Annotated in this window: 52 protein-coding genes and 3 pseudogenes (2 of these 55 cut by a window edge); 41 read left to right on the top strand and 14 right to left on the bottom strand. The window is 60.0% G+C overall.

The window, feature by feature from the left end:
- Both ACTG27_RS14885 and ACTG27_RS14880 read left to right on the top strand, forming a co-directional pair.
- Positions 1-876, top strand: the 3' portion of a protein-coding gene (locus ACTG27_RS14885; RefSeq protein WP_047434586.1) for a LysR family transcriptional regulator. The gene continues 27 nt to the left of window position 1, outside the view; the window shows 876 of its 903 coding nt (coding positions 28-903); the start codon falls outside the window, past its left edge; it ends in the stop codon at positions 874-876.
- 9 nt (positions 877-885) lie between these two features.
- Positions 886-1,200, top strand: a complete 315-nt coding sequence (locus tag ACTG27_RS14880) for a putative signal transducing protein (protein ID WP_005339933.1) — start codon at positions 886-888, stop codon at positions 1,198-1,200.
- 11 nt (positions 1,201-1,211) lie between these two features.
- On the opposite strand, the gene ACTG27_RS14875 is transcribed toward ACTG27_RS14880, so the two are convergent.
- Positions 1,212-2,495: a dicarboxylate/amino acid:cation symporter gene (locus tag ACTG27_RS14875; RefSeq protein WP_042052525.1), complete on the bottom strand. Its 1,284-nt coding sequence runs from the start codon at positions 2,493-2,495 to the stop codon at positions 1,212-1,214.
- A gap of 209 nt (positions 2,496-2,704) precedes the next feature.
- Here ACTG27_RS14875 and ACTG27_RS14870 point away from each other — a divergent pair, with 209 nt between their 5' ends.
- Both ACTG27_RS14870 and ACTG27_RS14865 read left to right on the top strand, forming a co-directional pair.
- Positions 2,705-2,950 carry a YecH family metal-binding protein gene (locus ACTG27_RS14870; protein ID WP_111900337.1) on the top strand — a complete coding sequence of 82 codons (246 nt, stop codon included), beginning with the start codon at positions 2,705-2,707 and terminating at the stop codon, positions 2,948-2,950.
- 99 nt (positions 2,951-3,049) lie between these two features.
- Positions 3,050-3,649, top strand: a complete 600-nt coding sequence (locus ACTG27_RS14865) for a YhgN family NAAT transporter (RefSeq protein ID WP_013724175.1) — start codon at positions 3,050-3,052, stop codon at positions 3,647-3,649.
- Between the two features lie 76 nt (positions 3,650-3,725).
- On the opposite strand, the gene ACTG27_RS14860 is transcribed toward ACTG27_RS14865, so the two are convergent.
- Positions 3,726-4,694 (bottom strand): LysR family transcriptional regulator, encoded by a 969-nt coding sequence (locus tag ACTG27_RS14860; protein WP_439979899.1) that lies wholly within the window; start codon positions 4,692-4,694, stop codon positions 3,726-3,728.
- Between the two features lie 276 nt (positions 4,695-4,970).
- Between ACTG27_RS14860 and tatA the strand changes: the two genes are divergently transcribed.
- The 3 genes from tatA to ACTG27_RS14845 all read left to right on the top strand — a co-directional run bounded on the left by tatA (position 4,971) and on the right by ACTG27_RS14845 (position 7,102).
- Positions 4,971-5,132: a twin-arginine translocase TatA/TatE family subunit gene (gene tatA, locus ACTG27_RS14855; RefSeq protein WP_005339944.1), complete on the top strand. Its 162-nt coding sequence runs from the start codon at positions 4,971-4,973 to the stop codon at positions 5,130-5,132.
- Positions 5,133-5,148: 16 nt separating this feature from the next.
- Positions 5,149-5,451, top strand: a complete 303-nt coding sequence (locus ACTG27_RS14850) for a YfcZ/YiiS family protein (RefSeq protein WP_005339945.1) — start codon at positions 5,149-5,151, stop codon at positions 5,449-5,451.
- 229 nt (positions 5,452-5,680) lie between these two features.
- A complete protein-coding gene (locus tag ACTG27_RS14845; RefSeq protein ID WP_021231555.1) occupies positions 5,681-7,102 on the top strand; it encodes a lytic transglycosylase F in 1,422 nt (473 codons plus the stop codon).
- Here the strand turns inward: ACTG27_RS14845 and ACTG27_RS14840 are convergent.
- On the bottom strand, positions 7,080-7,256 hold the full coding sequence (locus tag ACTG27_RS14840) for a hypothetical protein (protein ID WP_005339947.1): 177 nt from the start codon (positions 7,254-7,256) through the stop codon (positions 7,080-7,082). The genes ACTG27_RS14845 and ACTG27_RS14840 overlap by 23 nt on opposite strands.
- A gap of 73 nt (positions 7,257-7,329) precedes the next feature.
- Here ACTG27_RS14840 and ACTG27_RS14835 point away from each other — a divergent pair, with 73 nt between their 5' ends.
- A complete protein-coding gene (locus ACTG27_RS14835; protein ID WP_439979898.1) occupies positions 7,330-8,583 on the top strand; it encodes a phospholipase D-like domain-containing protein in 1,254 nt (417 codons plus the stop codon).
- 532 nt (positions 8,584-9,115) lie between these two features.
- Here ACTG27_RS14835 and ACTG27_RS14830 read toward each other — a convergent pair.
- From ACTG27_RS14830 to ACTG27_RS14805, 6 genes are all read right to left on the bottom strand, one after another.
- On the bottom strand, positions 9,116-11,671 hold the full coding sequence (locus ACTG27_RS14830; RefSeq protein WP_439979897.1) for a TRAP transporter permease: 2,556 nt from the start codon (positions 11,669-11,671) through the stop codon (positions 9,116-9,118).
- Between the two features lie 103 nt (positions 11,672-11,774).
- The gene (locus ACTG27_RS14825) at positions 11,775-12,746 is read right to left on the bottom strand and encodes a TAXI family TRAP transporter solute-binding subunit (protein ID WP_005339950.1); all 972 of its coding nucleotides are present in this window, start codon (positions 12,744-12,746) and stop codon (positions 11,775-11,777) included.
- A 413-nt stretch (positions 12,747-13,159) separates the two neighbouring features.
- Positions 13,160-15,313 (bottom strand): S9 family peptidase, encoded by a 2,154-nt coding sequence (locus ACTG27_RS14820; RefSeq protein ID WP_439979896.1) that lies wholly within the window; start codon positions 15,311-15,313, stop codon positions 13,160-13,162.
- A 234-nt stretch (positions 15,314-15,547) separates the two neighbouring features.
- Positions 15,548-15,979, bottom strand: a complete 432-nt coding sequence (locus ACTG27_RS14815; RefSeq protein ID WP_005339953.1) for a DUF411 domain-containing protein — start codon at positions 15,977-15,979, stop codon at positions 15,548-15,550.
- A gap of 46 nt (positions 15,980-16,025) precedes the next feature.
- Positions 16,026-16,349, bottom strand: a complete 324-nt coding sequence (locus ACTG27_RS14810) for a hypothetical protein (protein ID WP_439979895.1) — start codon at positions 16,347-16,349, stop codon at positions 16,026-16,028.
- Positions 16,350-16,437: 88 nt separating this feature from the next.
- The gene (locus ACTG27_RS14805) at positions 16,438-17,160 is read right to left on the bottom strand and encodes an SDR family oxidoreductase (protein ID WP_439979894.1); all 723 of its coding nucleotides are present in this window, start codon (positions 17,158-17,160) and stop codon (positions 16,438-16,440) included.
- Between the two features lie 143 nt (positions 17,161-17,303).
- Between ACTG27_RS14805 and ACTG27_RS14800 the strand changes: the two are divergent.
- The 5 genes and pseudogenes from ACTG27_RS14800 to ACTG27_RS14780 all read left to right on the top strand — a co-directional run bounded on the left by ACTG27_RS14800 (position 17,304) and on the right by ACTG27_RS14780 (position 22,422).
- Positions 17,304-18,145 (top strand): annotated as a pseudogene (locus tag ACTG27_RS14800) (LysR family transcriptional regulator).
- Positions 18,146-18,246: 101 nt separating this feature from the next.
- A complete protein-coding gene (gene kefF, locus ACTG27_RS14795) occupies positions 18,247-18,843 on the top strand; it encodes a glutathione-regulated potassium-efflux system oxidoreductase KefF (protein WP_042081420.1) in 597 nt (198 codons plus the stop codon).
- Positions 18,844-18,910: 67 nt separating this feature from the next.
- Entirely contained in the window at positions 18,911-20,764 is a 1,854-nt protein-coding gene (locus tag ACTG27_RS14790) for a monovalent cation:proton antiporter-2 (CPA2) family protein (protein WP_439979893.1), read from the top strand.
- The gene (locus ACTG27_RS14785) at positions 20,761-21,147 is read left to right on the top strand and encodes a SirB2 family protein (protein WP_042081419.1); all 387 of its coding nucleotides are present in this window, start codon (positions 20,761-20,763) and stop codon (positions 21,145-21,147) included. Before ACTG27_RS14790 ends, ACTG27_RS14785 begins: the two co-directional genes overlap by 4 nt.
- A gap of 287 nt (positions 21,148-21,434) precedes the next feature.
- Positions 21,435-22,422 (top strand): annotated as a pseudogene (locus ACTG27_RS14780) (helix-turn-helix transcriptional regulator).
- Positions 22,423-23,276: 854 nt separating this feature from the next.
- Here the strand turns inward: ACTG27_RS14780 and ACTG27_RS14775 are convergent.
- Positions 23,277-23,588, bottom strand: coding sequence for a DUF1145 domain-containing protein (locus tag ACTG27_RS14775; RefSeq protein WP_042052536.1), 312 nt, complete (start codon positions 23,586-23,588; stop codon positions 23,277-23,279).
- 110 nt (positions 23,589-23,698) lie between these two features.
- Positions 23,699-24,328 carry a 16S rRNA (guanine(966)-N(2))-methyltransferase RsmD gene (gene rsmD, locus ACTG27_RS14770; protein WP_129504874.1) on the bottom strand — a complete coding sequence of 210 codons (630 nt, stop codon included), beginning with the start codon at positions 24,326-24,328 and terminating at the stop codon, positions 23,699-23,701.
- Between the two features lie 110 nt (positions 24,329-24,438).
- On the opposite strand from rsmD, the gene ftsY reads away from it, so the two are divergent.
- The 10 genes from ftsY to hutH all read left to right on the top strand — a co-directional run bounded on the left by ftsY (position 24,439) and on the right by hutH (position 36,426).
- Positions 24,439-26,280 carry a signal recognition particle-docking protein FtsY gene (gene ftsY / locus ACTG27_RS14765; RefSeq protein ID WP_439979892.1) on the top strand — a complete coding sequence of 614 codons (1,842 nt, stop codon included), beginning with the start codon at positions 24,439-24,441 and terminating at the stop codon, positions 26,278-26,280.
- A gap of 89 nt (positions 26,281-26,369) precedes the next feature.
- On the top strand, positions 26,370-27,038 hold the full coding sequence (gene ftsE / locus ACTG27_RS14760) for a cell division ATP-binding protein FtsE (RefSeq protein ID WP_005339995.1): 669 nt from the start codon (positions 26,370-26,372) through the stop codon (positions 27,036-27,038).
- Entirely contained in the window at positions 27,038-27,991 is a 954-nt protein-coding gene (ftsX, locus tag ACTG27_RS14755) for a permease-like cell division protein FtsX (RefSeq protein WP_005339996.1), read from the top strand. The genes ftsE and ftsX overlap by 1 nt, the downstream gene beginning before the upstream one ends.
- Positions 27,992-28,442: 451 nt before the next feature.
- Positions 28,443-29,297: an RNA polymerase sigma factor RpoH gene (rpoH, locus tag ACTG27_RS14750; protein WP_005339997.1), complete on the top strand. Its 855-nt coding sequence runs from the start codon at positions 28,443-28,445 to the stop codon at positions 29,295-29,297.
- A gap of 125 nt (positions 29,298-29,422) precedes the next feature.
- Complete coding sequence (gene can / locus ACTG27_RS14745; RefSeq protein ID WP_005339998.1) at positions 29,423-30,082, top strand: carbonate dehydratase; 660 nt, start codon at positions 29,423-29,425, stop codon at positions 30,080-30,082.
- 11 nt (positions 30,083-30,093) lie between these two features.
- Positions 30,094-30,798, top strand: coding sequence for a histidine utilization repressor (gene hutC / locus ACTG27_RS14740; RefSeq protein WP_041202413.1), 705 nt, complete (start codon positions 30,094-30,096; stop codon positions 30,796-30,798).
- A gap of 155 nt (positions 30,799-30,953) precedes the next feature.
- Positions 30,954-32,189: an imidazolonepropionase gene (gene hutI / locus ACTG27_RS14735; protein WP_439979891.1), complete on the top strand. Its 1,236-nt coding sequence runs from the start codon at positions 30,954-30,956 to the stop codon at positions 32,187-32,189.
- Positions 32,182-33,126: a formimidoylglutamase gene (gene hutG, locus ACTG27_RS14730; RefSeq protein WP_439979890.1), complete on the top strand. Its 945-nt coding sequence runs from the start codon at positions 32,182-32,184 to the stop codon at positions 33,124-33,126. Before hutI ends, hutG begins: the two co-directional genes overlap by 8 nt.
- A gap of 53 nt (positions 33,127-33,179) precedes the next feature.
- Positions 33,180-34,889 (top strand): urocanate hydratase, encoded by a 1,710-nt coding sequence (hutU, locus tag ACTG27_RS14725; RefSeq protein ID WP_439979889.1) that lies wholly within the window; start codon positions 33,180-33,182, stop codon positions 34,887-34,889.
- Positions 34,890-34,893: 4 nt separating this feature from the next.
- The gene (gene hutH, locus ACTG27_RS14720; protein WP_416034519.1) at positions 34,894-36,426 is read left to right on the top strand and encodes a histidine ammonia-lyase; all 1,533 of its coding nucleotides are present in this window, start codon (positions 34,894-34,896) and stop codon (positions 36,424-36,426) included.
- A gap of 145 nt (positions 36,427-36,571) precedes the next feature.
- Here hutH and ACTG27_RS14715 read toward each other — a convergent pair whose 3' ends face one another.
- Complete coding sequence (locus ACTG27_RS14715) at positions 36,572-37,669, bottom strand: calcium:proton antiporter (protein WP_005348596.1); 1,098 nt, start codon at positions 37,667-37,669, stop codon at positions 36,572-36,574.
- A gap of 310 nt (positions 37,670-37,979) precedes the next feature.
- Complete coding sequence (locus ACTG27_RS14710) at positions 37,980-39,506, bottom strand: EAL domain-containing protein (protein WP_439979888.1); 1,527 nt, start codon at positions 39,504-39,506, stop codon at positions 37,980-37,982.
- 504 nt (positions 39,507-40,010) lie between these two features.
- Here ACTG27_RS14710 and ACTG27_RS14705 point away from each other — a divergent pair.
- Positions 40,011-41,939 (top strand): EAL domain-containing protein, encoded by a 1,929-nt coding sequence (locus tag ACTG27_RS14705; protein WP_439979887.1) that lies wholly within the window; start codon positions 40,011-40,013, stop codon positions 41,937-41,939.
- Positions 41,940-42,015: 76 nt separating this feature from the next.
- On the opposite strand, the gene ACTG27_RS14700 is transcribed toward ACTG27_RS14705, so the two are convergent.
- Positions 42,016-42,939, bottom strand: a complete 924-nt coding sequence (locus ACTG27_RS14700; protein ID WP_439979886.1) for a 1-aminocyclopropane-1-carboxylate deaminase/D-cysteine desulfhydrase — start codon at positions 42,937-42,939, stop codon at positions 42,016-42,018.
- Positions 42,940-43,026: 87 nt separating this feature from the next.
- Here ACTG27_RS14700 and ACTG27_RS14695 point away from each other — a divergent pair, with 87 nt between their 5' ends.
- The 17 genes and pseudogenes from ACTG27_RS14695 to ACTG27_RS14615 form a co-directional block, all read left to right on the top strand.
- Positions 43,027-43,890, top strand: a complete 864-nt coding sequence (locus ACTG27_RS14695) for a hypothetical protein (RefSeq protein WP_026035092.1) — start codon at positions 43,027-43,029, stop codon at positions 43,888-43,890.
- Entirely contained in the window at positions 43,890-44,483 is a 594-nt protein-coding gene (locus tag ACTG27_RS14690; RefSeq protein WP_439979885.1) for a PilN domain-containing protein, read from the top strand. Before ACTG27_RS14695 ends, ACTG27_RS14690 begins: the two co-directional genes overlap by 1 nt.
- On the top strand, positions 44,483-45,130 hold the full coding sequence (locus ACTG27_RS14685; RefSeq protein WP_139429545.1) for an MSHA biogenesis protein MshJ: 648 nt from the start codon (positions 44,483-44,485) through the stop codon (positions 45,128-45,130). The genes ACTG27_RS14690 and ACTG27_RS14685 overlap by 1 nt, the downstream gene beginning before the upstream one ends.
- The gene (locus tag ACTG27_RS14680; RefSeq protein ID WP_193860618.1) at positions 45,123-45,452 is read left to right on the top strand and encodes a SctD/MshK family protein; all 330 of its coding nucleotides are present in this window, start codon (positions 45,123-45,125) and stop codon (positions 45,450-45,452) included. The genes ACTG27_RS14685 and ACTG27_RS14680 overlap by 8 nt, the downstream gene beginning before the upstream one ends.
- Before the next feature lie 70 nt (positions 45,453-45,522).
- Positions 45,523-47,193: pseudogene (mshL, locus tag ACTG27_RS14675) on the top strand (pilus (MSHA type) biogenesis protein MshL).
- A 92-nt stretch (positions 47,194-47,285) separates the two neighbouring features.
- Positions 47,286-48,176, top strand: coding sequence for an MSHA fimbrial biogenesis protein MshM (gene mshM, locus ACTG27_RS14670; protein WP_139494989.1), 891 nt, complete (start codon positions 47,286-47,288; stop codon positions 48,174-48,176).
- The gene (locus ACTG27_RS14665; protein ID WP_162504464.1) at positions 48,173-49,267 is read left to right on the top strand and encodes a tetratricopeptide repeat protein; all 1,095 of its coding nucleotides are present in this window, start codon (positions 48,173-48,175) and stop codon (positions 49,265-49,267) included. Before mshM ends, ACTG27_RS14665 begins: the two co-directional genes overlap by 4 nt.
- Positions 49,268-49,341: 74 nt before the next feature.
- On the top strand, positions 49,342-51,051 hold the full coding sequence (mshE, locus tag ACTG27_RS14660) for an MSHA fimbrial ATPase MshE (RefSeq protein ID WP_005340025.1): 1,710 nt from the start codon (positions 49,342-49,344) through the stop codon (positions 51,049-51,051).
- 3 nt (positions 51,052-51,054) lie between these two features.
- Complete coding sequence (locus ACTG27_RS14655) at positions 51,055-52,275, top strand: type II secretion system F family protein (protein ID WP_069528448.1); 1,221 nt, start codon at positions 51,055-51,057, stop codon at positions 52,273-52,275.
- A gap of 88 nt (positions 52,276-52,363) precedes the next feature.
- Positions 52,364-52,825, top strand: a complete 462-nt coding sequence (locus ACTG27_RS14650; protein WP_047434675.1) for a hypothetical protein — start codon at positions 52,364-52,366, stop codon at positions 52,823-52,825.
- A gap of 77 nt (positions 52,826-52,902) precedes the next feature.
- On the top strand, positions 52,903-53,574 hold the full coding sequence (locus tag ACTG27_RS14645; RefSeq protein WP_439979884.1) for a type II secretion system protein: 672 nt from the start codon (positions 52,903-52,905) through the stop codon (positions 53,572-53,574).
- Positions 53,575-53,588: 14 nt separating this feature from the next.
- Positions 53,589-54,026: a prepilin-type N-terminal cleavage/methylation domain-containing protein gene (locus ACTG27_RS14640; protein WP_236287572.1), complete on the top strand. Its 438-nt coding sequence runs from the start codon at positions 53,589-53,591 to the stop codon at positions 54,024-54,026.
- A 57-nt stretch (positions 54,027-54,083) separates the two neighbouring features.
- Positions 54,084-54,578: a prepilin-type N-terminal cleavage/methylation domain-containing protein gene (locus tag ACTG27_RS14635; protein ID WP_439979883.1), complete on the top strand. Its 495-nt coding sequence runs from the start codon at positions 54,084-54,086 to the stop codon at positions 54,576-54,578.
- Positions 54,565-55,125, top strand: coding sequence for a type IV pilus modification PilV family protein (locus ACTG27_RS14630; protein WP_421288447.1), 561 nt, complete (start codon positions 54,565-54,567; stop codon positions 55,123-55,125). The genes ACTG27_RS14635 and ACTG27_RS14630 overlap by 14 nt, the downstream gene beginning before the upstream one ends.
- Positions 55,125-56,054, top strand: coding sequence for a PilW family protein (locus ACTG27_RS14625; protein ID WP_439979882.1), 930 nt, complete (start codon positions 55,125-55,127; stop codon positions 56,052-56,054). Before ACTG27_RS14630 ends, ACTG27_RS14625 begins: the two co-directional genes overlap by 1 nt.
- Positions 56,055-56,091: 37 nt before the next feature.
- Positions 56,092-56,517: an MSHA biogenesis protein MshP gene (locus ACTG27_RS14620; protein ID WP_113740384.1), complete on the top strand. Its 426-nt coding sequence runs from the start codon at positions 56,092-56,094 to the stop codon at positions 56,515-56,517.
- Positions 56,518-56,654: 137 nt separating this feature from the next.
- A protein-coding gene (locus tag ACTG27_RS14615) for a hypothetical protein (protein WP_439979881.1) crosses the window boundary here: on the top strand, positions 56,655-57,028 show its start. It continues 784 nt past the right edge of the window; the window shows 374 of its 1,158 coding nt (coding positions 1-374); the start codon lies at positions 56,655-56,657; its stop codon lies off the right edge, out of view.

Here is a 57,028-nt window from a genome sequence, read left to right as displayed (position 1 = left end):
GTGCGTATCGTCGACAAGGGCTCGTTTACGGGGGCTGCCCGCGAGCTGGGGATGACCAAGGCGATGGTCAGCCGCCGCATCGCCGAACTGGAACAGCGGCTCGGAGTGCGTCTGCTCTATCGCTCCACCCGTCAGCTCACTTTGACCGAGGAGGGGGAGAAGTACTACCTGCACTGCAGCAAGGCGGTCGATGCCCTGACCGAAGCCGAGCTGATGCTGAGCGCCAGCCAGCAGGAGGTGACCGGTACCCTCAAACTGGCGGTGCCCATCGAGACGGGGCAACTGGTGGTCGGGCGCTTGGTCGCCAAGTTTTTGCAGGCCTATCCCGCCCTGCAGGTGGAGCTGGAGCTGACCAACCGGGTGGTGGACCCCATCAGTGAAGGGTTGGATGCGGTGGTGCGGATTGGCGACATGAGCGACTCCAATCTGGCTGCACGCCGACTCTGGAGCACCGGGCGGCTGCTCTGTGCCAGCCCGGACTATCTGGCCCGCAGCCCGGTCATCGAGCGGCCGGAGGATCTGGCCAACCACGAGCGGGTGACGGTGAGCAGCGGGTTTCTCGCCTCTCACTGGTGCTTCGAGCTGGATGGCAAAGAGGTGCTGGTTGACCCCCCATCCCGTTTTCGGGTCAATAATATTACCTGTGCCCGGGAGGCTGCGAAGGCGGGGCTGGGGTTGGCCTCGTTACCCGCTATGCTCTGTCAGGATGAGCTGGCCAGCGGCGAATTGGTGATCCTGCTGCCAGAGTGGCAGCAACCTAGGGTGCCGATTTATTTGTTGTTTCCGGAGCGGCAACTGATGCCGCGCAAGTTGCGGGCATTCATCGATTTCATGATTGAGAACGGCGCCGAGTTTGGCATCGACAAGTTGTTGTAAGGGGGAGCTATGGATAACTGGATCAATCTCTATCGCGCCTCACACACCCTGGAGGCGCACGCGTTGAAAGGGGCGCTGGAGGCGGAAGGGGTGCTGGTGCGCCTCAATGGCGAGGGGCTGTCGGGCGCCCTTGGCGAACTGCCGGTCGACATGTTGCAGGTGACCCTGATGGTGCGGGCCGAGGATCGCAGCAAGGCAGGACGGGTCATCGAGCGTTACCAGCAGCGTCAGGGTAATGGCTGGCTGTGCGGCCAGTGCGGGGAGGAGAACGGCGCCAACTTCGACGTCTGCTGGCGCTGTCACCACGATCCCCACGACAGCTGAGCTTTCTTCCGCTAGCGCGGCGGGAACTCGATATCTTCCCCTGCGCTGGCATCGTGATAGGTCGCCAGATCCAGCTCGTTTTCGCTGCGGGCGATCAGCACCGACACCAGAATATCCCCCGATACATTGACCGTGGTGCGCGCCATGTCGAGGATCCGGTCAATGCCTGCAATCAGTGCCACCCCTTCCAGCGGCAAGCCCACCGCCGTCAGGGTCAGGGTCAGCAGCATCAATCCGGTGCCCGGGGTGCCAGCGGTGCCGATACTGGCCAGGGTAGCGATGCTGATGATGGTCAGGTAATCGACCATGTGCAGCTCCACACCGAATGCCTGAGCTACGAACAGCGCAGTCACTCCCTGATAGAGGGCGGTGCCATCCATGTTGATGGTGGCGCCGATGGGCAGCACCTTGGCGGTGATGGCGGGGGAGACTCCCAGCCGCTTCTCGGCGCAGGCCAGACTGATGGGCAGGGTGGAGTTGCTGGAACTGCTGGTGAAGGCCACCGCCTGTGCATCAACGATGCTCTTGAAGTAGTGCAGCGGATTGAGCCGTGCCAGCAGGAGCAGCAGGGTGCTATAGACCCCGAGCACGTGCAGCAGGCAGCCGAGGTAGACGGCGCCGATCACCTTGAGCAGCGGCAGCAGCAGGTCGAGACCGTACTTGCCGGTCATCCAGGCCATCAGGGCGCAGACACCGTAAGGGGCGAGCGCCATCACCATCTGGGTCAGCTTGAACATCCCCTCGGCCAGCGAGGTGAAGAAGAGGATGGCGGGGCGGCCACGGCGACCGCTGGCATTGAGGGCGACCGCCAGCGCCACCGCAAAGACGATCACTTGCAGGATCTTGCCATCCACCATCGCCTGTACCGGGTTGCTCGGCACCAGATGGCTCAGCACGCTGGCCAGGGTGGGTGGTTCCGACATACCGATCCGCTCATAGGGGCCCATGTCGGCACCCATGCCGGGCTCCAGCAGCCAGCCCATCATCAGGCCGATGCAGATGGCGATGGCGGTCGAGCAGAAGTAGAGGCAGATCGCCTTGCTGCCGATGCGATCGAGGGCCTTGCCCTTGAGCAGCGAGGTGAGACCGGCGATGACCGAGCAGAAAATGAGGGGCACCATCAGCATCTGGATGGTGTTGACGAACAGGACGCCAAGGGGCTTGAGCAGCAGGGCTTGCTCTTCAAAGCCGACGCCCAGACCCACCCCTGTCAGCATGCCGATCAGGGTCTTGAGCCAGAGTGGTCGGCGGGTCCAGATCTGCCAGGGCTTGAGAGCCTCTCCATGGAACAGCATGACGCCAATATCCTTATACATTGTCTGCGATGGCCAAAAAGGGGCGCCAGTGTAGCGATCCCTGACGCGGGTTGCCACATTATCGACAAAGCGGTGGCGGTGACCACTCCCCTGACCAGGTAATGCGCAATTTATTGGCCTATATCAAGATCCCTCCGGGCGGGGAGATATTTAATTGGCATTAAATATGTTCATTATTGAGGTGAGAGATGTCGCAATCGGTTCATGGTCACGAAGTGATGGAGATGATGCTGGCGCAAGGGGGGCAATTTACCCGTGCCAGCCTGAAGCAGGCGATGGCCGAGCGGTTCGGTGCCGAGGCCCGTTTTCATACCTGCAGCGCCAGCGAGATGGATGCGGAAGCGCTGATCGACTTTCTGGCTGCCCGCAGCAAATTTATCGACTCGGCAGAGGGTTTCCAGACCCGCGCCGACAAGATCTGCAACCACGGTTAATCCCGCTGCGAGCGCATCATGGCGCTCGCTCAATTCTTCGCCCTTTGCTATATTTCGCCCCCTCTCTTTTCCCTATTCAGGGCGTAGCCCGGGCGTTGTATGGACACTTTCTCTGCCGCAGTCATGCTGTTTCTGATCATGGACCCGCTGGGCAACCTGCCGGTCTTCCTCTCTATCCTGCGTCATATCGATCCCAAGCGACGTCGCAAGGTGATGGTGCGCGAGCTGCTCTTCTCGCTGGCCATCATGATGCTGTTCCTGTTCGTCGGTCAGCAGATCCTCGGCTTCCTCAACCTGCGGCAGGAGGCGGTCAGCATTGCGGGGGGGATCATCCTGTTCCTGATCGCCATCAAGATGATCTTCCCGAGTGAGGGGGGGGTGACCGGGCTGGCGGCGGGCGAGGAGCCCTTCCTGGTGCCGATGGCGATCCCGATGATCGCCGGTCCGTCGATCCTCGCCTCTTTGATGCTGCTGGCCAATCAGGAGCCGACCCGGATGGTGGACTGGTCGCTGGCACTCTTTCTGGCCTGGGCTGCCAGTGCGGTGATCCTGATGTTCTACGAGGTATTCAACAAGCTGCTGGGTGAGCGGGGACTCACTGCGGTGGAGCGGTTGATGGGCATGCTGCTGGTGATGATCTCGGTTCAGATGCTGCTGGACGGGGTTCATCACTATCTGGCGGTGACCGGTCAGGGCTGAGCGGTTTACATGTTGAAGTGAATAAAACGGGGCTACGCAGAGCCCCGTTCTTTTTTGCTGTCGAGAGGGCGTGCCGTCACCCGTGAGTGGTCGCAGCGGGTTCCAGTTTGCTCATGATGAGGGAGAGTAGCAGCTCCCGCAGCCAGCGGTGGCCCGGATCCTCGCTGTGACGCTGATGCCAGATGAGCAGATGGGAGATGCTGTCCAACCCGATGGGCAGCGGCAGCTGCAACAGCGGATAGACCTGGGTAGCGTGGCGAGCGTAGAGCCTGGAGAGGGTCACTATCATGTCGGAGTGCATCCCCATCCGCAACGCCGCCTCGAAGGAGGGCACGGTTGCCTCGATACGCCGGTAGAGATCCTGCTCCGCCAGCTTGTGATCCAGCATCCAGCGGTCCCGCCCCTCGCAGTAAGTCTGTACATGGGGATAGCTGAGGTAGTGCTCCAGATTCCAGTTGGGCTCCCGCAGCGCGGGGTGGTGCTGCTGCACCAGACAGGTGAGATCATCGACCGCCAGCACTCGCTGACAGATGCTGTCGGGCAGGGTATCGAGCCGATAATCGGAGCTGATGCAGTTCTCTCGCACCGCGAAGGCGATGTCCACCTGTCCCTGACTCATCTCGGTCAGACTGTTCTCGGTCCACTCCTCGTAACGCAAGCGGATCCTTGGTGCCTGCCGCTTCAGCTCGCTCAGGTAGAGCGGGGCAAACAGGGTAAAGGCGCTGTCCATGCTGGCGATGACGAACTCCCGCTCCGAGCTGGCGGGGTCGAACTCGGGCGGCTGGATCAGGTTGTCCAGCGACAACAGGATGGGTTGCAACTGTTGTTGCAGCGCAAGGGCTCGGCCGGTGGGTTCCAGCCCGTAGGCAGAGCGGATGAAGAGGGGGTCATTGAAGGTATCGCGCAGACGGCCGAGGGCTTTACTGACCGCGGACTGGCTCAGATGAAGGCGGTGTGCCGCCTTGCTGCCGTTGCGTTCTTCCAGCAGTACCTGCAGGATAATCAGCAAATTGAGGTCGATGCGACCCAGTTGTTCCAGCAGCATGATATGAATCCTCTTCAATTCTAAGATGAATTTATACCATTTGTTTTCATATCTTGGCGATCTTATCCTCGAATGGTCTCAGGTTCGCATGAACCACTGGTACAGGATGTAGCGGTTGAGGGGACATGTAGCACAATCAATATGGCGACCTCAGGGTCGCCCTATTTTTTGGCTATGATTTATTTGCTCACTTGCACCTGCCTTGATTTTGCCCAACAATCCCTGCTCTCTATTTTGATACAAGTAACAGATATCTCTTTGTGAGGGAGTATCCCTATGGGACTCGGTGGAATTCATATCTGGCATATGTTGATCCTCTTGCTGGTTGTTGTGCTGGTCTTCGGCAGCAAGCGTCTTGCCAGTGCAGGTGAGGATCTGGGTACCGCCATCAAAGATTTTCGCAAGGCGATGCGTGACGACGCAAATCATCCGAAATAAGCAGTAGGAGTAGAAAATGTCTGTAGACGAGAAAGTTGAACTGAACGAAACCTGTGACAGCTGCGGCTGTTTTGCCGAGATCGGCACCATCATCGGCGAAGGCGACGATGTGATGGATCTGGTGATTGAAGCCGCTGCCGAGGCTGATGCCCGCGCCAAGCTGGCTGCCTATGAAGCACTGGCCAAACAGGTCACCGCCGAAGCTCAAGTGAGCAGCGAACTGACCCAGGGCGCCAACGGCGTGATCCTGAAAGCCCGCCTGCAATTCACCTGCACCGCCGAAAAACTGATTTTCGAAATGCGGGCCCGCTCTATCTGAGTTGTCTGATAACGCGGCAGGTTTGCCTGCCGTGTTGACCCTTCTGCTGTGGGTCGGCGTTCTATAGTTACTCTATCCCACAGACGTTTTTGCCCGGCGCGAGTCGGCCAACAGAAGGCGTAAACATCATGACGCAGCGATGGATCTCTGCTCCCAATCCCACCCTCTATCGTGATCCGTGCTGCCAACAGGCAGCAGGCGTGACCTCAGCACAGGGGCAGCCATCGTGATGCGACGCTGGATCTGGGCTCTGCTGGCCCTCTGCTGTTTTCCCCTGCTGGCGGCTGAACTCAAGCCACAGCGTCTGCCCCAACCCGGTGACCTCGAAAGTATTCTGCAAAAGCGCGAACTCAGGGCGCTGGTGGTCTATGAGCGCGGCTTCTATTTTCTCGATCGCGGCGCCCAGTACGGCATTCTGGTCAATCAGCTGCAAGGGTTCGAGCGCTGGCTGAACAAGACCTATCTCGCCAAAGAGAAGGTCAAACTCAAGGTGGTCTACATCCCGGTGCGTCAGGACAAGCTGCTGGACTATCTGACCGAGGGGCGTGGCGATCTGGTGGCGGCGACCATGACGGTGACTCCGACCCGGCGTGAACAGGTGGCCTTCTCCCGGCCGCTCATTTCATCCATCGAGGAGTGGGTGGTGAGCCAGCAGAGCCTGCCCGCCTTCAGCCGTATTACCCAGCTCTCCGGCAGGCGGGTCTGGGTGCGGGCCAGCTCCAGCTACTACGAGAGTTTGCGCCAGCTCAACTGGCTGTTTCGCGAGCTGGGGTTGCCCCCCGTCTATATCGAGACGGTGCCCGAATACCTGCAGGATGGCGATCTGCTGGAGATGGTGGCCGCTGGCATTATTCCCCTGACGGTGACCGACAGCTACAAGGGGCGGATCTGGCTGGGTGGCATGATCTCCGGCCTCAAGGCTCACAAGTTGATCCCCCTGCGCAGCAATGGCACCAGCGCCTGGGCGCTGCGCAAGAACAGCCCCGAGCTGCTCAAGGCGGTCAATGGCTATCTGGCGAGTGTCAGCCGCAACAGCCTTTACAGCGACATGACCCTGCGCCGGTTGCTGGTTCGCAGCGATCAGATGAGCAATATCCTGGCGCCGGATCCTATGGGGCGCCTCGCGACCATTCGCAAGGTGCTGGAGAAGTACGCCAATCAATACGATCTCGACTGGCTGATGCTGGCGGCGCTTGGCTACAAGGAGTCCGGCCTCAATCCCAAGGCGCGTTCGCCCAAGGGGGCCGTGGGCCTCATGCAGCTGCTGCCCAGCACAGGGCGGGAGGTCGGCATCAACGGCGCCAGACTCACCACGCTGGAGGGAAATGTGGAGGCCGCCTGTCGCTACATGCGGTTGATCCTCGATACCTACTTCAATGATCCCAAGCTGGATCGACTCAACCGCCACCTGTTTGCCCTCGCCGCCTACAACGCCGGGCCGAACCGGGTGCAGGCGCTGCGAGGCAAGGCGGAGAAGCTGGGGCTCGATCCCAACGTTTGGTTCGGCAACGTGGATCAGCTGGTGGCCAACGAAGTCGGACAGGGGCCGATCAACTATGTAGGCACCATCTACAAGTACTACGTGGCCTATCGTTTCAGCCTGCCCCAGATCGAGGGTAAGGCTGCCGCTATCGAAGCGGCTCAGCCCTGAGCCGGTTGACCGGCAGGGTCGCCTGCACGGTCGGCAATTGCCAGCCACCGTCCCTGTGTTGCAAAAACCAGTGAGCAGGGCCGGTGGCCGGGATGAGATCTGGCTGGCTGAGCTGGCCCAGATAGCGCAACATCGGGGTATCATGCAGTTCCATCAGCAACTCCTTTTGAATATGTGAAGAGGCTCGCCAGCGTTATGACACCCGGCCATGACAGCAGGATGACACCATGATCCCCGGATCCTTTGCCCTGATCGACGATCCCCTGCTGGCGCTCAAGGTGCGCTGCCACTGGATCCGTCATGCCCGAGAGCGGATCCAGGCGCAGTACTACAGCTGGGAGGAGGACAGCAGCGGCAAGCTGCTGCTGAGCGAGCTGCTTCACGCCGCCCTGCGTGGCGTCAAGGTACAGCTGCTGGTGGATGATCTCTATGCCGGTGACAACCGCTTTCTGGAGATGGTGGCTCACTACCCTGGGATCGAGGTGCGGCTGTTCAACCCCTTCTGGCTGCGGGGCTGGCGCCCGCTGGCACTGCTGCTGGAGGGGCTGCTCAGCTTTCGCCGCATCAACCACCGGATGCACAACAAGCTGCTGCTGGTGGATGGCAAGCTGGCGCTGATCGGCGGGCGCAACATCGGTGATCGCTACTTCGGTCTGGATCCGCAGGCTCCCTTCGTGGATCTCGATCTCGCCTGTCAGGGGGGCCTGTGTCAGCAGATGGCGCAGGGGTTCGAGCAGTTCTGGCACAGCCGCTGGAGCCACCCCATCCGCCATCTGCTGCGTCGCGAGCTGCTGCCCGCCGAAATAGAGGTGGTCAGCGACTTCCTGTTCACCATGACGGATCCGGCGGTGGCCACGGTCTACGATCTGCCCGCGGCGCTGTTTGACGAGCGCGATTTGCCGCTGCAATGGCATGAGGGGCGGGCCGAGGTGTGGTTCGACCGTCCCGGCAAGGGGCTAATCTCCCGTCCCACCACCGCCCGTCAACTGTGGCGCCAGCTGGCTGACAATCCCGGCTCGCTGGGGTTGGTGACCCCTTACCTCATCCTGACCCGCGGGTTCCGGCACCGCCTGGCACGGCTGCGCCAGCAGGGGGTCGCCATCAACATTCTCACCAACTCGCTGGCCAGCACCGATGTGCCGCTGGTCTATGGTGCCTACCAACGCTATCTCGGCTGGTTGCTGCGGCGCGGGATCCGGGTCGCCGAGTTTGACCATGGCCACGGCAGCCTGCACGCCAAGCTGATCCTGCTGGGGGAGGAGCGGGCGCTGTTTGGCAGCCTAAACCTCGATCCCCGCTCGCTGTTTCTCAATACCGAGCTGATGCTGCATCTGCACTGTCCGCCGATCTGCGAGGCGCTGCGAATGTGGCTGGCTCGCTGGCAGGAGCAGGCGGGTGGATTGCCGCGCAAACCCGAAGGGTGGTCAAGGCGACTGATAGCCCGCCTGAGCGACTGGTTGCCACTGCGCCGTTGGCTGTGAGGCGGCCATTTTTTGTGCGAGATCTCGTAAAGGCGTGTAGGCCTTTGCCGATGCACATCGCGGGTGAATAGCCATGATAGAGTCTATCTAACTGTTTTATAACCAGTTAATGGTGGTGATAAGGCTGTTTTTTGTACTCCAATGTGAATGGAATTGGCATAAAAACGTTTTTTATTTTGTTTTTATGCGTAATATTTCAGTTGCAAGGACAAACACGGCGGCCTGTCTGCCGTGTGGACGAAGGTTGTAACGGGTAGCTGGTCGGTTGCATTGCTGCAATTGGCGCGCACTTCAGATGGGTCGCGAACTATCGGAAAGTGAAACAGAGACCCGGCGTGGCCGGACTCCAATATGGAACATGCTATTTGCGAGGGGGTGACATGGACATGTCACCCCACTTTTTTGGCCGCTCGCCACCGTTTATCTTTTTCCATGATTGTTGCTCATCGCAAGAGCCGCAGAGGGCAAGGCAATAACAAGGCAATAAAAAGAGGGCCGCAATAGCGGCCCTCTGTCTCATCTGCCCGGTGGATTAACCGGCCTTGACGCTGCGGCGACGCTGCAGCCAGACGATCGCCCCGAACAGCAGGAAGCCCGGGATCCACATCCACTCCTTGGTCCAGCGCTCGGTCGGCGCCTTGACGGTGAGGATCTCCTGATCGAACTCCAGTCCCATGGTGGCGGCCGGGCTGCCAAAGGCGACGTTGTCGATCAGCGTCTTGCCGTCCTGCTCATAGAGGCTGAGCCCCAGATTGGCCAGCCGCTCTTCGCCATTTGCCCCATCCGGTACGGCGACCAGCAGGGTGAACTTGCGTGGCTTGCCCACGGCATCTTCACCGAGGATCCGCAGCCGCAGGGTGCTCTCCGCCTCCACTTCACCCATGGTTTGGGCCAGCTGGGCAGGCGGGGTCTCGCGATAGGGGTCGTGCACCATGTCCATCCAGAAACCCGGGCGGAACAGGGTAAAGGCGACCAGCAACAGCAGCACGCTCTCGTACCAGCGGCTCTTCACCAGGAACCAGCCCTGAGTGGCGGCGGCGAAGATCAGCATGGCGATGGTCGCCACGATGAAGATCAGCACCCCGTGGGCGAAGTCCACGTCGATCAGCAGCAGATCGGTGTTGAAGATAAACAGGAACGGCAGCGCTGCGGTACGCAGGCTGTAGTAGAACGCGGTGATCCCGGTCTTGATGGGATCGCCCTTGGAGACAGCGGCTGCCGCGAAGGAGGCCAGCCCCACCGGTGGCGTCACATCCGCCATGATGCCGAAGTAGAAGACGAACAGGTGCACCGCGATCAGCGGCACGATCAGCCCGTTTTGCTGCCCCAGCGTCACCACCACCGGTGCCAGCAGGCTGGACACCACGATGTAGTTGGCGGTGGTGGGCAGCCCCATGCCAAGGATCAGGCTCAGCAGGGCGGTCAGCAGCAGCATCAGCAGCAGGTTGCCCATGGAGAGGAACTCCACCAGATCAGCCAGCACCAGACCAACCCCGGTCTGGGAGACCGCACCCACGATAATCCCCGCGGTGGCGGTGGCAATGCCGATACCGATCATGTTGCGGGCACCGGCGACCAGCCCTTCCCGCAGATCCACCACGCCGTCAGCGACGGTTCCGTAGTCGTGCTTGCCGTCCTTGCGCAGCCAGTTGAGCAGCGGGCGCTGAGTCAGCAGGATGATCACCAGCATCACGGTACCCCAGAAGGCCGACAGCCCCGGCGAGAGGCGTTCCACCATCAGGCACCATACCAGTACTACCACCGGCAGCAGGAAGTGCAGGCCGGAGAGCAGCACGGCGCGGGTGTTGGGCAACTCGGTGAGCGGCTTGTCGGGATCTTCGGCAGGCAGCGGTTCATTGCTGGCGGCGATCTTCAACAGAACCACATAGGTGGCAGCCAGCAGTACCGAGATCCCCGGCAGAGCGTAGTCACCCAGTGCAGGTTTGAGCCAGCCGAGGCCATAGTAGACCGCCAGTGACAGGCCGCTGATGAGGGCCGCGCCAAAGGCAAAGCCGGTCAGGCGGCGCAGCCAGGGTTTGGGTTGATGGTTGCCGATGGGCTGCATGCCCAGTTTCAGCGCCTCCAGATGGACGATGTAGAGCAGCGCTATGTAGGAGATGGTGGCAGGCAGGAAGGCGTGCTTGATGATCTCCACATAGGGGATGCCCACGTATTCGACCATCAGGAAAGCCGCAGCCCCCATCACGGGTGGCATGATCTGGCCGTTGACCGAGGAGGCCACTTCGACCGCCCCCGCTTTCTCTGAACTGAAGCCCACCTTCTTCATCATCGGGATGGTGAAGGTGCCGGTGGTCACCACGTTGGCAATCGACGAGCCGGAAATCAGACCGGTCAGGCCGGAGGCGACCACTGCTGCCTTGGCCGGGCCGCCGCGCAGGTGACCGAGCAGGCTGAAGGCGAGCTGGATAAAGTAGTGACCGGCACCGGCCCGCTCCAGCAGGGCACCGAACAGCACGAACAGAAACACGAAGCTGGTGGAGACGCCAAGGGCAATGCCGAACACCCCTTCGGTGGTGATCCACTGGTGGTTGGCCAGCGCGGTAAAGCCTACTCCGCGGTGTGCCAGCAGTCCCGGCATCCAGGGGCCCGCCAGGCTGTAGATCAGAAAGACGATGGCGATGACCGCCAGTGCTGGCCCCAGGGCGCGGCGCGCCGCTTCCAGCAGCAGCGGAATGCCGATGCAGGCGGTCACCAGATCGGCGGTGGTGAGGGTGCCGGGACGCAGCGCCAGTGCTTCATACATCACAAACAGGTAAGAGGCGGCGCCAGCAGCGATCAGACCGAGGGCGATATCGCCGAGGGGAACCCGATCCCGCGGCGAGGAGCGAAATGCCGGGAACACCAGAAAAGCCAGCAACAGGGCAAAGGTGAGGTGAATGGAGCGGGTTTCGGTGTCATTGAGTACGCCAAACCCCACCATAAAGGGGAGTGGCGAGGCGATCCAGAGCTGGAATAGGGACCAGGCCAGCGCCAGTGCTGTGATGAGCCAGCCCATGATGCCCAGCGGCAGGCGAGCGCCCACATCCTGGGCGATCAGTTCCTCGGTAGAGAGTTGTTTATCTTGCATAGGGTTAACTTGTGCCAACGAGTACAACAAGAGCGACACCCGCCCCCGCAATCAGGCGGCAGACGGGTGTCGAAGAGAGTGACAAAGGCCCCGGGGCCTTCAATCAGAGCCAGCCGCGCTCTTTGTAGTAGCGGGCAGCCCCTTCATGCAGCGGTGCAGAGAGACCTACCTTGATCATGTCGGCCTCTTTCAGGTCGGCAAAGGCAGGGTGCAGGCGCTTGAAGCGATCCAGGTTGTCGAACACCGACTTGACCAGCTGATAGACCACTTCCGGATCGGTTTTGGCGCTGGTGGAGAGCACCGCTTTGCCACCGATGGAGGGGGTCGGCTTGTCGCTGCCCTTGTAGATGCCGCCCGGGATCTCGGCCTTGCTGTAGTAGCTCTTCTCGGCCAGCAGTTTGTCGATGTCGGCGCCGGTCACAGGTACCAGAACTGCATCTGTGGTGGTGGAGGCTTCCTGAATGGCGCCGTTCGGGTGACCGACGAAGTAGCTCATGGCGTCGATGTTGTTGTCACCGAGGGCGGAGGCCTGTTCGGCCGGTTTCAGCTCGGAGACCAGACCGAAGTCACCCTTCTTCCAGCCTTTGACCGCCATGATCTCTTCCATGGTGTCACGCTGGCCGGAGCCCGGGTTGCCGATGTTGACGCGCTTGCCTTTCAGGTCGTCGAAGCTGGCGATCTTGGCATCGCGGCGAGCCAGGATGGTGAACACCTCGCTCTGCAGGGAGAAGACGGCGCGCATATCGTCCATGGCCCCTTCGGCCTGAAACGGTGGCAGTCCCTTCATCGCTTTGAACTGGTGGTCGGATTGCATGATACCGAAGTTGAATTCACCGCTGCGGATGCCGTTGACGTTGGCAACACCACCGCCACTGGCCGGGGCGTTGCACTTGATTTGGTGATCGGCGGCGCCGCGATTGAGGAAGCGGCAGATGGACTGGCCAGCGACATAGTAGACGCCGGTCTGACCGCCGGTGCCTATGGTCACGAAGCGCTCCTGCGCTTGTACCGGACCACCGAATGAAACACCGACCAGAGCCGCCGACAGGGCGCATGCCAAAGTTAATCCTTTCATTTTTTCTCCCTTTTCTTTGATTTTGTTTATCCGATCCCCGGATAAATTGATGGCAATCCCGTTCTGCGCCGGGCTTGCCCGCTCTTCTCGTTGCGCGAAAGCGGGGGAGTTGATCACCCCCTTTCCGGCAGTCACCCTCATCCTGTGGTGAGGCTACCGACCTCCTGTCGGTCGAAGATAAATTGGCCCCTGAGGGGCCAAATAAAAAGTTGCAAGCACTCCGATTAAGCACATTCACCCAACATAAATCAAACGAAATGGCAAAATCACGGAGTTTAATCTTGAGAAACATGACCTTGATCATTCATTTTCTAGCCGAAGATTAATTTGATATGAAGGGAAATGGAAGAGGGAAAAACTAGGATGGGATTCTTATGCGGCCCTTGTGTGACAAGGGCCGGAGTCATGAGAGATCAGTTGGCCGGGGTGGCCAGATCCAGGATAAAGGCGTATTCCAGCGCGATATCCTCGTAGGCTTTGAAGCGGCCCGACTTGCCGCCGTGGCCGGCGTCCATGTCGGTGTTCAGTAACAACTTGTTATCATCTGTCTTCAGTTCGCGCAGCTTGGCGACCCACTTGGCGGGCTCCCAATATTGCACTTGCGAGTCGTGCAGCCCGGTGGTGACCAGCAGGTTGGGGTAGGCTTGCGCCTTCACCTGATCGTAGGGGCTGTAGCTCTTCATGTAGTCGTAGTAGCGCTTCTGGTTCGGGTTGCCCCACTCGTCATACTCCCCGGTGGTGAGGGGAATGGACTCGTCCAGCATGGTGGTAACCACATCGACGAACGGCACCTGCGCCACCACGCCGCGATAGAGTTCGGGCGCCTGATTGATGACCGCCCCCATCAGCAGGCCACCGGCGCTGCCGCCCATGGCGTAGACCTGATCTTTGGCACCGTAGCCTTGCTCCACCAGCGCCTTGGTGACATCGATAAAGTCATTGAAGGTGTTCTGCTTTTTCAGCAGTTTGCCATCTTCGTACCAGTGACGGCCCAGCTCTTCACCACCCCGGATATGGGCGATGGCGTAGACGAAGCCTCTGTCCAGCAGGCTCAGGCGCGAGCTGCTGAAGTCGGGATCCATACTGGCGCCGTAGGAGCCATAGCCATAGACCAGCAGCGGATTCTTGGGCGCATCAGCCTGCTCTTTCTTGAACTTGTCCTTGCGATAGACCAGCGACACCGGCACCGATACGCCGTCGCGGGCGGTCACCCAGAGCCGCTCGCTGGCGTACTGGTCGGCCTTGAAGCCGGCCACCGGCTGCTGCTTGAGCAGGGTGCGCTTGCCGCTCGCCATATCCAGCTCATAGGTAGAGGCGGGGGTGGTCATGGAGGAGTAGCCATAACGCAGGGCGCTGGTATCCGGCTCCGGGTTGTAGGCGAGCCAGGTGACATAGGCGGGATCGTCGAAGGCGATCTCCTTCTCGTCACCGCTCTGCCAGTTGATCTGGCGCAGTCGGGTCAGCCCCTTGTTGCGCTCTTCCAGTACCAGCCAATCCTTGAACAGGGCGTAGCTCTCCAGCAGCACGTCCGGATTGGGGGCAATCACCGCCTTCCAGCGATCGACCGGGCTCTCCTTGGTCTCGTAGAGGCCGAAGTTCTTGCCATCCTTGTTGGAACGCACATAGAAGCGGCCGCGGTAGTGATCCAGGCTGTATTCGTGATCCACCTGACGGGGCAGGAACAGGCGGGGGGCGTGCTCCGGCTGGTTGGCATCGATCAGCCGCGCTTCGCCTGTGGTGGTGCTGGAGAGGGCGATGACGATGAAATCTTCCGAGGTGGTGGCGTAGAGGCTGATGTAGAAGGAGTCATCCTTCTCTTCATAGACCAGCTTGTCCGTGGCCGGATCCGTCCCTAGCCTATGGCGATAGACCTGATAGGGCAGCAGGGTCTGCGGGTGCTTGCGCACATAGAAGACGGTCTTGTTGTCGTTGGCCCACACCAGATTGCCGGAGGTATTTTCCAGTTTGTCGGTAGCCCACTGACCGCTCTCCAGATCGAGGAACTGGATCTGGTACTGACGGCGGGAGAGGAAATCTTCCGCCACCGCCAGCCAGCGGTTATTGCGGCTCACCTCAAGGGCGCCGAGGGCATAGAACTCGTGCCCCTCGGCTCGCAGGTTGCTGTCGAGCAGCAGACTCGCCTGCTCTTCACCGAGCTTGGTGCGCGAATAGATCCCGTACTCCTTGCCCGGCTCATAGCGGGTCTGGTAGCGGTAGCCATTTTTCACATAGGGTACCGACTCATCCTGCTGGGGGATGCGGGCGACCATCTCTTTGTAAAGCTGCTCGCGCAGGGGTTGGGTCGGCTTGAGCATGGCCTCGGTATAGGCGTTCTCGGCCTTGAGATAGTCCAACACCTCGGGCTTCTGCCGCTCGTCGTCACGCAGCCAGTAGTAGTTGTCGATGCGGGTATCCCCGTGTTTTTTCAGAGTGCGGGGATGTTTGGCGGCCACGGGCGGCTGGATTGGATGTTCGCTTGTCAGCATGGCGGGCTCTTCATTGGCATAAGTGGGGGGGAGAACTGTCAGAAAGGCTAGCAGCAGAACTCCTCGGGAAAAGGTAAACATGTCGCATCCTTGGCGCTGGAAAGGGTTGGTAGACCTGAGCATCGGCTCCATGAATTGGCGTTAAATCTGCCCCTTGTTGCCGGTGGTTGCAAGCAATCCCTTGTTATTGCAGGAAATGTAATCAAAAAAAGCCGCTATCTCACGATAGCGGCCCTCTTTCTGGCCATGAGCGGCAAGAGTCCGCTCAGGTGTGCCTCACATGATATGGGAGTGCCCTCTCATGACCAGTTTTCGTCAGCCTGGGTAGCTCGACCAGCGGTTGGTCGCGCCCTCGTTGCTGATACTCAGTACCTCATAGGGATGGCCCGGAATATCCATGCCCGGCGCACTCTGGGGCATGCCCGGAATGGTCAGGCCACGGATCGCCGGTTTTTCCCTGAGCAGCTTCTGCACATCGGCGGCCGGTACATGCCCCTCGATCACATAGCCATTTACGATACCGGTATGGCAAGAAGCCAGTTCCGGCGCGATACCGTATTGCTGCTTCACTGCGCCGAGCTGTTCGGTTTCGATGACCTCCAGTTCGAAGCCATTCTGCTCCATGTGCTCGTTCCAGCTTTGGCAGCAGCCACAATATTTGGATTTGTAGACGGTCATCTTCTCGGCCGCGAGGGCCGAAAAGCTGACGGTACCGGCCAGCATGGCCAGTAACAGGGGTTTGTACATCACTCACCTCAGATTGAAAGAAAAGATGCCCGATACGGGATGCGTTTCAGGTCTGGGGGCGTGGGGGACGTTCGAGCCGCTCGCACGGAGCTTCCGGCATATAGAGAGAGGGGGAGGAGAAGTCGGGACTATCCGGTTCCAGCACCGCCACCATCAGGCTGTCGCTGGCCAGCAGCGTCATCGAAAGTGCTGTGGTGAAGCTGCCGCAGGGCATCGCTTTTTCCAGCGAGCGTTCGCTCTGGCTGCAGTGGGTGGTCAGGGTACAGAGGTCGGTTGCGGCCCGGCTGCCAAACGACATCAACACCAGCACCAGACTCCACAGGGGGAGCCAGCGACGGGCGTGAGCGAGTTGGCGACGGGTGAGAACCATGGAATGACTCGAAAATAACAAGGGGCACATGGTAACCCTGTGCCCCGGGGGAGGGTCAAGCCCTCCCCATGGTGTCAGTCAGCTGGATTCAAGGTTGCTGACGGGTCGCCGCCAGCACGATCTCGCGCACGCAGACGTTGGCAGGCTGGTTCCAGGCGTAGAGCACGGCATCGGCGATCACTTCCGGCGCAATGACGCCACCCATCTGATCTTTCCAGTCGTGGTAACCGGCCTTGATGCTTTCGTCAGTGGTATGGCTGAGCAGCTCGGTCTCGACCGCACCCGGGGCTATGGTCACCATCCGCACGCCCACATCGGCCACCTCTTCCCGGATGTTCTCGGTCAGGGCGTGCACTGCGAACTTGGTGGCGCAGTAGGCAGCATGGTTCGGGAAGGTCTTGCGACCGGCGATGGAGCTGATGTTGATGATGGTGCCGCTGCGGCGCTCCTTCATGCCAGCCAGTACCGCGTGGACGCCGTTCAGCACCCCCATCACGTTGATGTTGAGCATCTGCTGCCACTCGGCGGGATCCTGCACATCGGCCTGACCCAGCAGCATGACGCCGGCGTTGTTGACCATGCAGCCCACCGGGCCAAATTTGGCTTCTGCCTGCTGAACGGCGGCCTTCATGGCGGCGGTGTCGGTCACATCGACCCCGATGCAGAGGGTATCGGGCAGGTTCAGGGCCTGCATCGGCTCGACCCGACGTGCCAGCAGCAACAGCGGATGACTGGCAGCAGAGAAGGCTCGGGCGATGGCGGCACCGATCCCGGCGGAGGCGCCGGTGATCACGACGAGAGATTTGGACATGGGTCTTTCCTTCTGATTCAAGAGTCGGTTTGAGCAAACGGGTGGCTGGCCAGCACGGAACCCAATCACTATAGTCACTGCATCTATAAGTGATAAATATTGTTTTCCGCTGGTTATCATCTGAAAAAACTATGGTTGGGCTTATGCTGGATCTGAGATTGCTGCGTTTCTTCATCGCTATCTATGAAGAGAAGAACATCACGGCGGCGGCCGAGCGCTGCCACGTCAGTCAGCCCTCCCTCTCGGCGGGGCTGCGCCAGCTGGAAGAGGCGCTCGGTGACAGCCTGTTTGTCCGGGGCAAGAAGGGGGTGGTGGCGAAAGATCCGGCCCACTATCTCTATCCTCACGCGGTCAAGCTGGTGGAGGAGGCGCGCCGTCTGCCGGAGTTGTTTCGCCAGAAGGCGACGCGTGCGAGGCTCAATATCGCTATCATGCCGGACTTGAGTCGCCGCCGGGTGGCCGGGCTGCTGCAGCAAGTTCAGCGCGTGTTGCCGCAGCTGGATCTCACCCTCTCCGACTACACCACGCCCGCCGACTGCCGCTTGACGCTGGATGCCTTGCGCCGGGAGGACGAGATCTTCCTGCCGCTCTGGGAGGAGGATTATGTGCTCTGCGTGCCGGTCGACACCCCTTGGCAAGCCGCGAAAGGATCGAGCTGGCCGAGCTGCAACATTATGATTTTATTGAGTGCCCGCCCTGCGAAGCCCATCAGCAGACTATCGGCCTGCTGGCCTGTGACCGGCTTACCCTCAATCTGGTGGCCAAGGCCGAGAGCAAGGGGCTGGTGATGGCGCTGGTGCTGGCGGGGGTCGGCATCAGTTTTCTGCCGGACGGGCTGGTCGAGGATGAGGCGGGGCTCTGTACCCTGCCGGTGAGCGGACCGCGGATGTTTCGCCGGATCGGGCTCTGCTATCCCGCCCACCAGACCCTCAATCCGGCGCTGCGGGAGCTGATCCCCGAGTTGGCAGGCTATGGCGCTTCCTGATAAGGTCGCTCTCCTGTGCACCTTTACGATGCAGCTCCCCAGACTCCCCTTTTCTGTTTACCTCGCCTTGCACCGCAAGGCTTTGTTCGGGTGATGTGGTCATGAAACGCATTCTGGTTATTTTTTCCCATCCCGCGTTGCAGAGCTCGCGGGCCAACAAGCAGCTGTTGCAGGCGATTGAGGGGCTGGAGGGGGTCAAGGTTCACGACCTCTATCAGCACTATCCCGACATGTTTATCGATGTGAAGCGGGAGCAGGCGCTGCTCTCTGAGCACGATATCATCGTCTTTCAGCACCCGTTTTACTGGTACTCCTGCCCGGCCATCATGAAAGAGTGGATGGATCTGGTGCTGGAGTATGGCTACGCCTACGGCCCCGAAGCCCACGCCCTCAAGGGCAAGCAGTGGCTGAGCGCCATCACCACCGGCGGGGCGCCGGAGTCCTACTGCAGCGAGGGGTACAACAGCCGACCGCTGCTCGATTTTCTGCTGCCATTTCAGCAGGCGGCCACCTTGTGCGGCATGAACTGGCTGCCCCCTTTCGTGCTGCACTCCTTTCACAAGATCAAGGATCCCGCCGCCCTGCGCCGCTGTGGGCAGGACTACCGTCAGCTGCTTTGCGCCTTGCGTGACGATCAGCTGACTCCGGAGCAGCTGGCCGGGCGTCCTTATCTGCGCGACTTGCTGGAGGTGCTCTGATGACACACGGGCAGCTTGTTGGCCGAGCTCATGAGCCGGATCAGATGTTCATGCGGAGGGCCGACTGATGGGCCACGGGATCCTGTTTGATGCCTTTATCTACCTCTCCGCCGCCGTCATCGCGGTGCCGCTGGCCAAGCGCTGGGGGTTGGGCTCGGTGCTCGGCTACCTGCTGGCGGGGATCATCATAGGCCCCTTTCTGCTGGGGCTGGTGGGGGAGCAGAAGGATGTGATGCACTTCGCCGAGTTTGGCGTGGTGCTGATGCTGTTTCTGGTCGGTCTTGAATTGCGTCCGGCCCTCTTGTGGCAGCTGAAGGGGCCGATCCTCGGCACCGGCGGCCTGCAGGTGCTGCTCACCACGGCGGCGCTGACCGGCGTGGCGCACCTGATCGGTCTACCTCTACAACAGGGGCTGGCTATCGGACTCATTCTGGCGCTCTCCTCCGCCATCGTTCTGCAGAGCCTGCAGGAGCGCAAGCTGATGCAGAGCGAGAGCGGTCGCTCCGCCTTTGCGGTGCTGCTGTTTCAGGATATTGCGGTCATTCCGATCTTGGCGATCCTGCCGCTGCTGGCCATGGCGCCGGTCGCCAGTAATGGTGGCTCCGAGCTGGCGGGTTGGCAGCATGGTCTGCTGGTGGTCGCGGCCATCTCCGGCATCGTGCTGGGTGGCCACTACCTGATGCGGCCGGTATTTCGTGCCATCGCCCAGTCCCATATGCGGGAGATCTTCGTCGCCGCTGCTCTGCTGCTGGTGATCGCCATCGCTGTGTTGATGGAGTCGGTGGGGCTCTCACCCGCTCTTGGCTCTTTCCTCGCCGGGGTGGTGCTGGCCGATAGCGAATATCGCCACGAGCTGGAGGCCGACATAGAGCCGTTCAAGGGCTTGCTGCTCGGCCTGTTCTTTATGTCGGTGGGGGCGGGGATCGACTTCGGACTGTTTGCCGAGCACCCCTTCCTGATACCCACTCTGGTGGTTGGCCTGATGGTGCTCAAATGGCTGGTGTTGATGGCGCTCGGCTTCATCATCCGCATCTCGCCGAGTCAACGCTGGACCTTCGCGCTGGCGCTCGCGCAGGGGGGCGAGTTTGCCTTCGTGCTCTTCTCGTTTGCCGCCCAGAACCGGGTGCTGCCCGGCGAGACCATCTCGCTGCTGACGCTGGTGGTGGCGCTCTCGATGGCGCTCACCCCGCTGCTGCTGATCCTCAACGATCGGGTGATCCAGCCCTGGTTCGATTACCGTAACCAGAGCGACGCACCGCAGCATGAGCAACCTGAGCTGGTGGAGCATCCGGTGATCATCGCGGGCTTCGGCCGCTTCGGTCAGATCGTGGGGCGTCTGCTGCACGGTCACGGCATCGGTACCACCATCCTCGAGCAGGATGCTAGCCAGATAGAGACCCTGCGCAAGTATGGCTATCAGGTCTTCTATGGCGATGCCAGCCGGATCGATCTGCTCCATGCCGCAGGGGCGCACAAGGCGAAGCTGCTGGTGCTCTCCATCAACGATCCGGCTACCTCGCTGGCGGTGATCGAGATGGTGCAGAAGCACTTCCCGCACCTGAAGATCCTGGCGCGAGCTCTGGATCGACCCCATGCCCACGAGATCCTGCGCCACGGGGTCGAGAGCGTTCACCGGGAAACCCTGGGCTCTGCGGTCGATCTGGGGGTGGAAGCCCTGACCCAGCTTGGGTTTAGGGCCAACCAGGCCTGGCGGGCGGGGCAGACCTTCAAGCAGCACGATAACTGGCTGTTGCGCGAGCAGGTCAACTATCTGGACGACGAACACACTTATATCAACAAGAGCCTGCAATACCGGGAGATCCTCTCCGATCTGTTGCAAGACGACGAGGAGGGGCAGGAGCGTATCCATGCCCACAACTGGAATAGCGGGCTACCCGACGACGACAAGGAAGCAAAATGATTGCCTATTACCCCATGTTCAAACACCTGCATATGACGCTGGCGCTGGTCAGTCTGCTGCTCTTTATCTATCGCTGGAGTCTGGCGCTGGCCGGCAGCGATCGGTTGCAGCAGAAGTGGCTGAAAATCCTGCCGCATATCAACGATACCTTCCTGCTGCTGTTTGGTGTGTTGCTGGCGGTGGCCTTGCAGTTGAGCCCCGGCCAACAACCCTGGCTGATGGCCAAGCTGATTGCACTGGTGCTCTATATCGGTCTGGGTGTGATGGCACTCAAACGCCCGGCCCGCGGTCAGAAGCTGGTGGCCGGTGTGGCGGCACTGGCGGTGTTTGGCTACATGGTCGGTGCGGCCATCACCAAGTCAGCCTGGTCGTGGCTGATGTGAGCAAAAGGGGAGAGTCATGCTCTCCTCTGAAATCATATTCTGAGATGAATTAATTAATCGGAGTTTTATGCTAACAATAAATCGCAACATAGAACTTTCATTTGAGGGATTTTTGGCTAATTTTAGCCTCTAGCGGCTCCTTTTTTGAGTGTATTGTCTTTATAAATCAATTGTTTAGTGTGTTTTGTATGAAAATGGCGACAGTTGTCGCAGCAAAACTTGCGACATAGACTGTCGCAAGTCACGACTAGCATACAGTCAACGCTAAACCAGTGAAGGCAAGCACCATGAGCAAGAAGCTGTTACGACAACTGACCTTGGCGCGTTGCATCCCGCACCGCCCTTACAAGCTGACCGCCAGCCAACTCCAGGTAAAACTGGAAGAGGAAGGTATCCACGTCAGTCTGCGTACCGTGCAACGGGACCTGGAGGAGATGTCCGGCATGGGACTGTTCGACCTCACCTCGGACGAGCGCAGCAAACCCCATGGCTGGTGCTTCGAGCGCCACGGCCTCAACGACTTTGCCAATATCATGCCGCTCTCGCTGGCGGTGGCCCTGAAAACCTGGAGTGATCAGGCGAGCCAACTGTTGCCGGCGAGTGTACTGACCGAATTGAACCCGCTGGTCGACAAGGCGAGCCAGGTTATCCGTGACAGCCAGAGTGAACTGGCCGAGCGCTGGCTGGAGAGTGTCCACCAGTCACCGCGCCCGTTTGCCGGCAACCCGGAGATCCGCCGCAGCACCCTGATTCGCGATGCGCTCTGGCGTGGTCGCAAGTTCAGTGCCGAGATCCAGCGCGTGATCAAAGAGCGCACCGTGTGGCTCTGCTACGACCGTATCAACCCGCTCGGCATTCTCAATCAGCCGGACGGTCCGATCCTGCTCTGCACTCTGTCCGAGCTGGATCCCAAGGTCTACGGCATCCCGTTTGACCATATCAAGAACGTGGAACTGACCAACTTCAGCGCCACCCAGCCTAAGGATTTCAATATCCAGAAGCTGATCCGCGATCAGGGCTATCAGGATGTGAGCGGCCCGATCCGCTTCGTCGGCCGGATCGATGCCAACAGCCAGTCGCTGGTGGATAACCAGATCCCCGGCAATAATCCGCGCATGACCCGCTATGACAAGCGCGCGCGTGGTGGTGGAGACTGAAGTGCAGGACACCCCGGAGTTTCGCAGCTGGTTGAACAACATCGGCGGTGAACTGGAGGTGCTGGCACCAGAATCGTTGCGCAAGGCCTATCTCAATCCGGCCAACCGCTTGAGCTGATTAAAAAATTGGAATGTTAAAGAGTCGAGCCTGGTCTCGGCTCTTTTTTTGCGGTTTTTTTAAGCATATTTATTCAACTAATTTTTAAGTCTTAACGTCAGGATTGAACCGTTTTCCTGCCCCGTTTTCGGGGGCGAAACCCGTGTAAGAGATCTGCCATAGCGACTGTAAGAGGCTGGCGCTTTGAGCCGTACGCGAAGCCATGCCAGAATGATCGAGCTTTCCAGTGAAACTAAATAAATAACTGATATTAAAGGGTTAGTTTTTAAGTTCGTTTTTTGAGATGGGAGCTGCATCGGATCTTTATCATCGGATGGCCCTTGTTCGGGGTGAGCATTTCCTTAGTATGGGTCTCACAAGGACGGAGCTGGTCCGGCAGGATGCAGGGCAGCGCATAAAGATGGAATAGTCCGCAGGATGTGGACAAGGGACACCTCAGGATGAGCTCGATAATCAGGATGATTATCGTCACGGATGAATAAAGGAACACCGCGGGATGCGGCAGGACACTCTCGGGATGGGAGCAGAATGAACGGAACCTCGTTCTTCAGGATGAACAGGACCTCGCCGGATGCGAGAGGAATACTTCAGGATGAAGTGAGATAACCCGGATGGTTATCTGTCAGGAAGACGCAAGGAACCCCACAGGACGTGGTAATGGACACCTCCAGGATGGAGACAGGGAAGCAGTTCAGGATGAATTGCCAGGCCAGGAACGCCGCAGGACACGCCAACGGATTGGAAAGGGGATATTCCAAAGGATTAGGATAACGTCAGGGATTGCAGGGAGCATTGCAGTTCTACGGACAGGACGACACGACTCTAGGGGACGGCTACCGCCGTCCCCTTTTCTTTTATGGTTTGTCCGAGAGATTGCCGCGCTGGGCGGCGTTGACGATCTCTTGCAGGCGCTGACGAATGTCGACCATGCCAAACACACCAAAGATCAGCACAGTGACAAACTCGGCCTTGGTGACCGCGAAGTAGCGTTTGCAAGCTGCCTTGATCATGCTGGCCTGCAGCCAGTGCAGCAGGGCGACGATCACGCCGCAGACCGGCAGAAAGCCGTTGAGTTTGCCGGGCAGCGGGGCAATCAGGCTCATCAGCACGCCAAACCAGAAGAACAATATCAGCCCCATCGCCAACAGATTAAAGACCCGCTTCATTGTTTACCTCCCTTAGATAGAGTTGGTAGCAGACCTGATTTGATCGACCTGCTTGTCCTTGAGCCATTGTCCAAATTGACGGGGAGGGCTACTGCGCCCATTCCCCCCCTTTAAACTGCAGCGTCATTCTTGGTGTCCCGCAGATAGAGCTGGTAGCTGACCTGACCTGCCTGTTTATCCTTGAGTAGTTGCCAGCTGGCGGGCAGCGCCAGATCGGCCATCTCCTTCTCCCGCTCCAGATAGATGAGGGCGTCCGGCGCCAGCCAGCCGCGCTGCTCCAGCAGTTCGCACACTTGCGGCAGCAGGTCGCGGCGAAACGGCGGATCGAGGAACACCAGATCAAACGGTGTGGCCGGGCCTTGCAGCCAGCTCACTGCATCTGACTGGATCACCTGACCCTGACTGCTGCCGAGGGCGGTCAGGTTCTTCTTGATCTGGTCAGCGGCCCCTTTGTCCATTTCGATCAGGGTCACCTGCTCGGCATAGCGCGACAGCGCCTCCAGCCCGAGTCCGCCGCTACCGGCAAACAGATCCAGGCAGCGGGTGCCGCGAATGTGGGGGGCCAGCCAGTTGAAGATGGTCTCCTTGACGCGATCCGTGGTGGGTCTGAGCCCTTCCACATCCTTGACCGGCAATTTGCGGCCTCGCCACTGGCCGCTGATGATTCTTACAAAGCCCGATTTTCCTTGCGGGGCGGGACTCTTGCTCGGGTTGCTACGGCTGGATTTCACTCTGGGCATCGCGTTTCATCGTCAGAAAATAAAGTGGTAGTATAAGGCGGTTCATTTTTATGCCGACCCGCCAAGGGACGGCTATCTTAGCAGTCAGCCTTTGATGTGAGTATTTTTAGATGGCAAAAGGTTTGTTTTCCTGGCTGGGTTTCGGCCGCAAGAAAGAAGAGGCTGAGGCTGTCCAACCACAGACACCCCAAGCCACCCCCGTTACCGTTGAGCCCGAGGTCACTGCTACCCCCGCTCCCGTTTCCGATACAACTGTTTCCGATAGTACGCCGGCCGTTGCCCCCGAAGTGCCTGCCAGCGCACAGAATCCCGTTTTGCAAGATGATTGCTGCCTGCCGACCGAGCTGGACGACCACGGCCCACTGGTGGTGGAGGAGTGCGCTTCCGATTTGGAGCCGGTGATCGTCAATGAAGCGCTGATCGCCGAAGAGGAGCGTGCCGCTGACGCCGCTCGCACTGCCGCAGAGGCGCAAGCCGCTGAGGTCAAGGCAGCCGAAGAGGCCCGTATTGCTGCCGAAGCCCGTGCTGCGGAAGAGGCTCGTATTGCTGACGAAGCCCGCGCTGCGGAAGAGGCTCGCATTGCTGCTGAAGCTCGCGCCGCGGAAGAGGCTCGTATTGCTGCCGAAGCCCGTGCCGCGGAAGAGGCTCGCATTGCCGCCGAAGCTCAGGCTGCAGAGGAGGCTCGCATCGCTGCCGAAGCCCGCGCAGTGGAAGAGGCCCGCATCGCTGCAGAAGCCCGTGCCGCGGAAGAGGCTCGCATTGCCGCCGAAGCCCGCGCTGCGGAAGAGGCTCGTATTGCTGCCGAAGCCCGTGCTGCGGAAGAAGCTCGCATTGCTGCTGAAGCTCGCGCTGCGGAGGAGGCTCGCATTGCCGCCGAAGCTCAGGCTGCTGAAGAAGCCCGTATCGCCAAAGAGGCCCAGCGCGCGGAAGATATGCGCCTGGTCGCCGCGATGGAGGCTGAGGCTGCCGCCCTGGCCGCTCTACCGCTGGCCGCCAAGGTGGACGACGACACCCAGGACAAACCGCAGCGGGAGGGCTTCTTTGCTCGCCTCAAGCGCAGTCTGGTGCGCACCAAGGAGAATATCGGCTCCGGTTTCTTCGGCCTGTTCCGTGGCAAGAAGATCGACGACGAGCTGTTTGAAGAGCTGGAAACCCAGTTGCTGACCGCCGATCTCGGCGTCGACACCACCACCCGCATCATCGAGGGGTTGGTGCAGCACGCGGATCGCAAGCAGCTCAAGGATGCCGAGGCGCTCTACGGCCTGCTCAAGCAGGACATGGGCGAGATGCTGGCCAAGGTGGAGCAGCCGCTGGTGATCGACACCAGCAAGAAGCCTTATGTGATCCTGATGGTCGGCGTGAATGGCGTCGGCAAGACTACCACCATCGGCAAGCTGGCCAAGCAGTTCCAGGCTGAAGGCAAGAGCGTGATGCTGGCAGCGGGTGACACCTTCCGTGCCGCAGCGGTCGAACAGCTGCAGGTTTGGGGTCAGCGCAACAACATTCCGGTGATTGCCCAGCATACCGGTGCCGACTCCGCTTCCGTCATTTATGATGCCATCGAGGCCGCCCGCTCCCGCGGGGCTGACGTGCTGATCGCCGACACCGCCGGTCGCCTGCAGAACAAGAGCAACCTGATGGAAGAGCTCAAGAAGGTAGTGCGGGTGATGAAGAAGCTGGATGAAGAGGCGCCCCACGAGATCATGCTGACGCTGGATGCAGGCACCGGCCAGAACGCGCTGAGCCAGGCCAAGCTGTTCAGCGAGGCGGTTGGCCTGACCGGCATCACCCTCACGAAGCTGGATGGCACCGCCAAGGGCGGCGTCATCTTCGCGGTGGCCGACAAGTTCCAGATCCCGATCCGCTACATCGGGGTGGGCGAGGGGATCGACGATCTGCGTCCCTTCGTTGCCAATGACTTCATCGAGGCGCTCTTCAGCCGCGATGAATAAGTCCGGCCGCGATGAGTCAGCTCAGCCGTGATGAGTAAGTGTTCCATACCCCGACTCCGGTCGGGGTTTGTCAATTTCAGGGAACCGTTATGATTCGTTTTGACAAGGTCAGCAAGGTATACAGCGGTGGCCATCAGGCGCTGCAAAAGGTCAGCTTTCACCTGCGCAAGGGAGAGATGGCCTTTCTGACCGGGCACTCGGGGGCGGGCAAGAGTACCCTCCTCAAACTGATCAGCGTGATGGAGCGCCCGACCGATGGTCGTGTCTTCTTTCATGGCGATGATGTCAGCCATATCCAGCGCAGCCAGATCCCCTATGTTCGCCGCCAGATCGGGATGATCTTTCAGGATCACCGCCTGCTGATGGACCGCACCGTGTTCGACAACGTGGCGCTGCCGCTGGTGATCGATGGCTACAGCCATGCGGACATCAACAAGCGGGTGGCGGCGGCGCTGGACAAGGTGGGGCTGCTCGGCAAGGAGCGTTACCAGCCGCGCATGCTCTCCGGTGGTGAGCAGCAGCGGGTCGGCATCGCTCGTGCCATCGTCAACAAGCCGCCGCTGCTGCTGGCGGATGAACCGACCGGCAACCTGGATCCCCAGCTCTCCATGGATATCATGCGGCTATTTCAGGAGTTCAACAATTTTGGGGTCTCGGTACTGATTGCTACCCACGATCTGGGGCTGATCGCCCGTATGCGCTATCGCACCCTGACCCTCAAGGCGGGTCGCATGTATTCGGCCGGGGAGGAGCTCTGATGGCTATCGTTCGTCATAAACAACCGCCGCTGCGCCGTCTGATGATGTACGGGGTTGACCATGTGCGGCAGGCGTTTGCCAGTCTCGGGGAGTTGTGGCGCAATCCGCTCGCTTCACTGATGACGCTGGCGGTGCTTGGCGTCAGTCTGGCGCTGCCCTCTTGTTTCCACGTGTTGCTGAAAAACGCCGAGGTCGTGGAGGGGAGCTGGCAGAGCAGTTCCCAGATCTCTCTTTACCTGCGCAAGGATCTGCCGGAGCAGAGCATTCTCGATCTGCAGCACAGGATCCTGCTCTATCCCGAGGTGGATTCGGTCACCTACCTGAGCCGTGACGATGCGTTGCGGGAGTTTCGCGAGATCTCCGGCTTCGGCGATGCCCTCGATTATCTGGACAGCAACCCGCTGCCGCCTGTGCTGAGCGTCATTCCGGATCCACGCTGGCAGAACCCGGAAGGGGCCGCCGAGCTGCTCAGCAAGCTCAACAACGAGGTGGGGGTCGAGCAGGGCAAGCTGGATCTGCAGTGGCTGACCCGGTTGCAGGGGATCATGAACCTGCTGCGCCACACCATTACCGGTATCGCGGTGCTGCTGCTCTCCGCCGTGTTGCTGATTGTCGGCAATACCCTGCGTCTCAACATCCTCAACCAGCGCTCCGAGATTGAAGTGCTCAAGCTGGTGGGGGCGACCGACTCCTTTATTCACCGTCCTTTCCTCTATACCGGCATCTGGTTCGGGGTGATCGGCGGCATGTTGGCCTGGTGGCTGACCGAGGTGATGGTGATCTGGAGCGAGGGGGTGGTGAAGGAGCTGGCGGGCTTGTATAACAGTAACTTCCGGCTGGTTGGCATGGGGGCGGTAGACGGGATCAATCTGATCTTGCTGGGCGCCCTGCTGGGGCTGATTGCCTCCTGGTTCTCGGTCCATCGCCACATTCGCGACATCGAACCATCCTGATTACTTTGTCATCAAAGTAAATCGCTGGATTTTGAGAGGCGGATCAAGTAAAAGAGGGGCCGTTTCTGGCTTGGCCCCCATAGTCAGAGTATTCTGAATAACAATGATCTTCCGGATCTTCGCTAGATCCAGTGAACCTTCTGATTTATAAGCAGTCTATTAAAGCTGAAGCATTTATACGGGTGTGGCCCCTCTGCCTTGCTCGTCAGACTTGGCAAGCATGTGAAGGTTGCGAGCTCCGCAACAATGGACTTAGCATGCTACTTTTCGGGGGTCCTTCATTGTGACCCCCTTTTTTTGACTGTTCATTCATGATTCATCCTGCAGGCTTAAGATAAGCCGGTCTAAAACTGGGCATGTTCTTTGATACACGCCGCAGAATGGCATCCGGTCAGTAGACAGACCCTCTCAGGGTGTTAGACTGATTCGATTGAAAAGTAAGAGGTAACAGATGGGAACTTCATTGCAGCGCACTATGGCTCTGATTCCGCAAGGTAGTCTGGAAGGCTATATCCAGGCAGTAAACTCTATTCCTGTGCTGAGCGCAGAGGAAGAGCGTGAACTGGCTGAGCGTTTGCAGCAGGATGGCGATCTCGAGGCTGCCCGCCAGCTGGTTATGTCGCACCTGCGCTTTGTCGTTCATGTCGCCAAGAGCTATGCCGGTTACGGCTTGCCCCAGGCCGATCTGGTTCAGGAAGGCAACATCGGCCTGATGAAGGCGGTCAAGCGCTTCGACCCGACGGTTGGTGTGCGTCTGGTCTCCTTTGCCGTGCACTGGATCAAGGCCGAAATCCACGAATATGTCCTGCGCAACTGGCGCATGGTCAAGGTGGCGACCACCAAGGCCCAGCGCAAGCTCTTCTTTAACCTGCGCAAATCCAAAAAACGTCTGGGCTGGCTGAACCACGAAGAGGTTCAGGCCGTGGCGGCCGATCTCGGCGTCTCTGCCGCTGACGTGACCGAAATGGAAGCGCGGATGGCCAACTACGATCAGGCGTTCGATCTGGTGGGTGACGATGAAGAAGAGGGCGGTTTCGCTCCGGTTCACTATCTGGAGGACAAATCCTCCGATCTGGCCGCGACCATCGAGAACGACAACTGGGACGATCACGCGACCCGTCGCCTGAGCTCTGCCCTCGCCACCCTGGATGAGCGCAGTCAGCACATCATCCGCGCCCGCTGGCTCGATGATGACAGCAAGACCACTCTGCAGGAGCTGGCCGATACCTACGGCGTCTCTGCCGAGCGTGTGCGTCAGCTTGAGAAAAACGCACTCAAGAAGCTGAAAGATGCCATGGAAGCCTGATGCTTCCTCTCATAAAAACAGGGCCTGATGGCCCTGTTTTTGTTTCGCAGGGATCTGGTCGGCCTTGCTTTGGTTACCCTTGAGTGTGTTATGTTGCCGCCACTGCCACATTAGGGAGAGCAGAAGTGAAACTGTTGAACGACCTGTTTACCAACAACCGTGAGTGGGCCGAACGGATCAAAGCCGAAGATCCCGCTTTCTTTGCCACTCTTTCTGCCCAGCAGGCCCCCGAATACCTCTGGATCGGTTGTTCCGACAGCCGGGTTCCCGCCAACCAGCTGATGGGGTTGCTGCCGGGGGATGTCTTCGTCCACCGCAACGTCGCCAATCTGGTGGTGCATACCGATTTCAACTGCCTCTCCGTGCTGCAATACGCGGTAGAAGTCCTCAAGGTGAAGCACATCATCGTCTGCGGTCACTACGGTTGCGGTGGCGTCAAGGCCGCGATGCAGAACCAGGAGCTGGGGCTCATCGACAACTGGCTGCGCAACATCAAGGATGTCTACTTCAAATATGGTGAAGAGCTCGAGGCCATCGAGGATGAGCATGAGCGCTTCGACTACCTGTGCGAGCTGAATGTGGCCGAGCAGGTTGCCAACGTCTGCCACACCACCATCATCCAGAACGCCTGGCGCAAGGGGCAGGAGCTGGCGGTGCATGGCTGGATCTACGGGATTAAAGACGGTCTGCTGCACGATCTCGATCTTTGCATCAGCGGCCCGGATCAGATCCCCGATGTCTACCGCGCCTGGCCGGATATGCGTCCGCCCCACCGTCGGCGCTAGGGAGCTTCATGGTGGCGCCAGCTCTCTATCTGCAGATCAAGCAGCACATTCTGGACGGGATCCGCGAACGCCACTATCAGGCGGGGGACAGGATCCCGACCGAAGCGGCCCTGTGCGAGCAGTTCACCGTGAGCCGGATGACGGTCAACCGGGCGCTGCGGGAGCTGGTGGCGGAAGGTTGGTTGGTGCGTACCGCCGGTTCCGGCAGCTTCGTGGCGGACCGGCGCACCGAATCGCCGCTGCTGGCTATTCGCAATATTGCCGACGAGATCGCCGAGCGTGGCGGCGAGTACAGCGCCCGGGTGATCCGGCTGCAGCGGCTGGCCGCCGACGAGAAGGTGGCGGTGCAACTGGGGCTGCGGGTTGGCGCCCCTATCTTTCACAGCCTCATCGTCCATCAGGCCGATGGCGAGCCGTTGCAGCTGGAGGAGCGCTTTGTCGATGCCGGGCGCCTGCCGGGCTATGGCGAGCAGGATTTTACCCAACAGACTCCCAACCGCTATCTGATGGATGTCTGCCCCCTCTCCGAGATGGAGCACGTGGTGGAAGCCGTGTTGCCCAGCGCCGGTGAGGCGGGATTGTTGCAGATCCGCGTGGATTCCCCCTGCCTGTTGTTGCACCGGCGTACCTGGTCGGAGGGGCATCTCGTCTCCTACGCCCGTTTGCTCTCCCCCGGTTCCCGCTACAAGCTCAGCTCCAAGACTCAGCTGGAGTGAATGTCTATACAAATCGATTTTTGCAAAGCCCACCTCCTGGTGGGCTTTTTTGTGCTTAAACTCTAAGTTTGATGCTGTTATCAGGATGTGAACGCCGCTCTTTCTTTCGTCATAGAGATCGACTATAAGGATATGTATATACATTTGAGGTCGCTATGAACAAGGAACTGTTGAACTGCGAGCGGGTCTGGCTCAACGTGACACCCGCCACCCTGAATGATGAGCTGGCCGACTACGGCCTGCTGCCGCTCCACGCCATCGGCGTGCAGGATGGCAAGATCCACGCGCTGTTGCCGATGGCCGAGTTGAAGGGGCCGTATCCCGCTCACTGGCAGGATATGCAGGGCAAGCTGGTCACCCCCGGCCTTATCGATTGCCATACACACCTCATCTTCGCCGGCAGCCGTGCTGAAGAGTTCGAGCTGCGCCAGAAAGGGGTGCCCTATGCGGAGATCGCCCGTCGGGGCGGTGGCATCATCAGCACGGTGCGTGCCACCCGTGCCGCCTGCGAAGAGCAACTGTTCGAGCTGGCGTTGCCGAGGGTGAAATCCCTGATCCGCGAGGGTGTTACCACAGTGGAGATCAAGTCCGGCTACGGCCTGACGCTGGATGACGAACTCAAGATGCTGCGGGTGGCCCGCCGACTGGGAGAGGCGTTGCCGATCCGGGTCAAGACCACTCTGCTGGCGGCCCATGCGGTGCCGCCGGAATATCGCGACGATCCCGACAGCTGGGTCGAGACCATCTGTCAGGAGATCATCCCGGCCGCCGCCGAGGCGGGTCTGGCCGATGCGGTAGATGTCTTCTGCGAGCACATCGGCTTTTCGCTGGCCCAGACCGAGCAGGTCTATCTGGCGGCGGATCAATACGGCCTGCCGGTGAAGGGGCATATGGATCAGCTCTCCAATCTCGGTGGCAGCACACTCGCTGCCAACTTTGGCGCCCTCTCGGTGGACCATCTGGAGTATCTGGATCCGGAAGGGATCCTGGCGCTGGCCCACCGTGGCGTGGTCGCCACCCTGCTGCCCACCGCCTTCTACTTCCTCAAAGAGACCAAGCTGCCGCCGGTTGCCGCCCTGCGCAAGGCGGGGGTGGCGATGGCGGTCTCCTCCGATATCAACCCAGGTACCGCCCCCATTGTCTCGCTGCGGATGGCCATGAACATGGCCTGCACCCTGTTTGGACTGACCCCATTGGAGGCCATGGTCGGGGTGACCCGTCACGCCGCCAACGCGCTCGGTGAGCAGGATCGTCTTGGCCAGCTCAGGGTGGGGATGGCGGCCGATTTCCTGATCTGGCACTGCGCCCATCCGGCTGAGTTGAGCTACATGGTCGGCGTCGATCAGCTGGCAGGCCGCATCTTCAACGGCGAGGAGACCCTCCATGGATAAGTTCAACCCGATCGACATGTCGCTCTGGCAGGGGCGGCAGGATCCGGAAGATGGTGAACTGGCACTGCGCTGGCATGACAAGATGCTGCCCTGGACCGCCGGAGCACAAGACACTGCCGGTGTAGTGCTGCTCGGTTTTGCCTGCGATGAAGGGGTACGCCGCAACAAGGGGCGTGTCGGCGCCGCCGGGGCGCCGATGGTGGTCCGCAAGCTGCTGGCCAATACCGCCTGGCACCTGAATCGTCCCGTCTATGATGGCGGGGATGTGAGCTGCCCCGATGGCAATCTCGACGCAGCCCACGGCCATCTGGCCGAGCGGGTCGCCTCTGCGCTCGATCTGGGCCACTTCCCGCTGGTGCTGGGGGGCGGCCACGAGGTGGCCTTCGGCAGTTGGAGCGGCCTCAACAGTCATCTGGGCGGCAGTGGCAGGGTCGGCATTATCAACCTCGATGCTCACTTTGACCTGCGGATGAAGCAGGAGCAGGCCAGCTCCGGCACCCCCTTCTTCCAGATTGCCGAGCAGTGTGCCGCTCAGGGCACGCCGTTTCACTACGCCTGCCTCGGGGTGGCCGAGACCGCCAATACCCAAGCCCTGTTTGCCCGTGCCAAGGCGCTGGGTGTGTGGCATGTGCTGGACGAGGCGATGACCCAAGCCGAATTGCCAGCCTTGCTAAGCGGGTTGGACGCTTTTATCGCCGATTGTGATCACCTCTATCTGACCATCGATCTCGATGTGCTGCCCGGCAACCTGATGCCGGGAGTGAGCGCCCCCGCAGCTCGTGGCGTAGAGCTGGCGGTCATCGAACCGCTCATTGCCCATATCCGGGCCAGCGGCAAGCTGAGGCTTGCCGATCTGGCCGAGTATAACCCGACGCTGGATCAGGACAATCGCAGTGCCCGCGTGGCCGCGCGACTGGTTCATCTGTTGACCCGTTAACCCTTTGGCCGCATATCGCCGAAGGCACCCTATTGATACAACAAGGAGTGTGTATGTCTGTGCAACAGCAGGATCCCCGCCATGATCCGAACCGCGTGATCCGTGCCCCGCGCGGCACTGAACTGACCGCCAAGAGCTGGCTCACCGAGGCGCCGCTGCGGATGTTGATGAACAACCTGGATCCCGAGGTGTCCGAGCATCCACAGTCGTTGGTGGTCTATGGCGGCATCGGCCGTGCCGCACGCAACTGGGCCTGCTTCGACAAGATTGTCGATGTGCTGACCCGGCTGGAGGAGGATCAGACCCTGCTGGTGCAATCCGGCAAGCCGGTCGGGGTGTTCCAGACCCACAAGGACGCGCCGCGGGTGCTGATCGCCAACTCCAATCTGGTGCCCCACTGGGCCAACTGGGAGCACTTCAACGAGCTCGATAAGAAGGGCCTGATGATGTACGGCCAGATGACCGCGGGTTCATGGATCTACATCGGTACTCAGGGGATCGTGCAGGGCACCTACGAGACCTTCTTCGCGGTGGCCAATCAGCACTTCAACGGTGAACCCAAGGGACGCTGGATCCTGACCGGCGGGCTCGGCGGCATGGGTGGTGCCCAGCCGCTGGCCGCCACCATGGCTGGCTTCTCGATGATCGCCATCGAGTGCGACGAGACTCGCATCGATTTTCGTCTGCGCACCCGTTATGTGGACAAGAAGGCTCACAGCCTGGATGAGGCGCTGGCCATGGTCGAAGAGGCCAAACAGGGCGGCACCGCCGTCTCCGTCGGCCTGCTCGGCAACGCCGCCGACGTCTTCGCCGAGCTGGTGGCTCGCGGCATCACCCCGGACGTGGTGACCGACCAGACCTCCGCCCACGACCCGGTGCACGGCTACCTGCCGCAGGGCTGGAGCGTGGCCAAGTGGCGCGAGCTGCAGCAGAGTGCCCCGCAGGAGGTGAATCTGGCCGCTCGTCGCTCCATGGCCCGTCAGGTGGAGACGATGCTGACCCTGCAAGAGCGCGGCGCGGCGACTCTGGATTACGGCAACAACATTCGCCAGATGGCGCTGGAGGAGGGGGTGGCGAACGCCTTCGACTTCCCCGGCTTCGTCCCCGCCTACATTCGCCCGCTGTTTTGCGAGGGGATAGGCCCGTTCCGCTGGGTGGCCCTCTCCGGCGATCCGGAAGATATCTACAAGACAGATCAGAAGGTGAAAGAGCTGATCCCGGATGATCCTCACCTGCACAACTGGCTCGACATGGCCCGCGAGCGCATCGCGTTTCAGGGGCTGCCGGCGCGGATCTGCTGGGTCGGGGTCAAGGATCGGGTACGGCTCGGGTTGGCCTTCAACGAGATGGTGAAAAACGGCGAGCTGAAAGCGCCCATCGTCATTGGCCGCGACCATCTGGATTCCGGCTCGGTGGCGAGCCCGAACCGCGAGACCGAGTCGATGATGGATGGCTCCGATGCCGTCTCCGACTGGCCGCTGCTCAACGCTCTGCTCAACACTGCTGGTGGCGCGACCTGGGTGTCGCTGCACCACGGCGGCGGGGTCGGCATGGGCTTCTCCCAGCACTCCGGCGTGGTGATCGTCTGTGACGGCTCCGATGATGCGGCCCGCCGCGTCGGTCGAGTACTGCGCAACGATCCGGCCACCGGGGTGATGCGCCACGCGGATGCAGGTTACGAGATTGCCATCAACTGTGCCGTTGATGCGAAACTGGATCTGCCGATGATTGACGGCGCCAACGGTGTCAAAGGAAAGGTGTAACACCATGTTTGAATTGACTATTACTCCTGGTGAGCTGGATCTTGCCACCCTGCGCCGCGTCAGCCGCGAGCCGGTACATGTTTCACTGGATCCGGCCGCGCTGCCGGGGATCCACGCCTCCGCCGCCGTGGTTACCAAGGTGATCGAGCAGAACCGGGTGGTGTATGGCATCAACACCGGCTTTGGCTTGTTGGCCAACACCCGCATTCCGGTGGAGCAGTTGGACGAGCTTCAGCGCTCCATCGTGCTTTCCCATGCCGCTGGCATCGGCGAATACATGGATGACGCCACTGTACGGTTGATGATGGTGCTCAAGCTCAACTCGTTGGCGCGGGGCTTCTCCGGCATCCGGCTGACGGTGCTTGAGGCCCTGATGACCCTCATCAACGCCGAAGTCTATCCGGTGGTGCCGAAGAAGGGCTCCGTCGGGGCCTCCGGCGATCTGGCGCCGCTGGCCCATATGAGCTGCTTGCTGATCGGTGAAGGCAAGGCTCGCCACAAGGGCGAGCTGATCGACGCCGCCACTGCGCTGAAAATTGCCGGGCTCGAGCCTATCGCGCTGGCACCCAAAGAAGGATTGGCGCTGCTTAACGGCACTCAGGCGAGCACCGCCTTCGCGCTGGAAGGGCTGTTCCATGCCGAGGATCTCTACGCCGGTGCCATCACCATCGGCGCCATGAGCGTGGAGGCCGCCCTTGGCAGCCGCCGGCCGTTCGATGCCCGCATCCACGAAGTGCGCGGTCAGCGTGGCCAGATCGATGCGGCCGCCTGCTATCGCCACCTGCTGGTGGATGGCAGCGAGATCGGCATGTCCCATCACAACTGCGAGAAGGTGCAGGATCCCTACTCATTGCGCTGCCAGCCGCAGGTGATGGGGGCTTGTCTGACCCAGATCCGTCAGGCCGCCGAGGTGCTGGTGTGCGAGGCCAACGCGGTCTCCGACAACCCGCTGGTGTTTGCCGATGACGAGGAGATCCTCTCCGGTGGCAACTTCCATGCTGAGCCGGTGGCTTTTGCCGCCGATAATCTGGCGCTGGCCATCGCCGAGATAGGTTCCCTCTCCGAGCGGCGCATGGCGCTGTTGATCGACTCGCGGATGTCCGGTCTGCCAGCGTTTCTGGTCAACAACGGCGGGGTCAACTCCGGCTTTATGATCGCTCAGGTCACCTCGGCTGCGCTCGCCTCCGAGAACAAGACCCTGGCCCATCCCGCCTCGGTGGATAGTCTGCCCACTTCCGCCAATCAGGAGGATCACGTCTCCATGGCGACCTTCGCTGGCCGCCGGCTGGCAGACATGGCGGAGAACACCCGCGGCATTCTGGCTGTTGAACTGCTGGCGGCGGCACAGGGGCTGGATTTTCGCGCGCCGCTGCGCAGTACCGAGCTGATCGAGCTGGCCAAGGGACGACTGCGGGCAGAGGTGAGCTTCTACGACAAGGACAGGTACTTCGCGCCGGATATCGAAGCGGCCGCCGCCCTGCTGGGCCGTGCCAGCTACAACGACCTGATCCCGGCCGGGGTGCTGCCCAGCCTGTAAGCCTTGATCACCCTTCTCCCCTGGCGGGAGAAGGGTGGGGGATGAGGGGGAAGCCGCTTCACAGGCGCTGGTGAGAGCCGGGAGCAGATGACAAAAGACCGCCCAATCGGGCGGTCTTTGCGTGTCTGACGTTGGTTGAACGCGGTTATTCGTGTTCGAACATCAGGAACAGATAAACCACGAACAACACCAGATGGGTCGCACCATGGAGCACATTGGTGCGGCCGCTGCTGAAGGTTACTTTACAGACCATCAAGGTCGTGACCAGCAGCACCATATCGGCGGGGGAAAGGCCGAGGCGCACCTCCTGATCCAGCATGGAGCCGATAAAGAGCACGGCAGGTACGGTGAGGGCGATGGTGGCCAGCACAGAGCCGAAGTAGAGGTTCATTGCCCGCTGAAGCTGGTTGTTGAAGGCGGCCTTGATGGCGCCGACTGCTTCGGGGGCCAGCACGATGCAGGCGACGATAAATCCGCCCAGTGCGGCGGGTGCTTCCATCACATGCACCCCGTAGTTGATGGGGATGGCCAGGGTCTTGGCCAGCAGGATCACCACCAGCAGGTAGGCGAGCAGCAGGATGGTGTGATAGACGTTGCTCTGCAGCGGGCCGTGGTGCTCCTCATAATCCTCGTGATCGCTGTCGACGAAGAAGTGGCTGTGGCTGCGGGTCTGGATCAGCAGAAAGACCCCGTAGAGCAGGATCGAGATGATGATCAGCATCCATGACATGGCGCGCGACATACTGCCGATTGCACCGCCCTCGGTGAAGTTGGGCAGCACCAGACAGAGCAGGGCAAGCGGGATGATGGCCACCAGATAGGATTTGACCCCGTCCAGATTGAAGCTCTGGGTGTGGTAGCGCCAGCCGCCAAACAGCAGGGTGAAACCCACCAGACCGGTACTCACCAGCATCACTACCGCAAACATGGTATCGCGGGCCATGGTGGGGTTGGGCTCGCCGGTCAGCATTACCGAGGAGATCATCACCACCTCCAGCGAGATGACCGAGAGGGTGAGGATCAGGGTGCCGAAGGGCTCGCCCAGCTTGATGGCGAGGGCATCGGAGTGGCGCACCACCGAGAAGATGGCCCAGGTGACGATGGCCAATAGTGCCGCCGAAACAGGAAGATAGATCCCGAGCGGAGTTGTCTCTGTCAGCAGGTCACTGCCCAGGGTCTTGAAAAAGAGCAGGGTCAGCAGGCCAACGGGCAGGGCAATCTCTTGCCGGATAACTGTCTTCATAGGCAATGGTTCTCTATTGGGGGTCTTGACGACCGGATGACATAAACAGGCTGCAGGGTTATCGGTTGCGCAATAACCGGCTCCTTATGATAAGGGTTGTTATCCCCGTCAGGGCAGATCATTTTGTTGCTGAATGTAAATAAGGGGTGGCAGAAGACGGTTCGATTTCACCATGGAGCCGGGCCCGGGTCTGCTGGAGGCTTTTCCAGCCTGATGGCCGGGCTGGGTTACGGCGCTACCGCCAGCATCAACCTGATGATGTCGAGCCGCTGACCAAACCGTTTCACGGCCAGATCCTGCCATCTCTGCGTTAGCTGGCCTGCTGGTGTTGCAACTGCCACTCTCGTTGCCAGTGGGTCAGTATCTTCAGCGGCATGGGTTTGCCGAAGAAGTAGCCCTGGATCAGATAGACGCCGTGCTGGCTCAGATAGTCGACCTGCAGCTGGCTCTCGACCCCCTCGGCGATCATCTCCATGCCCGATTCCCGACCGAAGACGATGATGGCATCCAGTACGCTGCGCTTGAGGTCGTTGGTGCCTATGGTATCGACGAACATCTTGTCGATCTTGATCTGGCGGATCCCCAGGCTCTGCAGGTAGGCAAAGCCGCCGTAGCCGGTACCGAAATCATCCAGCTTGAAGTGATACCCCATCTGTTGCAGCAGGGTGATCTCCTCGGTGGCCGCCTTGATGTCGAGGATCGGCTTGCGCTCCGTCAGCTCGAAGGTGAGCCGGGTGGGTGAGGGGTTTTGGCTGTGAGCGAGCAGGGTGCGCAGCAGGGGCTGCTCGATATGGGCCGCCACCAGATTGACGCTGACCCACTGCTCCGGTGCCAGCTGCGGCAGGTCAGTGATCACCTGCTCCAGCAACTGTTCGGTCATCGGCAGGATCAGTCCCTGCTCCTCTGCATATTCGATAAAGGTGCCCGGGGGGATCAGCTCGCTTCCCCGCTGCCAGCGCAGCAGCGCCTCGAATCCCACCACTTGGTGGGTACGGGCATCCACTATCGGTTGGTAGAGGGGAATAAATTCCCTGCGTATCAATCCTGTTTGCAGCAGTCCCTTGAGGGAGCGCCGATAGCTGCGCAGCAGCCAGTATGTGACGCTTAACAGGGCACCGAGCGAGATACCGAACCAGAGACCGTAGTGATTGAGTTGGTCATGGGCATATTGCTCCAGCGCTTTTCCCGCCCAGACCGTCTGTTTGGTGAGTTCATTGGGATCGAAGAAACTCAGGCTGATATTGCTCTCTTCCTGTTTGATCTCCTTGTCGCCACGGGGAAAGTGGACTGTGCTTGCATCGGTATCCTGTCGGCTGAACTCCAGATAGAAGCAGTGGCTGCAGGGGTGTTGCAGCAGGTCGTGGCTCCAGCTGTTATCCAGCACCCAGTAGGCGAGGTTGTCGCCGGATCGGTAAAAGGCCACCAGCTCCTGTTCGGTATTGTATTTGGCCACTGTAGCGGTAATCCCCAGTTTGCCGAACTTCTGCCCGCTGTTCTGGAGCTCTTTGATCAGCGGGATCTCCACCCCCAGGCTGGAGCAGCTGTTGCCGGAAGCGAGCTCCAACCCTTGCAGGCGGATATGAGCGCTGTAGAAGCGCGGATCGCGCAGCAGCTCCATGTCTTTGGCGCCGCAGTTGAACTCAAATTGTGCCAGTTGTTTGTTGATGGCGGCATCCAGCTCCCGGTGGCGTACGGCCATGGCTCCCTTGAGCTCGGCAACCTTCTCTTCCAGCAGATGAAAGGCCATCGGCTTGGCAAACCACAGGCCGAGAAACTGGCTGCCCACGACAGGCAGGACGAACAGCAACAGAGCGATCCAGACGGGTGATTTACGCAAAGGAAGTACCTGCCAGTTTCATGAGACACAAATGGACTTTGCCATCATAGAGCATTAGTGCAATCAATTTGAGTCCGAGTTGTCACACTTGTTGATTGATTTTTTAACTGCATGATTTTAAATGTGTTTATTATTAACTTTGGCTAGATTCAATCGCTGACCTGTCATAAATGACAATTGCTCAGCTTATCCGAACTGCATTAGAGTAGCCCTGCGGTTTGACTCACCGTGTGTTCAATACTCCTGTATCTGTTTTTTGTCAGTAGCACAGAGTGTTAGTTTTGATATGAGTGTTCCTTTTGGTCCCCTTTGAGGGACCATTTTTCTGTCTGTCATCCCGCCCTTTCCCGCATTTGTAGCCCGTCATCCTTGGTATTCTCCCTCTGCTTTGGGTTATGCTTGCCCGCTTAAATTGCAGAAGCGGGATCTTCATCCATAGCTGTGGCCCGATCGCCGCTGCTACCATGAGGCGACATGGATGATGCCGGGCATACGGAAAGGCGCATGAAACTCACTACACAGCTTGTCTCATTTATCACCCTTTGCGTGATCGCAGCCATGGCGACCGTGCTGATTGGCGGGGTGTTCAGCTTTCGCGAGCTGGGCATGGAGTTGCAGCAAAAGAAGGTCGATGCGCTGGTCGAAGTGATCGACAAGCAGCTCGATGTTGCTCACGACATGGAGGATATGAGCCACTGGTTGCCCACTCTGCTGCGGGCCGCCCATGTGGTCGAGCTGGAGGTGCGCCAGAATAACCAGCGGGTCTACTGGTTCCGCGATGTGCGCAATCCGGTCGACGAACAACTGCTGGTGCCATACAGCCACCCGCTGCCCCATCAGGCCGACATGCAGGCCAACTTCAAACTGGAGCGCCCCTTCAAGGAGGCGGAATACTCCATCAAGGCGATGTCCGGCATCTCGCTGGGCATCTTTATCGTGGTGTTCGGTCTCTGGTACTCCATCCGCTGGCTGCGCCAGCAGTTGCGCGGGGCCGAGCTGCTGGGCATTCGTGCCCAGCTGATCCTCGATGACAAACTCTCCAAACTGAGTCATGACCCCGGCGAAGAGTGGCCGGTGGCCGCCAGTCAGGCCCTCGATCATCTGCTCGCCGAGCTGGCGGATGCCCGCAAGGAGCGCAGCCGCTTCGACAACTTCATTCGAAGCAACGCCTTCGTCGACAAGATGACCGGCATCGGCAACCGGCTGTTTTTCGACAACCGGCTGGAGAGCGCCATCATGGAGGCGAGCGTGATGAGCGGCGGCGTTCTGCTGATCGATCTCGCCTGTCTGGAGGAGCTGGAGGCCGATCAGTTCGAGTTGCTGGGGCACGATTTGATGATGGAGGCGAGCGCCACCATAGGTGCCTTCGTGCGCAAACACAACGGTGCCCTGCAGGCCCGCTATGCCGGTCAGGTCTTTGCGGTGCTGCTGCCCAATATGTCCGAGAGCGAGATGGTGGATAGCGCCAGCCAGCTGCTCAAGAGCCTGCAACGGTTGCATTGGCCGCAGGAGGTCAACCCGGAGACGGCGGTCTATCTCGGCGCCGTCTGTTATCAGGCACAAGACAGCCTGCTCAAGGTGCAGGAGGAGGCGGAGCTGGCCCTCAAGAGCGCCCGTCTGCAAGGGCACAACGGCTGGTTCCTCTACGAGAAGCAGCTGGATGAGGAGCAGAGCAGCAAGGGCACGGTACGCTGGCGTACCCTGATCAGCCGCCGTCTCGAAGAGCACGGCATCGAATTTTACACCCAGCCGATCCAGCAGGATCGGGGGCAGGTGGTGTTGCAGCAGGAGTTGCTCACCTATCTGCACGACGAGCAGGGGCGGGCTTTGCAGGCGGGGATCTTCATGCCGATGGCGGAGAAGGTGGGCTTGTTGCTGCAACTGGATCGGCTGGTGGCGGAGCAGACCCTAGCCCTGCTGCGCCAGCGCTCCGAGCAGAGCTGCCCCATCAGCCTGACCCTCAGTGCCCAGAGCCTGCTCAACCGCGAGTTCCAACGCTGGCTCTTCTTCGCCCTGTTCCAGCTGCCGCGCAGCACCAACGAGCGGTTGATCCTGCAACTCTCGGAATCCCAGGTGACCCGCCACTTCGAGGCGCTCAAGCGGCCGCTGCGCTCTTTGCGGATGCTGGGTTGCCAGCTGGCCATTGATCATGCCGGTCAGGATGTGGTGAGCACCCAGTACATCAAGGAGTTCGAGATCAACTTCCTCAAGCTACACCCCAGCCTGGTACGGGAAATCCATGCCCGTCAGGTCAACCAGATGGCGGTACGCAGTCTGGTGGGGGGCTGCGCCAATACCCGCACCCGGGTGCTGGCAGTGGGGGTGGAGAGTGGCGACGAGTGGAAGATGCTGCGCCACCTCGGGGTGCATGCCGGGCAGGGGCCCTGGTTTGCCGAGCCCCAGCGTCTGGTGCTGGAATCGGCTGGTGATTGAGATAAACGAGAGAGGGTCGCCTTGGGGCGACCCTCTGTTGTTTGCGATGCTGTTTGCGGTTGCCGTAAGGCAGGGATCACAGTCGCCCCTGCTCCCGCAGCCCGGCGAGCCCTTGCATGCCGCCAGTGTGGATAAAGACGATTTTGCTGCCGGGGGCGATACGGCCTGCCGCCAGCTCGCGAAACAGTCCCCACATTGCCTTGCCGCTATAGATAGGCTCAAGGGGCAGATCGGTCGTGGCGCTGAAATCCTGTACCCACTGCCAGAGGGCCGGGCTGAATTTGGCATAGCCACCATCGTGGTGATCGAGCGCGATGCGCCAGCCGGGGATATTGGCAGCCGCAGGATGGAGGCGACACACCTCGTCAGCGATAAAGCTGCCTCCTTTCAGTACCGCAATGGCGAGGATCTGCTCCCGATCCCGTTTGCCAGCGATCAGGCCCGCCAGAGTGCCGCCGCTGGCGCAGGGCAGTACCCAGAGATCCGGCGAGAAGGGCACTTCGCCGACCAGTTCCGCCACGCCGGGGATGGCCAGCGGGCTGCTACCCCCTTCCGGCACGATCAGGGTATCGGGGGCATCGAATTGGGCCAGCCAGTCGGGATCCTGCCGTCGCCGGTAACTCTGGCGGTCGACAAAAACGAGATCCATGCCCCAGCGCTGGGCATCCCGCAGGGTAGAGTTACTGACGGCGTCATATTCGCCCCGTATGATACCGGTAGTACGAAGACCAGATTGGCACCCCGCTGCCGCCAGCGCGTGGATATGATTGGAGTAGGCGCCGCCAAACGAGAGCAGATGCCGTTTGCCGTGCTCTTTGGCATGCAGCAGGTGGTACTTTAGCTTGCGCCACTTGTTGCCGGAGATGGCCGGATGGATCAGATCATCCCGCTTGCACCACAGCTCGACGCCATAGCGGGTCAGCAACGGATGGTGGAGGTGTTGCAGGGGGGAAGGGAGGATGGCTTGACCCTCTGATTCGGCGGAAAGGCTGGCTTGCAATGGTGAGTCCGTCTTTTAATCTGGAGGCTAATCTGCTGTTTATGTTAATATTTCATACATTTAATCACTATTGATGGGCGGGCTTACATGAAACAACTGTTCAGACGGTCGACGCCAAGCCGCCAGGTCGGGCTCTTGCTGGCCAATGACAGGATCATGCTGGCTGCGGTGGGCAATCCCCCCGTCTTCGCGACGCGCACCATCAACGGCCCACAGGAGTGGGCAGTGGCCATGAACGAGCTGTTCAGCCGTCATGGGCTGGCCAAGTCTACGGTGCGGGTGGCCCTCGCCGCCAGCCTTTATCAACAGATCCAGATCGACAAGCCTGCCGTGCCTGACGCCGAGATGGCGGGGGCGCTCCCCTGGGCCATCAAGGATTATGTCAGCGAACCCGTGCTGCAACTGGCGATGGATTATGTGGACTTGCCCACCCCGCCTGCCGGTCGCCCGCGCATCAATGTGATCTGCCTGCCCAAGAGCCGGGTGCAACAGCTGGCCGATGCCATCAATGGCATAGCCACCCTGCAATCCATCATCAGCGACGAATTGGCGCTCACCTCTCTCTATGACGCGGATGACACGGTGCGCATGCTGCTGTGGCAGCCCAAGGGGCAGGATCTGCAACTGCTGGTCTTCCATCAAGGCGGGCTCTGCTTCTCCCGCCAGCTGCGCGGTTTCACCAGCCTGACTGGCGAACATGAACCGGACAGCATGCTGCTCGATTCACTGGCGCTGGAGATCCAGCGCTCCCTCGACTATCTGGCGGGCCAGCTGAAATTGCCCGAGCTGGGGCAGATGCAGTTTGCCGTCGCCTCGCCCTTTATCGGTACCCTGGTGCGCCACATGGAGCAGACCTTCGGCTTTGCCGTCTCCGCCATGGCCAACAAGGCAGTCCTGGCCGGCGTCGAATACCTCTCGGCCTACGCCGCCGCCATCGGGGAGGATGCGTGATGAGACGTCAGATAAACCTCTATGGCGCCGAGTTTCGCCCCAAGCGACAGTGGGCCAGCCTCAATCAGATGGCGCTGGTATGGGGCTTTGCGCTGTTGCTGATCCTGTTGATGGGCGTCGGTTACAGCTGGCAGCAGCAGCAGGTCAGCTGGGCGCTGGCGCAGCGCTCTGCCGAGCTGGAACTCAAGCGCAGCGAGGCGCAGCGGCTCGATGCCGAGCTGGCGCGCCATCAGGCAGATCCCAGGCTGCAACAGCAACTGGTCAACAAGCAGGATGAGCTGACGGCCAAGCAGGGGCTGATGCGCCAATTGGGCAGCCTGACCCTGCAAAAATCCCAGGGCTATGCCAGCGTAATGGCGGATCTTTCCCGCATTCGCAACAGCAACCTCTCGTTGCAGCGCATCGAGATCAACGAAGGGCGGATCAACCTCTCCGGCTTTGCCGGACGCAGTCAGGATGTGCCGGCCTGGGTCAACCGCTTCAAGCAGACCCCGAGTCTGGTAGGCAAGGAGTTTGGTGAACTGACCCTCGGCCGTGACAAGGAGGGTCGCCTGACCTTCCAGTTGAGCGGCATTGCGCGGGAGAAACCCTGATGAACCTGAAAACACAATGGCAGGCATGGGGCCAGCGTATCGCCGTGTTGAGCCAGCGGGAGCGGGTGTTGATCCTGCTGACCGGTCTGGTGCTGCTGGGCGCGGCCGGACTCTACGGCTGGCTCGATGGCGCCGATACCCGCCTGCAGCAGGATCGTATGGCCCTGAGCGCCGCCGAGCGCGACCTCGAGATCATGGAGCTGGAAAACCTCGGCAAACAGGCCCGGCTCAAGCGGGATCCCAATCAGGGAGTTCGCGAGCAGCTGGCGCAGGTCGAAGCGGATCTGGCCCGGATCGACGATGAGCTGAAGGCCCAGACCGTCGATCTGATCCCGGCGCACGAGATGCCGCTGGTGCTGGAGGCGCTGCTCTCCCGCTCCGCCAACCTTCACATGCTGGCCCTCAGTTCGCTGGAGCCGACCCCGCTGATGGCGGGGGAGCAGAAGGTCAATCTCTACAAGCATGGTATCCGGCTTCAGCTTGAAGGCGGCTATTTCGATGTGTATCAATATCTTAAAGCGCTGGAAGCCTTGCCGCGTCACTTTTACTGGAAGCAGTTCGACTATCAGGTCAAAGCCTATCCCGGCGCGGTGGTGGAGATGGAGATCTACACCCTGAGTACCAGCAAGGAGTTTATCCGTGGCTAGAGTATTTGCGTTGTGCTGTTGCCTGTTCAGCTTGCTGGCACAGGCGGAGCAGGTCGAGGTATTGCAGGATCCCACCGCGCCGCTGGCTGATGTGGCGGTTGGCGCCCGTGCGACCAGCGAGAGCAGCGCCGGTTTGCCGAAGCTGCAGAGTGTGGTGCTGGGCAATGGCCCGGCACTGGCGGTACTCAATGGCAAGAGTTATCGGGTCGGACAACAGGTGGACGGCTATACGCTGGTGACCATCAATGCCGATGCCGTGGTGCTGGAAAAGGCGGGAAAACGCCATGCGGTCACACTTTTTGCCAGCAAGATCCGGGTTTGAGTCGTGCTTGCCTCTCGAGAGGTGAATCGGCTTTATCGAGTTTAATTGCAAGTCAGGGTGCCCTAATTACATGAAAAAACACCGTCTCTGTCTGATCACCGTGGCCATGATGGCTGCAGGCTGTACCACGTATCAGCACCCCGAGCCGACCCAGGCCAAGGATGCCCTCAAACAGGCCATGAACGAACAGCAGAAACAGGCTGCCCCTCTGACCGCGTTGCCCAAATCGGTGCAAAGTGAATTGCTGCAGCTGAACCGGCCGCAGATGCCGGTCGGCATGCCGGAGAAGCGGCTGCGTATCGCGGCTCACGACGTGGAGGCGGTAGAGTTTTTCGGTTCCCTGTTCAAGGGCTCCCGCTACAGCGTGGCGGTTCACCCCGGGGTGGCCGGGCTGGTCTCCGTCGAGCTCAAGGATGTGACTCTGCCAGAGGTGCTGGCGGTGGTGGGCGACATGTACGGCTTCGACGTGCAGCGCAAGGGCAATGTCTTCCATATCTATCCGGCGGGTCTGCGTACCGAAACCATCCCGGTCAACTACCTGATGATGTCCCGTCGTGGTCTCTCGCGCACCTCGGTCAGCACCGGCGGGGTGACGGCCAATGACAGCAATAACAGCAGCGACAGCAGTTTTGACAGTGCATCGAACAACAACAGCACCAATAACTCCTCCGGCAACAACTCGAGCGGTGACAACAACAACGGCACCCGTATCGAAACCGACACCAACAGCGACTACTGGACCGATCTGCGCGACTCCCTGCAGACCCTGATTGGCACGGGTGACGGTCGCGCCGTGATCACCAGCCCGCAGGCGGGTCTGGTCACCATTCGCGCGCCTATCCGAAAGAGCTCAAGGCGGTGCGTGAATTCCTGACCCAGTCCGAGAGTCACCTCAAGCGGCAGGTGGTGCTGGAGGCGCGGATCATCGAAGTTGCCCTCAACGAAGGGTATGAACAGGGGGTGGACTGGAGCGGTCTATCCGCCAGCTGGGATGGCAACAAGGGGATTACCGGTGGGCAGTCGCTTGCCAATACTCAGCTGCCCAGCACCCCCAACCAGATCTTCAGTGCGCTGGGGGGCGGTGCAGGCTTCAAGATCTCTGATGGCAACTTCAATGTGGCGGTCAACCTGCTCAAGACCCAGGGCGATGTGAATACCCTCTCCAGTCCCCGTGTCACCGCAACCAACAACCAGAAGGCGGTGATCAAGGTGGGGACGGACGAGTATTACGTCACCAATGCGTCCACCACCATTACCACTACCTCGACGGGCACAGACAAGACGCCTAACGTGGAGCTGACCCCCTTCTTCTCCGGTATTGCGCTGGACGTAACCGCAGATCGATGAAGAGGGCAAGGTGCTGCTGCACATCCATCCTTCGGTTATCGATACCGAAGAACAAAACAAGGTGATCGACATGGGTACCTCGGGTGGCAAGTTGCAACTGCCGCTCGCCAAGAGCTCGATCCGTGAGTCGGATACCGTGGTGCAGGCCAATAACGGTGACATCATCGTTATCGGCGGCCTGATGAAGACCGACAAGCAGGAGATCGTCAGCAAGGTGCCGTTGCTGGGGGATATTCCCTGGGTGGGCGAAGCCTTTACCAACCGCCGCGAGAGCACCAAGAAGGTGGAGCTGGTGATCATGCTCAAACCGACCGTGGTGGAGAAAGATACCTGGCAAAATGAGCTGCAACGATCCTCCGAGCTGCTCGACAAGTGGTATCCGGCCAAGGGCTGACCCATGACACCAGATGCGGTCACCCTTATCCCGAACGGCCTGTGCTGCCTTGCCAGCACAGGCTGCTTGCTCGCCGTGGCAGGTGAGGTCTCATGTACCTGACCCACTTCGGCCTGCAGGAGGCACCGTTCAGCCTCACTCCCAATACCGGCTTCTACTACGGCCTGCCGCCTCACGAAGAGGCGCTGCAGGTGCTCAACTGGGCGCTGGCGCAGGGGGAGGGCTTTATCAAGGTGACCGGCGAGGTGGGTACCGGCAAAACTCTGCTCTGCCGCAAGTTGCTCAGCGAGCTGGGTTCGGAAGCGCGTCCGGTGCGGCTTGCCTGGTTGCCCAATCCCCACCTCACTCCGGCCGAGCTGCGCATCGCGCTGGCGCTGGAGCTGGGGTTGGCGGTACGGGATCAGAGCGAACTGGATCTGACCGATCGTATCCATCGTCACCTGATCAGCCTGCACCAGCAGGGCAGTCGGGTGGTGGTGCTGATCGACGAGGCGCAAGCGCTGCCGGACGAGACGTTGGAGGCGATCCGCCTGTTCGGCAATCTCGAGACCGAATCGAGCAAGCTGCTGCAGATCGTGCTGTTCGGCCAGCCGGAGCTGGATGCCAGACTGGCCAAGCCGCATCTGCGCCAACTGCGCCAGCGGATTGGCTTCTCCTACTGCCTGCGGCCGCTGCGTTTTGACGAGACCCGCGCCTATCTGGAGCACAGATTGCAGGTCTCCGGTTACCGCGGGGCACCACTGTTTGCAGGTCGCGCCATGCGCCTGTTGTGGCGCGCATCGCGAGGGATCCCGAGACTGATCAATATCCTGGCGCAGAAGTGCCTGATGCTGGCCTATGGTCAGGGTGTGCGTCAGATCGACAGTCGTCTGGTACGGCTCGCCATTCGCGATACCGACGATGCCAGCTGCTTTGCGCCACGGCGCTGGTGGCCCCTGTTACTGTTGCTGGGGTGCGCCCTGGCTTATGGAGTCTGGCCATGAGCGTTATCAACCAGATGCTGAAAGATCTGGATCGGCGCCAGCAAGGATCCGAAGGTGCTGCCGTCTATATTGCCCCTGCGCGCCAGCAGGGATGGTGGATGTTGCTGTTGACCCTGATCTGCGGTCTGGCACTGGGGATCCTTGGTTGGCGAACCTGGATCTACTGGCAGCAGACCCATACCGTGACGGCTGCCAGTGAAGTGATCGCCCCCGATGCGGTGACTCCCGATGTGGTGGCAAGGGCCGCCGCGCCAGTCAGCCCGCCCGAGCCGGTCGAGGTGGCGGCCGCGCTGCCGCTGCCAAGTCAGGATGAGGTGAATGATGAGGCAGGCGAGAGTGACTCGGATGGCATGGCCGACGGTGCGCCCTTTGATGCCTCCAGCGATGTTGACGAGACGGAGCCGACCGATGAAGAGCTGCAGCCCGAGCTTTACGCCGAACTGGCGGCAGAGCAGCAGGCAGTCGCCAGCGCGCCGCGCAAACCGAGCGTATTGAAGATCGAGACGGTGGAGCTGTCGGCCAAGGAGCTGGCGGCACTGGCGGAGCGCAAGGCGACTACCGCCATGGCCAAGGGAAGCCTACGGGATGCGCAGGACAACTACTATCAGGTGCTGGCCCACGATCCCTACAATCAGGGGGCGCGCGAGCAGCTGGCGGGGCTGCTCTACGGCGAGGGCCGCCTGACCGAGGCGCGTCAGCTGCTGGAAGAGGGGATCCGGCTCGATCCCCAACAGGCCGATTTTCGTCTGCTACTGGCCCGCCTTGCCATCAGCGAGGGGCAGCAGCAGCAAGCGCTTGGCTGGCTGTCCGGCTATCAGCCGGATCTCGCCAGCAACATGGACTATTACGCGACCTGGGCCGGGCTGACTCAGGAGCTGGGCCAGAATGCCGATGCGGCAGCGCTCTATGTGAAGCTGCTGCGTCAGCAGCCGGATCAGGGCCGCTGGTGGCTTGGCCTCGGCGTGGCCGAGGATGGTCAGGGCCACAGCCAGCGGGCGCTCGATGCCTATCGCAACGCCCTGCTGCACGGCAACCTCGGCGAGGCGTCGACCAACTGGCTGGAACAACGAATTGGTCAACTAACCCCTTGATAAACAGCAGGTTCGATTAGCTAAGCCTAATCGGATGCGGCAACGGGTGTGAAGTAACAGAGATCGGAGCAAACATGGCACAACCCAGACTGAAAATGCGCCTCGGCGACCTGCTGGTACAAGAGCAGATCATCTCTGATGATCAGCTGCAGCTTGCCCTGCAGCAGCAGCGTCAGACCGGCCGCAAGCTGGGCACCACTCTCATCGACCTCGGTTTTATCAGCGAGGTGCAGCTGTTGCAGTTCCTCGCCCGCCAGCTGGATGTGCCCTTCTTCGATCTCAACAACCTCACCATCGACGCCGCTGCGGTGCCGCTGCTGCCCGAAGTGCAGGCGCGTCGCTATCGGGCGCTGGCGGTCAACCTTACCGACGACAAGGTGACGGTAGCCATGTCGGATCCGGCTGATCTGAGCGCACTGGATGCCATCGCGGCCCTGCTCAGCCCGCGCATCATGGTGCTGGCGGTGGCGCGGGAAGGGCAGCTGCTGGAGTATTTCGACCGCCTCTATCGCCGTACCCGCGAGATTGAGAGTTTCGCCGAACAGTTGCAGGAGGAGTATCAGGACTCCGGCTTTGAGCTGGGCTCCAGCAATCTGGGGGCCAATGACGAGGGGGAGGCGACGGTGGCCAAGCTGCTGCGCTCCCTGTTCGAGGATGCGGTGCAGGTGGGGGCGTCGGATATCCACATCGAGCCGGACGAGAAGGTGCTGCGCATTCGCCAGCGGATCGACGGCATCCTGCACGAGAATATCCTCAACGAGGTGCGCATCGCCCAGGCGTTGGTGCTGCGCCTCAAGCTGGTGGCGGGGCTCGATATCTCCGAGAAGCGCTTGCCGCAGGATGGTCGCTTCAACATGAAGGTGCGCGGCCGCGATGTGGATGTGCGGATGTCCACCATGCCGGTGCAATATGGCGAGTCGGTGGTGATGCGTCTGCTGGATCAATCCTCTGGCATCCTGTCGCTGACCGAGACCGGCATGCCGCCTGAGATCCTGACCCGTTTCCGTCGCCAGCTCAAACGCCCGCACGGGATGATTCTGGTGACCGGCCCGACCGGTAGCGGCAAGACCACCACCCTCTATGGCGCTCTCTCCGAGCTCAACCAGTCCAGCAACAAGATCATCACGGTAGAAGACCCGGTGGAGTATCGTCTCTCCCGCGTCAATCAGGTGCAGGTCAACCCCAAGATCGGCCTCACCTTCTCCAATGTGCTGCGCTCCACCTTGCGTCAGGATCCGGACATCCTGCTGGTGGGCGAGATGCGGGACAACGAGACGGTAGAGATCGGTCTGCGTGGCGCCATCACAGGTCACCTGGTGCTGACCACCTTGCACACCAACGATGCGGTGACCAGTGCCTTGCGCCTTATCGACATGGGGGCGCCCGGCTATCTGGTGGCGAGTGCCCTGCGGGCGGTGGTTGCCCAGCGGCTGGTGCGGCGGGTATGTGAGCACTGCGTCGAGGAGAAGGCGCCTGACGAAGGGCAGGCCACCTGGCTCACCGTGCTCTCCGGCGAGGCGCCTGGCCAACACACCTATCACAAGGGCCGGGGTTGCCAGAGCTGCAACTTTACCGGTTATTCCGGCCGGATCGGGGTCTACGAGCTGCTGGAGCTGGATCAGCCGATGATGGATGCCCTGCGCCGTAACGATGCGGAAGGGTTCGCCAAGGCGGCCCGTCAACATGAACACTACCGGCCGCTGGCCCTCACTGCCCTCGATTATGCCCGTCAGGGGATCACCTCGGTGGATGAGGTGCTACGACTGGCCGAGGATTTGGGGTAAGCGATGGCTAACTTTGCCTACAAGGGACGTGACAGCCAGGGCAACGCCACCAGTGGCGTGGTCGAAGCTGCCAACGAGATGGCGGCCGCCGAACAGCTGATGCGCCGTGGCGTGATGCCGACCGAGCTCAAACCGGGCAAGGCCAAATCCGCTGCCATCGACTGGTCATTGTTGCTGGAAGGGGGCGTCAAGCTGGATGAGCTGGTGATCTTCAGCCGCCAGATGTATGCCCTGACCCGGGCCGGGATCCCGATCCTGCGCGCCATCGCCGGGCTGGAGGAGAGCACTCACAGCAAGCCGCTCAAGCGGGCGCTTCACTCGCTGGGGGAAGATCTCGGCAACGGTCGTCCGCTGTCGAGCTCGATGCAGGCGCACCCCAAGGTATTCAGCAGCCTGTTTGTCGCCATCATCCATGTGGGTGAGAACACAGGTCAACTGGAAGAGGCCTTCTTGCAGCTCGCCAACTATTTCGAGCTGGAGCTGGAGACTCGCAAGCGGATCAAGACCGCCATGCGCTACCCCAGCTTCGTGATGATCGCCATCGGTATCGCCATGGTGATCCTCAATATCATGGTGATCCCGGTGTTTGCCGGCATGTTCGCCAAATTCGGGGTGGAGTTGCCGCTGGCGACCCGCATTCTGCTCGCCACCTCGCACTTTTTTGTCAACTACTGGTGGCTGCTGCTCGCCATTCTGGCTGGGATGGTGTTCGGTTGGCGCCGCTGGGTCGCCACCACCAAGGGCAAGCTGACCTGGCACCGCTGGCAGCTCAAGTTGCCGATCGTCGGCACCATCATAGAGCGCTCCCTGCTGGCCCGTTTTGCCCGCAGTTTTTCCATGATGCTCAAGGCAGGGGTGCCGCTGAACACCGCGCTGACCCTGGTGGCCGATGCTGTGGATAACGCCTATATGGCGGGGCGAGTGCGGGATATGCGCGCCGGTATCGAGCGGGGCGAGAGCCTGCTGCGCACCGCCAGCAGCAGCGGCCTGTTCACCCCGCTGGTGATGCAGATGATCGCCGTGGGTGAGGAGACAGGTCAGGTCGATGACCTGCTACACGAAGCGGCCGAGTATTACGAGCGGGAGGTGGATTATGACCTCAAGAGTCTCACCGCTCGGATCGAGCCGATCCTGATCGGGATCGTGGCGGTGATGGTACTGATCCTGGCACTGGGTATCTTCACCCCCATGTGGGACATGATGCGCGCAGTTCGCGGCAAGTAATCTTGCTGGAACTGGATATATTCACACCTGAGTGGTGGGACATGATGCGAGCCGTATGAGGCATGTGATCGGTGGAGTCGAGGGCTGGATGAACAGACAGACGCAGCAAGATGATCGCTGGCTGACCGGATATCGGCGGATCGCCGTGATCATCCTGTTGATGGTGATTGTTGCTACGTTGGTGCGTAGCTATCAGGGCCACCGGGAAGAGGCGCAGCAGCTCACCCTCACTTTACTGGGGGAACAATTTGCCGAGCGGGCACAGCGTTTGCACGGCATTTGGCTCGATGAGCGGCGCCCGCAGACACTGCATGTCGCTGGCAAGGGGTGGCAGTTTGATGCCCGGGGTTGGCCCCTGGGGCTGGTGCCGCTGCAATCCCCTTCGGAAAATTGCCGCCAGTTGTGGCTGGCACTGATGGGTGAGACGAAGGGGGGCATGCCTCCCCTGCAGGTTCTGGCCCGCCCCGATGGCAGTGGTTGCGAGATGGGGTGGGATGGTTATTGGCTGGTTTATCAGTTTTCTGACGGGCGGGTGATGAAAAAGCCTTGAATGAAACTAATCATATGACCCAACTACATGATTTTTTTGGGCCTGCATGAAATAATGTGGGGCATTACGGAGGGAGCATGACAATGAAACCAATGGCACTAACAATGCCGGAAAACGGGATGAGGAGACGGTCTGCCGGCTTCTCCCTCATTGAGCTGGTGATCGTTATCGTGATCCTGGGGATCCTGGCGGTGACTGCGCTGCCACGCTTTCTCGATGTGACTGACGAAGCGAAAAAGGCCAGCGTCGAAGGGGTCTCTGGCGGTTTTGCTACCGGCGTTTCACTGGTGCGGGCGCAATGGGAGGCGGAAGGTCGCGCCAAACAGGATAGCCTCAATACTGTGCTCTATGACGGTAGTCGCTTCTATCTGACCACTCCGACCGAGACCCAGATCAGTAACGGCGAGCTGTCGCCCGGCTATCCCATGGATACCGTAGCAAGCGGTAATCCCGATGTGGATCCGGCTAATCTGACCGCCGAACGTTGTCTCAATATTTGGGAGGGGTTACTGCAAAACCCGCCCAAGGCTACGGCCAACTTCAATGAAGTACGCGGTAGCGGCAATGACCTGAAATACTATGCCACAGTGAGCAGTAATGGACTGGATTCGGTCTGCCGTTACTATCTGGTCAATAGTTTGAGTAAGGGCAGTGATGGCAAGTATCAGGATCCGCAAGGCAAGACTGATGCATTTATGAGTTTCAGTTACCGTCCGGCGTCCGGTCAGGTGACCACAAATATTAATTAACAGAGGAAAGTGAAATGAAAAAACAGGCGGGTTTTACCCTGATCGAACTGGTTATCGTGATCATCATTCTGGGTATTCTGGCGGTCACCGCTGCACCCAAGTTCCTGAATCTGCAGGATGATGCCAAGAAGTCTGCCGCTCAGGGTGTGCAAGCAGCGGTGAGCAGCTCTGCACAACTGGTTTATAGCAAATCTGCATTGGAAGGCGAAGAGCGCGTCAGTAGTGCTGCGGTGACTGGCTCTGATGGTACATCGATTGATACTGCTTATGGTTATCCAAAGGCGACTGATGCTGGGATCAAAAACGCAGTGACTATCGATGGTTCTTGGACCGGCAAAGTTTCCAGTGCTTCTGGTAACTATGTGTTTTCTACTAGCAGCTCCAAATGTACCGTTAACTACAAGGAAGCAAGCGATACCTCAGCTGCTGTAACTACGCTTAGTGGATGCTAATTGTTGTGACGAGCGAGGCTTCGGCCTCGCTTTCTCTTTTCCCTGATGAGAAAACCCATGCCTGCAACCAAGGGCTTTACCCTGATTGAACTGGTACTGGTGATCCTGTTACTCGGGATTCTGGCCGCCTTTGCCGTGCCCAAATGGCTGGGCAAAGGCGGCTTTGAAACTCAAACCGTGCGTGACGAGCTGCTTACCCGGCTGCGGCTGGTACAGACCGTTAATATGCATGAGCCCGCCAACCGCTGCACCCAGCTGGTGGTTGCCTCCCCCCGTTTTGCCCACCGGACTTATGCGGCGTGTCCCGCCAGCGATGACCTGGATACCAGTAGTGGCTGGACTCCCCAGTTGGAGACCCGTGGTCGGCTGGTGACTGCCTCTGATGGAATCACTCTTTCCCTGAACAGCAACAACCGCTTCGTACTGCGCTTCGATCAGATGGGCAGACCGCTAGGCAGCTGCGCCACCGGTTGTACCTTGCTGGTGAGTGATGGTCGCGAAATCAGCCGTATCAAGATTGAATCCGAGGGGTTTATCCATGAGATCCCTTAAGCGCGGTTTCACCCTGATTGAGCTGATCGTTGGCATAGTGCTGCTGGCGGTAGCCTTGACCGGCATATTGGGGTTACTCATCAATCAGGCACCGCAGGCGGTGGATCCGGTGCAGCAGGTGCGGGCCGCCCAGCTGGCCCAGCGCCTCTCCGGCGAGATCTTGCAAAAGTCGTTTGATGAACATTCGGATCATAACGGTGGTCGTTATCGTTGTGGCGAGCAGGTGGCAGGGGTGACCATCTCTCCCTGCTCCACCAGTTATGGTCCGGATGGCGAGCCCGCATCCTATGCCTATAACGATGTGGATGATTTCGATACCGCAGGTAGCTGGGTGGATGCCAACACGCTGACCCAAACTGAAGCGGGAGTCAGCAGCGAGGAGTATCGCAACTATCAGGTGAAAATTACGGTGAGCGGTGCCGATTTCAGCGACGGCACTTTCAAGAGTTGTGCCACCCCCTGCTCTGTGGGCAAGCGTATTGATCTGCAGATCAAGCTACCGGATCAGAGCGTGCTCGACTTCTCCTTCTACCGGGGGAACTACTGATGGATCGCTCTGCTGTCGGGGGTTGCCTCTCTACCAGAATATCAGCGCCCCTAGCCACTTCCGGCGTTCGATTACGCCTACCGGCCAATCGAACCTACCGCAAACCTCGGGGTAACCGTGGCTTTACCTTGGTCGAGCTGGTGATGGTCATCCTGCTGCTCGGGATAATGGCGACCTTTACCAGCCAGTTTATCGGTATCGGTACCCAGATTTATGGCGATGCCAGCAGCCGTGAGCAGCTGATGAGCGATGCCCGCTTCGCCATGGAGCGGCTTAACCGCGAACTGCGCGATGCGGTGCCGGGCTCGGAGCGGATCGAGACGACTGGCGGGACATGGGACGACACTGGTGCCTGTTTGCGGTTCTGGCCCATCAGCACCTCGAGCCGCTATCTGGCACTTAACCGCGCCATGTCGGGGAGCACGGCCACCCTTGAGCTGGTGATGGCGACCCCGGCTTCTGCTGCCAATCCGCTGGATGTGGATGCCACCGCCGTTAAAAAAGACGATCAGCTGATTGTATTCCCCGTGCCGGACAAAAATGTCGGTTCGCTTACGGCAGGCTGCGATTATGGCCGCTGCGTAGCCAGGGTTACGGATGTGCTGACGCCCGTATCAGGAGCGCAAACCATCCGCTATACCAGCACCGAGAGTCTGACTGGCCTCTCTCCAGGCAGCCGGGTCTACTTTGCCAACCAGCAGGTTCGTTACTGTGTGGAAGGAAACACGCTGACCCGCGCTACCGCGCCCATTGGGGGACCCTTACCTGCACAGGGCGTGTTGATGGCGGACTCCCTTCGTAATGGCACCTTCTATAGGGAAACCTCGGCGTTTAACGCCGAAGGGGAGTTTGGTATGCGCTTTGTCTTCGAGCGCAAGGGGGAGTCGGTCACCTTCAACCACAAGATAGAGGTGTTCAATGTGCCCTGATCCACAGGCTTTCGGACGGATGCGAGGCAGTGCCTTGATGATCGCCCTGTTTGTGATTGTGGTGATGGCGCTGCTGGCGGCTGCAATGGGCCGTTTTCTGGTCGATAGCGGCGAGAAAAATACCGTGGAGGTGCGCAGCGTGCGTGCCTTACTGGCCGCCCAGAGCGGTCTGGAAGTGGCACTCTATCGGTTGTTCCCCAAGCGCACTCTTGCCCAACCGAACCCACCTGCGGTCTGCCTGGCAAGCAGCCCACTGAGCTTTGCCAGCAATCCAGGGCTGACCAACTGTCAGGCTGTGGTTCGTTGCGCCACGGTGCCGGTGACCTATAACGGATCTGTGACCAATGGCTATCGTCTCGAGAGTGTCGGAACCTGTGGCAGCTCCGACCTTAACAGTGCCAACCCTGATTTTGCCGTGAGCCGAACCCTGATGGTCGAAGCTTATGATGGAGGAGCGCCATGAATCGTGATGGCGATGATGTCGGTTGTGTTAGTCACTTCTGGCTGGAGTGGTTATCGCTGTTTCAGTGCAAGTCATTCGCCTGCACTTTGTACTGACGATCGATATTGCGGCAGATGATACAAGTGGAGAGGAAAGTGATGGATTTTAAATGGCTGGTTGGTTTATTACTTTTCTGCGGTACAGCTGTGGCGCAACAATATAATTTATCCATCAATCAATACCCACCATGTAATACCACATGGCAAAAGTCAGGAAATGTTTACACCTGTACTGGTGGTAATGGTCAGGTAACATTAAACGACGGTGATGTGATTGTCGCTAGTCAAGATTCAACGCTGAGTGCAGATGCCGGGTTTTCTCTCACGAATAACAAGATTGGCAGTGCCTCAAGTAGAATAAACCTTAAGGCTAGCTTTGGTGGTATTGTATCTCAAGGATATCAAAACACCATATATGGTGATATTATAGCTGGCAGCTCAAATATTACACTAAACAATATCTACTTATACGG

The sequence above is a fragment of the Aeromonas sp. 97A genome (assembly GCF_051919185.1).
In the GTDB taxonomy this organism is placed as follows: Bacteria; Pseudomonadota; Gammaproteobacteria; order Enterobacterales; family Aeromonadaceae; genus Aeromonas; species Aeromonas veronii.
Note: the sequence above shows the minus strand (reverse complement) of the source record. Positions and strands in the feature narration are given on the sequence as shown.

Bases quoted from the DNA above. Each gene is read 5' to 3' on its own strand.
- ACTG27_RS14880 (WP_005339933.1), top strand. From the start codon at position 886: ATGGATAACTGGATCAATCTCTATCGCGCCTCACACACCCTGGAGGCG.
- ACTG27_RS14875 (WP_042052525.1), bottom strand. From the start codon at position 2,495: ATGCTGTTCCATGGAGAGGCTCTCAAGCCCTGGCAGATCTGGACCCGC.
- ACTG27_RS14870 (WP_111900337.1), top strand. From the start codon at position 2,705: ATGTCGCAATCGGTTCATGGTCACGAAGTGATGGAGATGATGCTGGCG.
- ACTG27_RS14865 (WP_013724175.1), top strand. From the start codon at position 3,050: ATGGACACTTTCTCTGCCGCAGTCATGCTGTTTCTGATCATGGACCCG.
- ACTG27_RS14860 (WP_439979899.1), bottom strand. From the start codon at position 4,694: ATGCTGCTGGAACAACTGGGTCGCATCGACCTCAATTTGCTGATTATC.
- tatA (WP_005339944.1), top strand. From the start codon at position 4,971: ATGGGACTCGGTGGAATTCATATCTGGCATATGTTGATCCTCTTGCTG.
- ACTG27_RS14850 (WP_005339945.1), top strand. From the start codon at position 5,149: ATGTCTGTAGACGAGAAAGTTGAACTGAACGAAACCTGTGACAGCTGC.
- ACTG27_RS14845 (WP_021231555.1), top strand. From the start codon at position 5,681: ATGCGACGCTGGATCTGGGCTCTGCTGGCCCTCTGCTGTTTTCCCCTG.
- ACTG27_RS14840 (WP_005339947.1), bottom strand. From the start codon at position 7,256: ATGGAACTGCATGATACCCCGATGTTGCGCTATCTGGGCCAGCTCAGC.
- ACTG27_RS14835 (WP_439979898.1), top strand. From the start codon at position 7,330: ATGATCCCCGGATCCTTTGCCCTGATCGACGATCCCCTGCTGGCGCTC.
- ACTG27_RS14830 (WP_439979897.1), bottom strand. From the start codon at position 11,671: ATGCAAGATAAACAACTCTCTACCGAGGAACTGATCGCCCAGGATGTG.
- ACTG27_RS14825 (WP_005339950.1), bottom strand. From the start codon at position 12,746: ATGAAAGGATTAACTTTGGCATGCGCCCTGTCGGCGGCTCTGGTCGGT.
- ACTG27_RS14820 (WP_439979896.1), bottom strand. From the start codon at position 15,313: ATGTTTACCTTTTCCCGAGGAGTTCTGCTGCTAGCCTTTCTGACAGTT.
- ACTG27_RS14815 (WP_005339953.1), bottom strand. From the start codon at position 15,979: ATGTACAAACCCCTGTTACTGGCCATGCTGGCCGGTACCGTCAGCTTT.
- ACTG27_RS14810 (WP_439979895.1), bottom strand. From the start codon at position 16,349: ATGGTTCTCACCCGTCGCCAACTCGCTCACGCCCGTCGCTGGCTCCCC.
- ACTG27_RS14805 (WP_439979894.1), bottom strand. From the start codon at position 17,160: ATGTCCAAATCTCTCGTCGTGATCACCGGCGCCTCCGCCGGGATCGGT.
- kefF (WP_042081420.1), top strand. From the start codon at position 18,247: ATGAAACGCATTCTGGTTATTTTTTCCCATCCCGCGTTGCAGAGCTCG.
- ACTG27_RS14790 (WP_439979893.1), top strand. From the start codon at position 18,911: ATGGGCCACGGGATCCTGTTTGATGCCTTTATCTACCTCTCCGCCGCC.
- ACTG27_RS14785 (WP_042081419.1), top strand. From the start codon at position 20,761: ATGATTGCCTATTACCCCATGTTCAAACACCTGCATATGACGCTGGCG.
- ACTG27_RS14775 (WP_042052536.1), bottom strand. From the start codon at position 23,588: ATGAAGCGGGTCTTTAATCTGTTGGCGATGGGGCTGATATTGTTCTTC.
- rsmD (WP_129504874.1), bottom strand. From the start codon at position 24,328: ATGCCCAGAGTGAAATCCAGCCGTAGCAACCCGAGCAAGAGTCCCGCC.
- ftsY (WP_439979892.1), top strand. From the start codon at position 24,439: ATGGCAAAAGGTTTGTTTTCCTGGCTGGGTTTCGGCCGCAAGAAAGAA.
- ftsE (WP_005339995.1), top strand. From the start codon at position 26,370: ATGATTCGTTTTGACAAGGTCAGCAAGGTATACAGCGGTGGCCATCAG.
- ftsX (WP_005339996.1), top strand. From the start codon at position 27,038: ATGGCTATCGTTCGTCATAAACAACCGCCGCTGCGCCGTCTGATGATG.
- rpoH (WP_005339997.1), top strand. From the start codon at position 28,443: ATGGGAACTTCATTGCAGCGCACTATGGCTCTGATTCCGCAAGGTAGT.
- hutI (WP_439979891.1), top strand. From the start codon at position 30,954: ATGAACAAGGAACTGTTGAACTGCGAGCGGGTCTGGCTCAACGTGACA.
- hutG (WP_439979890.1), top strand. From the start codon at position 32,182: ATGGATAAGTTCAACCCGATCGACATGTCGCTCTGGCAGGGGCGGCAG.
- hutU (WP_439979889.1), top strand. From the start codon at position 33,180: ATGTCTGTGCAACAGCAGGATCCCCGCCATGATCCGAACCGCGTGATC.
- hutH (WP_416034519.1), top strand. From the start codon at position 34,894: ATGTTTGAATTGACTATTACTCCTGGTGAGCTGGATCTTGCCACCCTG.
- ACTG27_RS14715 (WP_005348596.1), bottom strand. From the start codon at position 37,669: ATGAAGACAGTTATCCGGCAAGAGATTGCCCTGCCCGTTGGCCTGCTG.
- ACTG27_RS14705 (WP_439979887.1), top strand. From the start codon at position 40,011: ATGAAACTCACTACACAGCTTGTCTCATTTATCACCCTTTGCGTGATC.
- ACTG27_RS14695 (WP_026035092.1), top strand. From the start codon at position 43,027: ATGAAACAACTGTTCAGACGGTCGACGCCAAGCCGCCAGGTCGGGCTC.
- ACTG27_RS14690 (WP_439979885.1), top strand. From the start codon at position 43,890: ATGAGACGTCAGATAAACCTCTATGGCGCCGAGTTTCGCCCCAAGCGA.
- ACTG27_RS14685 (WP_139429545.1), top strand. From the start codon at position 44,483: ATGAACCTGAAAACACAATGGCAGGCATGGGGCCAGCGTATCGCCGTG.
- mshM (WP_139494989.1), top strand. From the start codon at position 47,286: ATGTACCTGACCCACTTCGGCCTGCAGGAGGCACCGTTCAGCCTCACT.
- ACTG27_RS14665 (WP_162504464.1), top strand. From the start codon at position 48,173: ATGAGCGTTATCAACCAGATGCTGAAAGATCTGGATCGGCGCCAGCAA.
- mshE (WP_005340025.1), top strand. From the start codon at position 49,342: ATGGCACAACCCAGACTGAAAATGCGCCTCGGCGACCTGCTGGTACAA.
- ACTG27_RS14655 (WP_069528448.1), top strand. From the start codon at position 51,055: ATGGCTAACTTTGCCTACAAGGGACGTGACAGCCAGGGCAACGCCACC.
- ACTG27_RS14650 (WP_047434675.1), top strand. From the start codon at position 52,364: ATGAACAGACAGACGCAGCAAGATGATCGCTGGCTGACCGGATATCGG.
- ACTG27_RS14645 (WP_439979884.1), top strand. From the start codon at position 52,903: ATGACAATGAAACCAATGGCACTAACAATGCCGGAAAACGGGATGAGG.
- ACTG27_RS14640 (WP_236287572.1), top strand. From the start codon at position 53,589: ATGAAAAAACAGGCGGGTTTTACCCTGATCGAACTGGTTATCGTGATC.
- ACTG27_RS14635 (WP_439979883.1), top strand. From the start codon at position 54,084: ATGCCTGCAACCAAGGGCTTTACCCTGATTGAACTGGTACTGGTGATC.
- ACTG27_RS14630 (WP_421288447.1), top strand. From the start codon at position 54,565: ATGAGATCCCTTAAGCGCGGTTTCACCCTGATTGAGCTGATCGTTGGC.
- ACTG27_RS14625 (WP_439979882.1), top strand. From the start codon at position 55,125: ATGGATCGCTCTGCTGTCGGGGGTTGCCTCTCTACCAGAATATCAGCG.
- ACTG27_RS14620 (WP_113740384.1), top strand. From the start codon at position 56,092: ATGATCGCCCTGTTTGTGATTGTGGTGATGGCGCTGCTGGCGGCTGCA.